The 57,348-nt window shown below is 58.3% G+C and carries 53 protein-coding genes and 1 tRNA gene (2 of these 54 running past the window's edge); 25 read left to right on the top strand and 29 right to left on the bottom strand.

All coding sequences use genetic code 11. The features are described 5' to 3' along the window. The 6 genes from GOW09_RS05630 to GOW09_RS05605 form a co-directional block, all read right to left on the bottom strand. Positions 1-519, bottom strand: the beginning of a protein-coding gene (locus GOW09_RS05630; protein ID WP_171116319.1) for a CynX/NimT family MFS transporter. 696 nt of this gene lie to the left of the window's left edge; the window shows 519 of its 1,215 coding nt (coding positions 1-519); the start codon lies at positions 517-519; its stop codon lies off the left edge, out of view. A gap of 62 nt (positions 520-581) precedes the next feature. Beyond that, on the bottom strand, positions 582-1,202 hold the full coding sequence (locus GOW09_RS05625) for an ImuA family protein (protein WP_171116317.1): 621 nt from the start codon (positions 1,200-1,202) through the stop codon (positions 582-584). A 48-nt stretch (positions 1,203-1,250) separates the two neighbouring features. Beyond that, positions 1,251-1,832 (bottom strand): TIGR02281 family clan AA aspartic protease, encoded by a 582-nt coding sequence (locus GOW09_RS05620; RefSeq protein ID WP_171116315.1) that lies wholly within the window; start codon positions 1,830-1,832, stop codon positions 1,251-1,253. A gap of 42 nt (positions 1,833-1,874) precedes the next feature. Beyond that, positions 1,875-2,492, bottom strand: coding sequence for a MarC family protein (locus tag GOW09_RS05615; RefSeq protein ID WP_171116313.1), 618 nt, complete (start codon positions 2,490-2,492; stop codon positions 1,875-1,877). Positions 2,493-2,494: 2 nt separating this feature from the next. Next, positions 2,495-2,884 (bottom strand): ACT domain-containing protein, encoded by a 390-nt coding sequence (locus tag GOW09_RS05610; RefSeq protein WP_171116312.1) that lies wholly within the window; start codon positions 2,882-2,884, stop codon positions 2,495-2,497. After that, entirely contained in the window at positions 2,881-4,731 is a 1,851-nt protein-coding gene (locus GOW09_RS05605) for an ABC-F family ATP-binding cassette domain-containing protein (RefSeq protein ID WP_171116310.1), read from the bottom strand. The genes GOW09_RS05610 and GOW09_RS05605 overlap by 4 nt, the downstream gene beginning before the upstream one ends. Before the next feature lie 106 nt (positions 4,732-4,837). On the opposite strand from GOW09_RS05605, the gene GOW09_RS05600 reads away from it, so the two are divergent. Together GOW09_RS05600 and ndk are read left to right on the top strand one after the other, a co-directional pair. After that, the gene (locus GOW09_RS05600) at positions 4,838-6,040 is read left to right on the top strand and encodes a multidrug effflux MFS transporter (protein ID WP_171116568.1); all 1,203 of its coding nucleotides are present in this window, start codon (positions 4,838-4,840) and stop codon (positions 6,038-6,040) included. Between the two features lie 114 nt (positions 6,041-6,154). Then, positions 6,155-6,577, top strand: a complete 423-nt coding sequence (ndk, locus tag GOW09_RS05595; RefSeq protein ID WP_170344618.1) for a nucleoside-diphosphate kinase — start codon at positions 6,155-6,157, stop codon at positions 6,575-6,577. A gap of 53 nt (positions 6,578-6,630) precedes the next feature. On the opposite strand, the gene GOW09_RS05590 is transcribed toward ndk, so the two are convergent. After that, complete coding sequence (locus tag GOW09_RS05590; RefSeq protein WP_170344617.1) at positions 6,631-6,978, bottom strand: TfoX/Sxy family protein; 348 nt, start codon at positions 6,976-6,978, stop codon at positions 6,631-6,633. 305 nt (positions 6,979-7,283) lie between these two features. Here GOW09_RS05590 and GOW09_RS05585 point away from each other — a divergent pair, with 305 nt between their 5' ends. The 3 genes from GOW09_RS05585 to GOW09_RS05575 are packed head-to-tail and all read left to right on the top strand — an operon-like array spanning position 7,284 to position 10,027. After that, positions 7,284-8,804: a CHAD domain-containing protein gene (locus GOW09_RS05585; protein WP_171116308.1), complete on the top strand. Its 1,521-nt coding sequence runs from the start codon at positions 7,284-7,286 to the stop codon at positions 8,802-8,804. A 3-nt stretch (positions 8,805-8,807) separates the two neighbouring features. Then, complete coding sequence (locus GOW09_RS05580; RefSeq protein ID WP_171116306.1) at positions 8,808-9,563, top strand: ParA family protein; 756 nt, start codon at positions 8,808-8,810, stop codon at positions 9,561-9,563. Continuing rightward, entirely contained in the window at positions 9,560-10,027 is a 468-nt protein-coding gene (locus tag GOW09_RS05575) for a CYTH domain-containing protein (RefSeq protein ID WP_171116304.1), read from the top strand. The genes GOW09_RS05580 and GOW09_RS05575 overlap by 4 nt, the downstream gene beginning before the upstream one ends. On the opposite strand, the gene GOW09_RS05570 is transcribed toward GOW09_RS05575, so the two are convergent. From GOW09_RS05570 to GOW09_RS22290, 9 genes are all read right to left on the bottom strand, one after another. Then, on the bottom strand, positions 10,024-11,394 hold the full coding sequence (locus GOW09_RS05570) for an ATP-binding protein (protein WP_171116302.1): 1,371 nt from the start codon (positions 11,392-11,394) through the stop codon (positions 10,024-10,026). The two genes, GOW09_RS05575 and GOW09_RS05570, sit on opposite strands and share 4 nt — an antisense overlap. Continuing rightward, the gene (locus GOW09_RS05565; RefSeq protein ID WP_152457754.1) at positions 11,387-12,067 is read right to left on the bottom strand and encodes a response regulator transcription factor; all 681 of its coding nucleotides are present in this window, start codon (positions 12,065-12,067) and stop codon (positions 11,387-11,389) included. Before GOW09_RS05565 ends, GOW09_RS05570 begins: the two co-directional genes overlap by 8 nt. A 180-nt stretch (positions 12,068-12,247) precedes the next feature. Next, on the bottom strand, positions 12,248-13,684 hold the full coding sequence (locus tag GOW09_RS05560; protein WP_171116300.1) for a DegQ family serine endoprotease: 1,437 nt from the start codon (positions 13,682-13,684) through the stop codon (positions 12,248-12,250). 750 nt (positions 13,685-14,434) lie between these two features. After that, the gene (locus GOW09_RS05555; protein WP_171116298.1) at positions 14,435-15,034 is read right to left on the bottom strand and encodes an NTP transferase domain-containing protein; all 600 of its coding nucleotides are present in this window, start codon (positions 15,032-15,034) and stop codon (positions 14,435-14,437) included. Between the two features lie 31 nt (positions 15,035-15,065). After that, positions 15,066-17,483 carry an FAD-dependent oxidoreductase gene (locus GOW09_RS05550; RefSeq protein ID WP_171116296.1) on the bottom strand — a complete coding sequence of 806 codons (2,418 nt, stop codon included), beginning with the start codon at positions 17,481-17,483 and terminating at the stop codon, positions 15,066-15,068. Between the two features lie 413 nt (positions 17,484-17,896). Continuing rightward, positions 17,897-19,204: an HlyC/CorC family transporter gene (locus tag GOW09_RS05545; RefSeq protein ID WP_171116294.1), complete on the bottom strand. Its 1,308-nt coding sequence runs from the start codon at positions 19,202-19,204 to the stop codon at positions 17,897-17,899. Positions 19,205-19,267: 63 nt separating this feature from the next. After that, entirely contained in the window at positions 19,268-20,224 is a 957-nt protein-coding gene (locus GOW09_RS05540; protein WP_171116293.1) for a site-specific tyrosine recombinase XerD, read from the bottom strand. Positions 20,225-20,226: 2 nt separating this feature from the next. Further along, a complete protein-coding gene (locus tag GOW09_RS05535) occupies positions 20,227-21,747 on the bottom strand; it encodes a hypothetical protein (protein ID WP_171116291.1) in 1,521 nt (506 codons plus the stop codon). Next, positions 21,737-21,886 (bottom strand): hypothetical protein, encoded by a 150-nt coding sequence (locus tag GOW09_RS22290; RefSeq protein ID WP_171168466.1) that lies wholly within the window; start codon positions 21,884-21,886, stop codon positions 21,737-21,739. Before GOW09_RS22290 ends, GOW09_RS05535 begins: the two co-directional genes overlap by 11 nt. A 79-nt stretch (positions 21,887-21,965) precedes the next feature. Here GOW09_RS22290 and GOW09_RS05530 point away from each other — a divergent pair, with 79 nt between their 5' ends. Both GOW09_RS05530 and aroB read left to right on the top strand, forming a co-directional pair. Continuing rightward, a complete protein-coding gene (locus GOW09_RS05530; RefSeq protein ID WP_171116289.1) occupies positions 21,966-22,553 on the top strand; it encodes a shikimate kinase in 588 nt (195 codons plus the stop codon). Further along, the gene (aroB, locus tag GOW09_RS05525) at positions 22,554-23,666 is read left to right on the top strand and encodes a 3-dehydroquinate synthase (RefSeq protein WP_171116287.1); all 1,113 of its coding nucleotides are present in this window, start codon (positions 22,554-22,556) and stop codon (positions 23,664-23,666) included. Between the two features lie 9 nt (positions 23,667-23,675). Here the strand turns inward: aroB and GOW09_RS05520 are convergent, their stop codons facing one another. Continuing rightward, entirely contained in the window at positions 23,676-24,746 is a 1,071-nt protein-coding gene (locus GOW09_RS05520; RefSeq protein WP_171116285.1) for a site-2 protease family protein, read from the bottom strand. An 18-nt stretch (positions 24,747-24,764) separates the two neighbouring features. After that, entirely contained in the window at positions 24,765-25,253 is a 489-nt protein-coding gene (gene ssb / locus GOW09_RS05515; RefSeq protein WP_152457764.1) for a single-stranded DNA-binding protein, read from the bottom strand. A 203-nt stretch (positions 25,254-25,456) separates the two neighbouring features. Between ssb and GOW09_RS05510 the strand changes: the two genes are divergently transcribed. The 3 genes from GOW09_RS05510 (at position 25,457) to GOW09_RS05500 (ending at position 28,212) form a co-directional block, all read left to right on the top strand. Then, the gene (locus tag GOW09_RS05510) at positions 25,457-26,035 is read left to right on the top strand and encodes a lytic transglycosylase domain-containing protein (protein WP_152457765.1); all 579 of its coding nucleotides are present in this window, start codon (positions 25,457-25,459) and stop codon (positions 26,033-26,035) included. 97 nt (positions 26,036-26,132) lie between these two features. After that, positions 26,133-27,095: a LuxR C-terminal-related transcriptional regulator gene (locus GOW09_RS05505; RefSeq protein WP_171116283.1), complete on the top strand. Its 963-nt coding sequence runs from the start codon at positions 26,133-26,135 to the stop codon at positions 27,093-27,095. A gap of 130 nt (positions 27,096-27,225) precedes the next feature. Next, positions 27,226-28,212 carry an MBL fold metallo-hydrolase gene (locus GOW09_RS05500; RefSeq protein ID WP_171116281.1) on the top strand — a complete coding sequence of 329 codons (987 nt, stop codon included), beginning with the start codon at positions 27,226-27,228 and terminating at the stop codon, positions 28,210-28,212. 122 nt (positions 28,213-28,334) lie between these two features. On the opposite strand, the gene GOW09_RS05495 is transcribed toward GOW09_RS05500, so the two are convergent. From GOW09_RS05495 to miaA, 5 genes are all read right to left on the bottom strand, one after another. Continuing rightward, positions 28,335-30,422, bottom strand: coding sequence for an ABC transporter ATP-binding protein (locus tag GOW09_RS05495; protein WP_171116278.1), 2,088 nt, complete (start codon positions 30,420-30,422; stop codon positions 28,335-28,337). 93 nt (positions 30,423-30,515) lie between these two features. Continuing rightward, on the bottom strand, positions 30,516-31,979 hold the full coding sequence (locus tag GOW09_RS05490; RefSeq protein WP_171116275.1) for an ABC transporter permease: 1,464 nt from the start codon (positions 31,977-31,979) through the stop codon (positions 30,516-30,518). 13 nt (positions 31,980-31,992) lie between these two features. Then, complete coding sequence (locus tag GOW09_RS05485; protein WP_171116273.1) at positions 31,993-33,039, bottom strand: ABC transporter permease; 1,047 nt, start codon at positions 33,037-33,039, stop codon at positions 31,993-31,995. 136 nt (positions 33,040-33,175) lie between these two features. Beyond that, on the bottom strand, positions 33,176-34,840 hold the full coding sequence (locus tag GOW09_RS05480) for an ABC transporter substrate-binding protein (RefSeq protein ID WP_152457771.1): 1,665 nt from the start codon (positions 34,838-34,840) through the stop codon (positions 33,176-33,178). A 353-nt stretch (positions 34,841-35,193) separates the two neighbouring features. Beyond that, positions 35,194-36,087, bottom strand: a complete 894-nt coding sequence (gene miaA, locus GOW09_RS05475; protein ID WP_171116271.1) for a tRNA (adenosine(37)-N6)-dimethylallyltransferase MiaA — start codon at positions 36,085-36,087, stop codon at positions 35,194-35,196. 97 nt (positions 36,088-36,184) lie between these two features. On the opposite strand from miaA, the gene pyrH reads away from it, so the two are divergent. From pyrH to GOW09_RS05430, 9 genes are all read left to right on the top strand, one after another. After that, positions 36,185-36,937 (top strand): UMP kinase, encoded by a 753-nt coding sequence (gene pyrH, locus GOW09_RS05470; RefSeq protein WP_171116269.1) that lies wholly within the window; start codon positions 36,185-36,187, stop codon positions 36,935-36,937. A 264-nt stretch (positions 36,938-37,201) separates the two neighbouring features. Next, on the top strand, positions 37,202-38,428 hold the full coding sequence (locus GOW09_RS05465; protein ID WP_171116267.1) for an aminotransferase class V-fold PLP-dependent enzyme: 1,227 nt from the start codon (positions 37,202-37,204) through the stop codon (positions 38,426-38,428). 50 nt (positions 38,429-38,478) lie between these two features. Continuing rightward, positions 38,479-39,903, top strand: a complete 1,425-nt coding sequence (locus GOW09_RS05460; RefSeq protein ID WP_171116265.1) for a deoxyribodipyrimidine photo-lyase — start codon at positions 38,479-38,481, stop codon at positions 39,901-39,903. Positions 39,904-39,972: 69 nt separating this feature from the next. Next, the gene (locus GOW09_RS05455; RefSeq protein WP_171116263.1) at positions 39,973-41,181 is read left to right on the top strand and encodes a cyclopropane-fatty-acyl-phospholipid synthase family protein; all 1,209 of its coding nucleotides are present in this window, start codon (positions 39,973-39,975) and stop codon (positions 41,179-41,181) included. A 15-nt stretch (positions 41,182-41,196) separates the two neighbouring features. Beyond that, complete coding sequence (locus GOW09_RS05450; RefSeq protein ID WP_171116261.1) at positions 41,197-41,637, top strand: TrgA family protein; 441 nt, start codon at positions 41,197-41,199, stop codon at positions 41,635-41,637. Between the two features lie 27 nt (positions 41,638-41,664). Next, a complete protein-coding gene (locus GOW09_RS05445; RefSeq protein WP_171116260.1) occupies positions 41,665-42,780 on the top strand; it encodes an NUDIX domain-containing protein in 1,116 nt (371 codons plus the stop codon). A 68-nt stretch (positions 42,781-42,848) separates the two neighbouring features. Continuing rightward, a complete protein-coding gene (locus GOW09_RS05440) occupies positions 42,849-43,883 on the top strand; it encodes a cysteine synthase A (protein ID WP_171116259.1) in 1,035 nt (344 codons plus the stop codon). Then, positions 43,883-46,309 carry a DUF3772 domain-containing protein gene (locus GOW09_RS05435; protein ID WP_171116256.1) on the top strand — a complete coding sequence of 809 codons (2,427 nt, stop codon included), beginning with the start codon at positions 43,883-43,885 and terminating at the stop codon, positions 46,307-46,309. The genes GOW09_RS05440 and GOW09_RS05435 overlap by 1 nt, the downstream gene beginning before the upstream one ends. Before the next feature lie 134 nt (positions 46,310-46,443). Continuing rightward, a tRNA-Ser gene (locus GOW09_RS05430) sits at positions 46,444-46,533 on the top strand. 52 nt (positions 46,534-46,585) lie between these two features. Here the strand turns inward: GOW09_RS05430 and GOW09_RS05425 are convergent. Further along, positions 46,586-47,515, bottom strand: coding sequence for a LysR family transcriptional regulator (locus GOW09_RS05425; RefSeq protein WP_171116254.1), 930 nt, complete (start codon positions 47,513-47,515; stop codon positions 46,586-46,588). A 111-nt stretch (positions 47,516-47,626) separates the two neighbouring features. Here GOW09_RS05425 and GOW09_RS05420 point away from each other — a divergent pair, with 111 nt between their 5' ends. The 5 genes from GOW09_RS05420 to GOW09_RS05400 are packed head-to-tail and all read left to right on the top strand — an operon-like array spanning position 47,627 to position 51,273. Next, a complete protein-coding gene (locus tag GOW09_RS05420) occupies positions 47,627-48,334 on the top strand; it encodes an NAD(P)H-dependent oxidoreductase (protein WP_152457782.1) in 708 nt (235 codons plus the stop codon). An 18-nt stretch (positions 48,335-48,352) separates the two neighbouring features. Next, positions 48,353-48,655, top strand: coding sequence for a DUF1330 domain-containing protein (locus tag GOW09_RS05415; RefSeq protein ID WP_171116251.1), 303 nt, complete (start codon positions 48,353-48,355; stop codon positions 48,653-48,655). Between the two features lie 49 nt (positions 48,656-48,704). Beyond that, complete coding sequence (locus GOW09_RS05410) at positions 48,705-49,481, top strand: CmcJ/NvfI family oxidoreductase (RefSeq protein ID WP_171116249.1); 777 nt, start codon at positions 48,705-48,707, stop codon at positions 49,479-49,481. A 12-nt stretch (positions 49,482-49,493) separates the two neighbouring features. After that, positions 49,494-50,462 (top strand): LLM class oxidoreductase, encoded by a 969-nt coding sequence (locus tag GOW09_RS05405; RefSeq protein WP_171116247.1) that lies wholly within the window; start codon positions 49,494-49,496, stop codon positions 50,460-50,462. A 22-nt stretch (positions 50,463-50,484) separates the two neighbouring features. Further along, entirely contained in the window at positions 50,485-51,273 is a 789-nt protein-coding gene (locus GOW09_RS05400) for an SDR family NAD(P)-dependent oxidoreductase (RefSeq protein ID WP_171116245.1), read from the top strand. 423 nt (positions 51,274-51,696) lie between these two features. Here the strand turns inward: GOW09_RS05400 and GOW09_RS05395 are convergent, their stop codons facing one another. From GOW09_RS05395 to GOW09_RS05375, 5 genes are read right to left on the bottom strand one after another with little or no spacing between them, the layout of a single operon-like run. Next, positions 51,697-53,175: an aldehyde dehydrogenase gene (locus tag GOW09_RS05395; RefSeq protein WP_171116243.1), complete on the bottom strand. Its 1,479-nt coding sequence runs from the start codon at positions 53,173-53,175 to the stop codon at positions 51,697-51,699. A gap of 9 nt (positions 53,176-53,184) precedes the next feature. Then, the gene (locus GOW09_RS05390) at positions 53,185-54,219 is read right to left on the bottom strand and encodes an LLM class flavin-dependent oxidoreductase (RefSeq protein WP_171116241.1); all 1,035 of its coding nucleotides are present in this window, start codon (positions 54,217-54,219) and stop codon (positions 53,185-53,187) included. 3 nt (positions 54,220-54,222) lie between these two features. Continuing rightward, positions 54,223-55,140 carry a flavin reductase family protein gene (locus tag GOW09_RS05385; RefSeq protein ID WP_171116239.1) on the bottom strand — a complete coding sequence of 306 codons (918 nt, stop codon included), beginning with the start codon at positions 55,138-55,140 and terminating at the stop codon, positions 54,223-54,225. Beyond that, positions 55,137-55,925, bottom strand: coding sequence for an alpha/beta fold hydrolase (locus GOW09_RS05380; protein WP_171116237.1), 789 nt, complete (start codon positions 55,923-55,925; stop codon positions 55,137-55,139). Before GOW09_RS05380 ends, GOW09_RS05385 begins: the two co-directional genes overlap by 4 nt. After that, positions 55,897-56,496: an amino acid synthesis family protein gene (locus GOW09_RS05375; RefSeq protein WP_171116235.1), complete on the bottom strand. Its 600-nt coding sequence runs from the start codon at positions 56,494-56,496 to the stop codon at positions 55,897-55,899. The genes GOW09_RS05380 and GOW09_RS05375 overlap by 29 nt, the downstream gene beginning before the upstream one ends. Positions 56,497-56,602: 106 nt before the next feature. Between GOW09_RS05375 and GOW09_RS05370 the strand changes: the two genes are divergently transcribed. Next, on the top strand, positions 56,603-57,348 hold the 5' portion of the coding sequence (locus GOW09_RS05370; protein WP_171116234.1) for a LysR family transcriptional regulator. Its footprint extends 97 nt past the window's final position; the window shows 746 of its 843 coding nt (coding positions 1-746); its start codon is at positions 56,603-56,605; its stop codon lies off the right edge, out of view.

Here is a 57,348-nt window from a genome sequence, read left to right as displayed (position 1 = left end):
GGCGAGCGTCAGATAGACCTGTTGCCATCCATCCCGCGCCAGAATTCCGGACAGCATGGTGGGCCAGATGGCGCCGGACAGGTAATTCCCACTGGCGACCAACGCGACGGCAATGCCGCGCCGTTTCATGAACCAATGTGAGATATCTGCGATCAGCGGGCCAAACCCAATCGATGTGCCCAGCCCCAGCAGGAGATGCGCCGCGGATAGCAACATTATGCTCGGTGCCAGCGTTGCCAGCACATAGCTCAGCGCACTCAAGACGGCTGCTCCGATCAGGGCGCTGGTGACGCCCAGCCGGTCCACCACCTGCCCCAGCCACATGTTGCCCAGGGCAAAACCGATCATCGCCAAAGTGTACGGCATCGAGGCTTCGGCACGACCGGCCCCGAATTCGGTTTCGACTGCGGGCATGACCACGATCACGGCCCACATGCCCACATTCGCCACTGTTGCAATGGCGAGCGTGATCAGAAGGCGAAGCCAGGAATAGCGGCTGTCATGGATCGGATGGCTCATGTGGTGACGCTAGGGCGCGGCCCGCGTTTTGACCAGTCACATCTTGCGTGATCCGTGTGGCTTTATGCCGGTGTGTCTTTGGTTTCGATCCGTTCCAGATGCAACCCGGCACGGGCGGCGGTCATGGTGGCCTGCCATGTGACCGGGGGCAGGGCACGGGCGCGGCGGCGTGTCAGAGCCCAGATCCGAGCCTCATCCCGATGGGTGGCCGCCATGTGCCAGCGCGTTTCAACCCCTTGCGCGCCGCCATCTCCGGGTGTCAGCAGCAAACCAAGCGGAGCCCGCCCCATCGCACCCCCCTGTTCGGCGGCCAGATGCATCCGGCGTATCGGCGTGAGCCCCGGTGCGCCGGGCAGGTCGCCGATGATCAGCGGAATGGCCCCGCTGCGCAGCGCCTCCTCCAGGCACCACAGCAGATCTTCGGCACGGGTGGGATGAACAAAAATGAACCGGGCCGGATCGGCAAAGGCCATCATCCCATCGGGGTTCAGCTGGCCGGGTTCCCAGGCGGGGGAAATCCACAAGACCGGCCCCTGCGTCTGACCGGCCAGCCACATGGCAAAGCTGCGCCGGGCGGGGCCGCATGCCTCGTGCACGCGGCCCAGTTCCAGGGTGATCTGCGGATGGAGCTTTACCCCCGGCGCCTGACGCGCAGTTTTGTGGCCAAGAAGTTGAGTGGACATGCCGGAATGCTAGCATGTTCTATTTTTGTTCTCAAGTGGTCAGGGCCGTCAACGAGACAGGATCAACTTGCCATTTGCAAATTGGACGCTCGAGAAACGATGCAGGTATTCCATTCCCAAAAGCGATTTATCCAGCTCGCCCTCATTGACCCAGGCCGATACGTTCTGGTCGGTAATGGGGCCTGCGGTCAGGGTGTCAAGCCGCACCGGCGCTGTGCGTACCTCGCCGTTGGCGGTCAGGGCGCGGCCGAAATAGTTCAGTTGATCGGGATCGATGCCCACACGTTCTGCGTCCCGGGCACTGAGAACGATCTGGCTGGCGCCGGTGTCGACAAGAAAGTTGATCGGCTCACCATTCACCAAAACCGGCAGGTAATAGTGACCATCATAGGCACGAGGCACCTCGATCGCGTTGCCGGTGACGGTCATCTGCGGGGCAGGGCCAACCGAAGACCGGATGTCTTCCCACAGGCCGATGACGGCGATGACGCCAACAAAAATGAACACCCAGGCCATCACCTGCTGCAACGTCTTGTTCAGGGTCTGGCGGTTTTGCGAAACGAACCAGAACGCGACGGCCAGCCCAAGCACGACCAGATAGACCAATTGTCCGATATCGACGCTGTCCACAGGGTTCACCCCACTCAAGTTGCACGTCACATATATGGGGGTTTAAGACGCAAAACCAAAGGCCTTGAGGCCATCGAGAATGAACTGCACCGACAAGGCCGCAAGCAGCATCCCCAGCAGCCGGGTCAACACGTTCAGCCCGGTTTTGCCCAAAATCCGCGCGACCGCGCCAGAGGTCAGATACATCACGAAGACCATCGCCAGCACAACCAGCATCACGCCGATGACAATGGCAAGGCCCTGAATGCCCGGCTGCTGGCCCGCAAGCAGAATCATCGTTGCAATCGATCCGGGGCCTGCAATCAGCGGAATGCCCAGGGGAAAGACGGACGGGTCCGGGTGTTCCTCTTCCTCGGCGCTGCTTTCGCGTCGCTTGGTGCGGCGTTCAAACAGCATATCCAGCGCGGTCAGGAACAGCAGGACACCTCCTGCAACGCGGAACGCTTCCATCGAGATGCCAACAAACCCCAGAAGGGCTTCGCCAAAGGCGGCAAACAGGGCCAGGATGAAGCCTGCTGTCAGGCAGGCCCGAATGGCAATGGACCGGCGCGTGTGCCAGTCCATACCCTGTGTCAGCGCCACGAAGATCGGCGTTTGCGCGGGCGGATCAAGGACCACGAAAAGCGTTGTGAACGCGGTAATCAGAAATGCACTGTCCATTGTTATCTGCTGCTCCGTTGCAGGTCTTGCAGGATACGCAGGGCATCTTGCGAACAACCTGATGGGACATAGACGTGATCGTGGTGATACCCCGCGACCATGTTCGCGGGAATGCCGGCCCGAGCCAGCGCGCTGGAAACCGCCGCGGTCAAACCAACACCTTCCAGCGAGGAATGAACCTGCAACGTGATGCACCGCATCGCGACGGCATCTTGCGGTGCCGCAGCGATCGGGACGACAAGAGACAGCCCTTCGGCCTCGGTGCAGCTGGACCGCGTGCCCTGTGGCCAGGGCTTGTCTTCTGGCCATACGACAAAGGCAAATTCACCGGGCTGCAAATCGGGATGCATATCGGCAATCATAGCGTCGGTGTCTTTGACGGGTGTTTTCATGCTGTTTCTGCCTGTTCAAGCCGTTCGGCGGCGGCGACCCATAAAGCCTCGGCTTTTTGCATGGCCTCGGTGACTTCGGTGAACTTGCGGTTCCAGGTTTCCAGATCGTTGATCTTGTCGTCCTCGTACAGCGCCGGATCGGCCAGTTTGGTCGAAAGCTTGTCATGCATTTCCGTCAGCTTTTCGATCCGGTCCTCGCATTTGCGCAGATCCGCACGCAAGGCCAGTATCGTCTCGCGCGGGGGGCGTTTCGATTTGACCGCCCGGGGCTTTTCCCTGACGGGTCTGTCGCGCGCCAGCAGCAGGGACCGATAGGCTTCAAGGTCGCCGTCGAAAGGTTTGACCGTACCGTCCGAAACCAGCCAAAGTCGATCCGCGACAAGGCTCAGCAAGTGCATGTCGTGACTGACCAGAACCACCGCGCCGGAATAAGCCGTCAGCGCCTCGACCAGCGCCTCGCGGCTTTCGATGTCAAGGTGGTTGGTCGGCTCGTCAAGGATCAGCATATGGGGCGCGTCGATCGTGGCGAGCAGCAGTGAAAGCCGCGCTTTCTGTCCGCCCGACAGGCGCCCGACCTCGGTTTCCGCCTGATCCGCATTCAACCCGAACCCGGCCAGTCGCGATCGCCACTTGCCCGGCGCTTCGTCAGGGCGCAGACGGCGCAGGTGGTCCAGCGGCGTTTCGTCCACGTAAAGCTCATCCACCTGATGCTGTGCGAAATACCCGATGCGCAGCTTGTTGCTTCGGGTCATCTTGCCCGCCATGAGGGGCAGCCGGTCCGACAGTAGCTTGGACAAGGTCGACTTGCCCTGTCCGTTCTTGCCCAACAGCGCGATCCGGTCATCCTGATCGATACGCAGGTTCAGACGGCGCAGCACTTCGGTTTCGCCATAACCGGTGACGCCACCTTCGATCTGGATGATCGGCGGCGACAGTTCCTCGGGTTCCGGAAAGCTGAAGGCGCGCAGGGCGGCCTCTTGTGGGGTCGAGACCAGTTGGATGCGTTCGATCATCTTCAGGCGCGACTGGGCCTGAACGGCCTTCGATGCCTTGTAGCGGAACCGGTCCACAAAGCTTTGCAGATGTGCGATGCGGGCCTTGGCCTTGGCGTTTTCCGATTCCGCCTGTGCCAGCCGTTCCGCACGGCGTTCCGCGAACTTGTCGTAGGGCACGGCGTAATAGGTCAGCTTGCGGTCTTCCAGATGCAGGATCGACCCCACGGCGCGGTTCAGAAGGCCGCGGTCGTGGCTGATGATGATCACCGTGTGCGGATATTTGGCCAGATAGCTTTCCAGCCACAGCGCGCCTTCGAGGTCCAGATAGTTTGTCGGTTCGTCCAGCAGCAGCAGGTCGGGCTGAGAAAACAGCACCGCCGCCAGCGCAACGCGCATCCGCCAGCCGCCCGAGAAATCCGAACAGGGGCGCTGCTGGTCTTCGTCGTCAAAGCCCAACCCCTTGAGGATCGAAGCCGCGCGGGCCTCGGCGGACCAGGCGTCGATATCGGCCAGACGTGTCTGGATCTCGGCGATACGTGTCGGGTCTTCGGCGCTTTCGGCCTCGGCCATCAATGCACTGCGTTCGGTATCGGCGGCCAGAACCGTGTTGATCAGCGAAACGTCAGAGGAGGGCACCTCTTGCGCCACGCCACCGATCCGAGCGCGCTTCGGGACCGAGATATTTCCCGATTCCAAAGCCAACTCGCCTCGGATCAGGCGGAACAGCGTGGTCTTTCCGGTTCCGTTCCGACCGACAAGGCCAACCTTGTGACCATCGGGAATCGTCGCGGTTGCGCCATCAAACAATGGACGACCTTCAACGGCATAAGTGATGTCTTCGATCCGTAACATGGGGCGCTCTTAGCAGAGCTGTGTTGCCACCGCCAGCGGCTCGGCATGTTCAATCTTTAAGCAATGTGATAGCGCTGTGTCGTTTGCTATTCGGAACGGTTTTCACATGCGCGCGGCCCGGACACCTCCGCACTTGGTCACTCTGATTTTTGCCACGGCACTGTCGGTTTTGTCACTGAACATGTTCCTGCCGTCTTTGGCCCACATGAGTACGGATTTCGGTGTGGATTATGGCTTGGTTAACCTGTCGGTTGCCGGGTATCTGGCGGTCTCAGCCGTGTTGCAGCTGATCATGGGTCCGCTTTCCGATCGTTACGGGCGCAGACCGATACTTTTGATGTGCATCACCATCTTCGTCATCGCCTCAATCGGATGCTCTCTGGCCGAGGCCATTTGGACGTTCCTGGGCTTTCGTCTTTTGCAGGCCGCGGTGGTGGCTGGGTCAGTTCTTTCCAGCGCATCGATCAGAGATCGGTATCCGCCGAACGAGGCTGCAAGCAAACTGGGGTATGTGGCGATGGCCATGGCTTTAGCGCCAATGCTTGGCCCTATGCTGGGTGGGACGCTCGACATGCTCTTTGGCTGGCGCTCGGGGTTTGTTCTTTACACTGTGCTGGGGGCAGGGCTGCTGGTTTTGCTTTGGTTCGACATGGGCGAGACCAATATAAACCGCTCTTCAACTTTTACAGCCCAATTGCGCGAGTATCCTGATCTGTTTCGCGCCCGCCGATTCTGGGGCTATGCCTTATGCGCATCGTTTTCGATTGGTGGGTTCTACAGCTTCATCACCGGCGCGCCATTGGTCGCTGCCGCATGGTTTGATCTGAGCCCTGCCATGTTGGGACTTGGGATTGGTATCATAACAGGCGGGTTCATGGTCGGTAACTTCGTTACTGGTCGGATCGCGGCACGGACACGTCTGACCACAATGATCCTGATCGGCCGCGTTGTGGCTTCGACCGGGCCATTCTGCGGATTGCTTCTGTTCATCGCCGGGCTGGGGTCAGTCTGGGTATTCTTCGGTTCGGCTATCTGCGTTGGGTTCGGCAATGGACTGACCAATGCAAACGCTTCGGCAGGGGTCATGTCCGTGCGACCCAAACTGGCAGGCAGCGCGGCAGGGTTGTCCGGGGCGATGGTGGTCGGGCTTGGCGCGATCCTGACCTCGATGACGGGTGCGTTTGTCAGCCCTGAAAACGGGCCGTTTCTGGTTCTGGGCATGATGTGGGCCAGCAGTTTTGCAGGTTTGCTTGCAGTGCTTTACGTTCGGCGTCTGGACCGGGTAGACCCTTTGCCGGATACATTCTGAGCGCCAAAGCGGCAGGCAAACCATCATAACACTTTTCATGAGCGAAAGACCGTGGTACGCGGCGCGCGATGGATTTCGGCGCGGACCCGCGCCACATTGTAAGGAGAGGCCGACATGGCACTGGAACGTACATTCTCGATCATCAAACCCGATGCAACCCGCCGCAACCTGACCGGCAAGATCAATGCCAAGTTCGAGGAAGCTGGCCTGCGCATCATTGCGCAGAAGCGCATCCACATGACCAAGGAACAAGCCGGCAAGTTCTACGAAGTTCATGCCGAGCGTCCGTTCTACGACGAACTGTGCGAGTTCATGTCGTCGGCTCCGGTCGTTGTTCAGGTTCTGGAAGGCGAAGGTGCCATTGCCAAGAACCGCGAAGTCATGGGCGCAACCAACCCGGCGGACGCAGCACCCGGCACCATCCGTGCGGAATTTGCTGAATCGGTTGGCGAAAACTCGGTCCATGGTTCGGATGCACCGGAAACCGCGGCTGTTGAGATCGCATATTTCTTCTCGGGCATCGAACTGGTCGGCTAAGCCGGTTTTATGCCGAAAGATCGGGCCGCTCCGTCAGGGGCGGCCTTTTTTGTTCAGACCTGCTTTAGATCTTTGGGTGCAACGCGGACCCCGATGGCATCCAGATCAGCAACCATCCGGTTTTCCGGCGCGGTGCTGTTGCCGGCCTTGATCGCGTCGAAACGCTGTCGCAGCTTCTTTTTCTCTTCACCCTTGCAATCATTCCAGGGGCGTCCCTGAAGCCCCATCACCAAAACATAGTAGCCGATGAAATGTGCTTTGGTGCCAGCCCGCAAAAGCCGGGCATAGGCCTCATCCGCTCCCAGCTCTCGCAGTTCATCAGCCGAGTGGATGCCGGCACGCGCGCAGGCCTGCTCGAAAGCCGGGCCAAGGTTGCGGATCGAAGAAACCGGATCGCTCATGAGCCTGTCTTAATTGCACCTCCGGGGTCTGTCACCCATGTTTGCGCATTGTCGAAACATAATGTCTTGCTGTCTTGTGGTGTTTCCGCTCTCATGAGGTCATGCTGCCTCGGCGGTCCGGGTTTCAAAAGCCAACAGATACCAAAAGCGGGTCGGTCCAGGGCCAGACAGTCTGCTGGCCAAGGTAACAGCCGAATAGGCTGAACGTGATGAAGGATCAGAACCGTCGAAGAAGGAACCAACGTGCCGAAGATCGTTGAGACCAGCGTCAATGAATACCTGAAAACGCCCTGGATTGGTGGATCATGACCGAACCTTCAGGTGTTCAGTGCATTCTGTCCCAATCCATTGACAAAGCGCATGTTGAAAAGCTCATTCCCGGGTTCACGATCAGGATCGGCCCATCAACGGAATCGAGATCTTTCGTGCTTTTGGATTGCCACGATCAATCGTTGCGGAATTCAGGTCGTGTTCTGGTTGAGGTCGCAGAAACACTGTGGCTTTTCCAGAATGGCCGTGCGCCGCTGTCTCAACGCTGCAAGGGGCAGGGGCGGTTTGTTCAAGACCTGCCGCAGGGTCCAGTGACAAGGGCTTTGAAGGGTTTCCCCAAACTGCGTGCGCTGATGCAGATCGGAACCGGAGAGATTCAGACGAAACCCCTCGTCATATTGGATGAGCTTGAGAAAACTTTGGTCAGGGGAACGGTTTGGTGCCTGTCTTCGCAGACGGGTCAGGCAGCAATCGTTCAGCTTCAGCGGCTGCGGGGGTATGAGAAAGAATTTCAAAAAGTGAACACCGCGATATCCGCCTTGTCCGGGGGCGGGCCGGGTGTCGAAGCGCTTTGTGCCGGAATTTTTCCGGGCATGGCCGCCTATCGCGCCAAGCCAGAGATCAAGTTGGGAAAAGCTGAGCCATCTATTCAGGTCGCGGCAGATATCATTCAAACATATCTGCAAGTTGCCCGGCAAAACGAATGTGGGGTGATAGCCGATATCGACACAGAGTTTCTGCATGATTACCGGGTGTCATTGCGAAAGGTCCGATCCGTGATCAGCCTGTTCAAAGGCGTATTTTCCGACGCGCAGACAGTGCAATTGAAGCGTGTCTTTTCCGATCTCATGGCCGCCACCGGGCGTATGCGTGATCTGGATGTCTACCTTCTGGAAAAAGATAAATACTTCAGTCTTGTACCGCCCAGTCTTCACGCGGGCCTGCAAGAGATGTTCGACCTTTTCGAGAAGGAGCGCGCCAAGGAACTGTCACGCTTGTCCCGCCGGTTGCGCAGTGACGAATACGACGCCCGTATGTCCGATTTGGCGGCGATGTTCAACGGAACAGACCGCCTGGCGCCCGGATCAAACGCGAAACGGGCAGCACATGAATACGCGTGCACATTGATCTGGAAACGGTATCGCAAGCTCTGCAAAATCGCACGCGGTATCACCGACGAAACTCCGGACGAAACCGTGCATGACCTTCGTATCGATTGCAAGAAACTGCGCTATCTGATGGAGATTTTTGGGCCTCTGTTCGATGAAAAGAGCTTCAAGAACATCATCAAGCCATTGAAAAAGCTCCAGGACAATCTGGGCGTGTTCAACGACTGCGCTGTTCAGCAAAACTCCTTGCTGGCCTTTGTCGCGCAGCACAGCGACACGCGGGGCCATGTGGATGCGCGGATGGGCCTGGCCGTTGGGGGATTGATTGCGGTTCTGGATCAGCGCCAAAAGGCCGAGCGGAGCCGCGTGATTGCCAGCTTTCAGAAGTTTGACGGTCCAGATACCCGGCGCCTGTTTCAGAACTTGTTTCACCGACAAAAGGAGTGAGGAATGAAGATCATTGCCTGTTACAGCAACAAGGGCGGTGTTGGCAAAACCGCTACTTCGGTGAACCTGGCTTATTCCTATGCGCAGGCGGGGCAACAGGTGCTTTTGTGTGATCTCGACCCCCAGGGCGCTTCAGGGTTCTACTTTCGGGTGAAGCCATCAAAAAAACTGAAGGATGCGCGGTTTTTCGAGGATGTGGGGCGGTTTATCAAGGCGATCCGGGCCAGTGATTTCGAAGGGCTGGACGTGCTGCCGGCGAACCTGACCTTTCGCGACTTCGACGTGTTCCTGTCGCGGATGCGAAACAAACGCTCGCGGCTGAAAAAAGCTTTGATGGCTGCGGGCAGCGACTATGACGTGATCATTCTGGATTGCCCGCCCAACTTTTCGACTTTGTCCGAGAGTGTCTTCAAAGCTGCCGATGAAATCGTCGTGCCGGTCATGCCGACAACCCTGTCCGAGCGGAGTTTCGATCAGTTGGTAAGTTTTTTTGAACAACGCAAGCTGCGCAAGAAAAAGCTGCGCGCCTTTTTTTCGATGGTGCAACACCGGAAGGTTTTGCATCAGGAAACCATGAAGGCGATGCGCAAGCTGTATCCGAAACGCTTTTTGCAGACGGTGGTTCCTTTCGCTGCGGATATTGAAAAGATGGGTCAGTATCGTGCCCCGGTCTGTACCTATGCCGGGCGCAGTGCGGCCTGTGCGTCTTACAGGGCGCTGTTCGAAGAGCTGGAAAACGGAGTGATTTCGAACCAATGAGCAAGGAAATCGAGCGCAAGTTTCTGGTTTCAAGCCTGCCGGACCTGAGCGAAGCGAAAAAGGCCGTTGTAAGACAGGGTTATCTGACGGCCCCCGACGATTCCACCGAGCTTCGGCTGAGGCAAAAGAACGATGCGTATTTCCTGACCTTGAAAGGGGTCGGTGGCCTGGTCCGGGTAGAACGAGAGGCAGAGATCACCGCGGATCAGTTCGAAACCTTCTGGCCGGAAACCGAAGGGCGCAGGGTTGAAAAAGAGCGCTACACCGGCCATTTGCCGGATGGCTTGCTGTTCGAGCTGGACGTCTTTTCAGGCGATCTGGCACCGCTGCGCCTGGTCGAGGTAGAGTTCACCTCGGAGGAGCAGGCCAAAGGATACGTGCCACCGGATTGGTTCGGTGCGGATGTCACCGCTGACACGCGTTACAAGAACAAAACCATGGCGATATACGGTGTTCCGGATTAACGCAGTTGTGCCAGATTGATCGTGGTTTCCAGCCCGGGGTCGCAGTTCCGGGCGGCAAATTTTCCGCCGTGCATATGTGAGATTGCGGCCACCAGAGCCAGGCCCAAACCCGCATTCCGTTCCGTCCGCGCGGGGTCAAGTGTCACGAAAGGAAGCTGAAGGCGATCCAGTTCTTCAGGCGGCACGCCGGGGCCACGATCCCTGACGCTCAGTTGGGTGAAACCGTCGCGAGTACCGATCGAGATCGTGATTGCAGTATGTTCCGGCGCGTAACGCATTGCGTTTTCCAACAGATTGGAAAGAGCTTGCGACAGAAGGGGCCGGTGCCCCTGAATGGCCGGGGCGGAACCCTTGACTTCAAGCTGCACGCCTTGATCGGCGGCGACCGGGTCATAAAGCTCGACAACATCACCAACAAGTTGCTGCAAATCGATGGTTTCGAATTGCTCGCGCCCCAGGCCGGCCTCGGCCCGAGAGATTTCGGTGAGCTGCCCCAGAACCCGCAGGACGTGATCGATTTCACCCGTCGCCCGCGCAATGTCGATCTCGCGATCCAAGTCGCTTTTGTCGGGTTCAGAGAGGGCCTCGACCCTTTGCCGCAGACGAGACAAAGGTGAGCGGAGATCATGTGCAATCGAATTAGATGTGGTCCGAAGGTTGCTTATCAACTCCTCGATCCGGTCAAGCATGTTGTTCAATGTGCCTGAAACCTGATCGAATTCGTCCCCGGTTCCGCGCAGCGGCATCCGTTTTGACAGATCGCCTGAAACGATATTCTCGGCCGTACTGGCGATATCCGAAAGGCGCGAAAACACCAAACGCGTGAACAACCAGCCGGTGATGACGCTCAGAACCAAAGCAATCCCAAGCGCCAACGCAACCGAGCGAAACAAAACCCTGTCGAATTGTTGGCGCGACGCTGCATCCCGTCCAACCAGCAGGCGCTCGCCGCCCGGAAGGCGGATGGATGCAGCTGAAACCGGCACAAGCTGATCATTGTCGGCCCGGCGCAATTCCAAGTCCACCCAACCGCTTCCAGCGGCAATGTTCACCGGCCAAGACTTGAGATTGCCGACAAGTTTGACCCCCAACCTGTCTGTCAAAAGATACAGCGCGTCCCGCTCGGCGGCACTTGGCAAACGGCGCTCAATTGCAGTGATCAAACCTATCAGCCCACGCCTTTCGTATTCATCCGCAAGCCCTGTCAACTCGGCTGACACGACCGAGCGGGTTTCGGCCTCGATGCTTCGATTGGCGGTCACATAGACGATGGCGAGCACAGACGCCGTCAGAATCGTGCTCAGAAACATGCTGGTTGCAACCAGCCTTGTGCGGGAATTGTTCAGGGAAAGCCGAAGGTTATCCATCGGACATCATGTAACCCGCTCCGCGGACAGTTTCAATCAACGGCGCGTCACCGCCTTCGTCCAACTGGCGTCGCAACTTCGAAATATGCACGTCCACGACGTTGGTGTTTGGGTCAAAATGATAATCCCAAACCCCTTCAAGCAACATGGTGCGCGACACCACACGGTTTTTGCGGCGCAGGAAAAATTCGAGAATCTGAAACTCACGCGGTGTCAGGGTGATCTCGTGCCCGTCGCGTGTGACTTTGCGAGTCAACAAGTCCATCTGAAGGTCTTTGCAAGTCAATGTCGGCGTCTCTTCGGATTCCTGAGGGCGACGCAAAAGGGCTTCGATTCTGGCGTGCAACTCCTGAAACGAAAAAGGCTTGACCAGGTAGTCGTCAGCGCCCGAGCGCAGCCCTTTTACCCTTTCGTCCACGGCGCTCATCGCCGTCAGCATCAAAACCGGGGTTTTCAAACCGGCGGCCCGCATCGACTTGATCAGCGACAGCCCGTCCAGACCGGGTAGCATCCTGTCAAGAACAATGGCGTCAAACCCACCGTCCGTGGCATGGTACAACCCCTCACGACCGTCAGCAGCGGTTTCGACCACATACCCCTCTTCGCCAAAACCTTTGGCGATGAAGTCCCTGGTGTCAGCATCATCTTCGACGATCAACAGACGGCGGCTCATGGTCGGGATCCTTTCTTTTGATATTTAAACACAAATTTTAACTAAAGCATATGGTTAGAAGCAGTTCTTGCCGGGTGCTGGGCCGGCACCCGGCAAGCCCGGCGGATAGTGGACAACTCTGATCCGCCGGGTGAGGCGTGCGCCGAAAATCCCCATCAAGCGGCGCACGCATGTTCAAGGTCAGGCCAGTTCGACCGCGACAAAAATCTGGCTGCCGCCACGGTTGATCAGCACCAGGGCAGGATCGGTTTTCTCACTGTCAAGCGCAGCCTTCAAAGCATCCGGAGTGACAATGTCCTGATTGCCGAGCTTGACGATCACATCGCCGCGCTGCAAGCCAGCCTTTGCCGCAGGGCTGTCGGGCTTCAGGTCGGTGACGACGACGCCCTCGACGGTTTCAGCAACACCGGTTTCTGCCCGAACCGCTTCGGTCAGGGGGGCCACGGTCACACCCAGAGTTGTTCCCGCAACTTCCGCCTCGACCGGTTTGTCGGCCTCGGCCGATGCGACCTGATGCTGGCCAACCGTCAAGGTCACCGTTTCCATCTTGCCGTCACGCAAAACGGTCAGAGTGCTGTCGGTGCCGACCTTGGTCGTACCCACAAGGATGGGCAGGTCACCGCTGGACTCCACGGCATCGTCGTTGAAGCTCAGGATAACGTCTCCCTGCTTCAGGGCGCCGTCTGCCGGGCTGCCGGCAACCACGTCAGACACCAGCGCACCCGAGGAAGCCTCGATTCCCAGCGCCGCCGCAAGTTGTGGGCTAACGTTCTGGATCGATACGCCCAGCCAGCCGCGGCTCACCTGTCCGTCATCCCGCAGATCGGCCGCGATGTGTTCAACGATGTTCGACGTGACGGCAAATCCAAGCCCCACAGAACCACCGCTGGGTGAATAGATGGCCGAGTTCACACCGACCACTTCGCCATCCATGTTGAACAGGGGACCGCCCGAGTTGCCTTTGTTTATCGCTGCATCTGTCTGGATGAACTCGGCATAAGGGCCTTCCGAGATGTTGCGGCCTTTTGCCGAAACGATGCCTGTGGTCACGGTCGAGCTCAGGCCGAAGGGGTTGCCGATGGCGACCACATCTTCACCTACGCGGATCTCGTCACTGTCGCCAAGCTCCACGGCTTGCAGGTCAGTTCCTGCGTCGATTTTCAGAACCGCGATATCCGTCAACGGGTCCGTTCCGACCACTTCGGCTTCGAAGGTACGGTCATCGCTGAGCCTTACGGTCACGGTCGAGGCATTGTCGACGACATGGTGATTGGTGACAATGTATCCGGCTTCGTCCAGAACAAATCCCGAACCCAGGCCCTGGGACGGGCCGCGTTGCGGCATGTTGAACCCTTCGGGGCCGCCGAAGCGTTTGAAGAATTCACCAAAAGGGTGTCCTTCGAAGTCAAAGTTTTGCCCCTGGGTTGGGGTCGGCGCTGTATCTTGTTCAGCGATGATGGTTACGACCGAGGGTGAAACGGTCTCAACCAGATCGGCCAATGCCTCGTCCGCCATGGACGGTATAGCCGTCGTTGCCAGTAGGGCCGCGCCGAGCGCGCTGACACCCACCCAGTTGGAAGTGCGGGGAAGTAGAAGCGAGGATTTGCGGATGCTCATTTGTGTCTCCTGATTATCGTCGCGCAGTTGCGGCTGCGCGTTGAGACAACAGATGCCTGCTCAGAATTGGCGTTTCCTGACTGATCAATTAATAAATCTTAATTTTGCCACAAAGCCGGTGTTGGGTTGCGGTCGACGTCGATCGGGATTCGCGGAATTTCACCGATCCGCACCAGAGCGAATCGGAGGATTGTTGCTAAAAATGGCGTCAAACTTTCAAAAATATTGAATTTGTTTTGTTTTGTTGACAATCATCCTTCCGAATGATGGAGAAAAAAGCTGCTCTTCCAATGGTTGTGGGTGGGTCTGTGTGAGGCATGGCTTGACACACTAAAAATCTTATTGAGTGCGGATATCGGTGAATAAGTTTGCGCTTAATCACGAATCGCTACCCCTCCCGAATTTGAAGAGTCTCCTTTAAGTTGATCCTAGTCTCGCGCGATGTTGCGTAAAAGCCATTCGCAGAAGACCCAAATTAACCATTCCTTCCAATTTTACGTTGTTTCGAGCGATCGGATAAGTGAGGATGAGGGTGCCCAAGTGAGGGGAGTCAAAAGCGCTAGGGGGCGCTGGCGGCTAACTCGATCACTAGAAGTGATAACGGCGTGTTAACGAGGGGGTCTTGTTTAGGTTTGGCTGTTTGAGAGCCGGAGTGCTTCTGAAAGCACACTGGCCGCGCTTTGGAGATTGAGCAAAGTGGTAGTCCTGTTTTGGGCACCGGCCCGGTCGATAAGACCGGGCCGTGTTTGTTCAAGGGGCATGTTTTCTGTGCCAGTCCTTCCAGTCATCCGGGGTATCCAGATCCAAAAGTGCGTTTCGGCCAGGCAGCGGATGCAGATGAACAAAGTCTTTATGCTTCCGCACGATCTCTTGTGCACCGTCGTCCCCCTGCAACTGTGACAGTTGACCAAAAAGGGATCTGTCAAACACCACCGGATGACCGGGTTTTCCATCCTCGGTTGTACCACGCCAGATCAGGTAGTCGGGATGGGTTAGTCGCGCTTTCAGGATTGTTGCCAGGTCAGCCTGAGTCAGATCGGGCAGATCGGCCAGCAAAACCATCGCGGCGGATGCATCCGGCGGCAGTTTTTGGATTGCGGCGCGCAAACTGGCGTTCATGCCTTCTGCCGCATCCCGGACCGGAACGATCTGGACATCCATGTCATCAAGTGCGCCATATCTGGGATTTGGTTCAGGGGGCAGGGCGACAATCACAGGACCCACGGCGGAGGCTGTGCGTGCCAAGCGGGCTAGTAACGGAATGCCGTTGATCGGCTGCATCAATTTGTCGATGCCGCCCATGCGGCTGGATTGACCCGCTGCCAAAAGGATAATGGGTATTTCGGTCATTTCGGTACAATGCCGTGGGCCCGAGCGCGAGTCATCCCCTCATTCGGGCGCCATCTGCGTCAAACAAGGGTGTCGAGATGACCTTTGCCTTGCGCATCTGGCCCAGTATTTCGATCTTGACTTCAAGCCCTTCTGCTGCGCGTTCGGTTGGCAGAAAACCGATGGCGACGGACTTGCGGGCATAATGCGAATAACCGCCCGAGGTGCAGAAGCCCACGACAGTGCCGTCGAGCCAGATCGGTTCATAGGCGTTCACGTCGGCGTCGTCTGCGTCGACCTCGAAGGCCACCAACCTGCGCGCGGGGCCGTCGGCACGTTCCGTCTCGGCGGCGGCGCGGCCGATGAAATCAGCGGGCTTGTTGAAGGCAATGAAGCGGTCGAGCCCGGTTTCAGCGGCTGTGTAGTCGGGAGAGAACTCGCGCATCCACGAGCCGAAGAACTTGTCGAGCCGCAGGCTCATCATCGCGCGCATGCCGAAGGGCACCATGCCGTGCGGTTGGCCGGCCTGCCATAGGGTCCACCAAAGCTGGCGCTGCGCCATCGGATCGCAGTAGATCTCGAACCCCAGGTCGCCGGTATAGCTGACCCGCTGAACGATGCAGTCGGTCATGCCCACGACCATGCGGCGCACGTCCATGAAGCGCATGCCGCTGACATCGGCGCGGGTGCAGGCGGCCAGAACCTCGCGGGCCTTGGGGCCGGCGATCTGGAAGCCGGTGCGGCGGTCAGAGATGTTTTCAACGGTTGCGCCGTCTTGCTGATGCTGCCGGAACCAGCGCATGTGGAAGTTCTGTGCCCCGTAGGAGGCGGTGAGCTGGAAGTCTTCCTCGCCCAGGCACGACACGGTGAAATCGCCGATCAGCTTGCCCTTGGGCGACAGCATCGGGGTCAGTGACAGGCGGCCCGGGGCGGGGATGCGCCCGGCCATGATCCGATCCAGCCAGTCGCGGGCGCGCGGACCTGTCACAAGGTATTTGCCGAAATTGTGCACCTCGTTGATACCCACGCCCCCGCGCACGGCACGCACCTCGCGGTCCGTTGCGTCGAAGGCGTCCGAGCGGCGGAAGGACGGGGTTTCATAGCTCGGTTCGCCCGCTTGCGCGAAATAGTTGGCGACCTCGAGCCCGTATTGCTGGCCCCAGACGGCGCCCAGATCGCTGAATATGTCATACGTCGGCGTGGTGCGGTTGGGCCGCGCGGCGGGCAGTTCCTCGTTGGGGTAGGCGACAGAGAAACGCTTCTGATAGTTCTCGATCACCTTGGGGCGGGTGTATCCGGGGGTGATCCAGTCGCCAAACCGGGCCACGTCCATGGCAAAGACGTCGCGCTCGGGCTCGCCCTCGATCATCCATTGCGCCAGCGTCAGGCCGACGCCGCCGCCTTGGCTGAACCCGGCCATCACGCCGCAGGCCGACCAGTAGTTGCGCACGCCCGGCACCGGCCCGACCAGCGGGTTGCCGTCGGGGGCAAAGGTGAAGGGGCCGTGGATCACCGATTTAACTCCGGCCTCGGCCAGAATCGGGAAACGGCGATAGGCGAAATCGATACTGTCGGTGATCTTGTCGAAATCATCGGGCAGCAGCTCGTGGCCGAACTCCCACGGCGTGCCGTCCACCGCCCAAGGCTTGCAGGGTTGTTCGTAGAAGCCGATGCACAGGCCGCGCCCTTCCTGCCGCAGATAGCTCTCGCCGGCCGGGTCCATGACGTGCGGATGCTCGCCGCCTGCGTCGATGATCGCCTCGATTTCGGGGATGTTGTCGGTGACCAGGTATTGGTGTTCCATCGGGTGCAGCGGGAAGTAGATGCCCGCCATCGCGCCCACCTCGCGCGCCCAAAGGCCGCCGGCGTTGACGATATGCTCGGCGTGGATGGTGCCCTTGTCGGTCACAACGTCCCATGTGCCGTCGGGGCGCTGGTTGGTCTCGCGCACCATGCAGTGGGTCTCGATCGTGGCTCCGCCCATGCGCGCGGCCTTGGCATAGGCGTGGGTCGTGCCCGAGGGGTCGAGGTGTCCGTCCAAAGGGTCATAGAGCGCGCCGATGATGCCGTCGGTGTTGGTGATGGGGGCGATCTTCTTGATCTCGTCGGGGCCGACGATCTCGGTCTCCAGCCCCATAAAGCGATGCTTGGCGCGTTCGGCCAGCAGCATGTCGAACCGGTCCTGATTGTCGGCCAGGGTGATGCCGCCCACATGGTGCAGCCCGCAGGACATGCCGGTGATCTCTTCCAGCTCTTTGTACAGCCGGATGGTATAGCCTTGCAGCGCGGCCATGTTGGTGTCGCCGTTCAGCGTGTGAAACCCGCCCGCCGCATGCCAGGTCGATCCACTGGTCAGTTCGGACCGCTCCAGCAGCATCACGTCCGACCAGCCCAGCTTGGTGAGGTGATAGAGCACCGAACAGCCGACGACGCCGCCTCCGATGACGGCAACCTGACAGGTGGTTTTCACAGTGTTCCTCCCTATGGTTTTGGAAAAACTGTCGAGCCGATGGGGATATTACTCGTCTGTTAGCGACAACAAGTGTCGCATGTCACGTATTGCACCAGCTTTGGATTTGCAGTGCCTTCTCGCGCAGCCAAAGCGCGTCGAAACCTGAAACCGAGCGAAACAAAACGGCGGCCTGCGTCTTTTTCAGTGCGGCATCGCCCAGTGGTTTTTCGGCCTTGAAGGCCGCTTTTCCACTTTACTGCACAGCTGAAACAAAGCCGGGGTGATCATACTGGCCCGTCACGCCCATCTCGGTGCCTGGGTCGAACTGTACTATGACTGGAAAATCCGCGCCCGGTTCAGCGCCATTGGGTCGTTCAATTGACGCCAGGCGCTTTGGCAGTGCTCGGAACGTTTCGGAAAAATCGCAGGCGTTACAGGGGGCGCACTTTCAATCCGGTGATGCGGTTGCCTTCACGCGCCGTGACCTCGAACCGGAAACCGTGGAACGAAAACACCTGACCGACGTCAGGGATCATCTGGGCCTCGTGAATCACCAGACCGGCCAGCGTGTTCGCCTCGTCATCCGGCAGAGACCAGTCCAGTGCCCTGTTGGCATCCCGGATTGTCATGGAACCTTCAACCAGATACTGGCCATCTTCGATGCGTGTTACCGGAACCTCTTCGTCTATGTCGAACTCATCGGCAATCTCGCCCACGATTTCTTCAAGAATATCTTCAAGCGTGATCAGGCCTCGCAGTGACCCATATTCATCCACAACCAATGCAAAATGGCTGTGCATCCGCAGGAATTCCCGCATCTGGTCGTCCAGCGTCGTGGTTTCGGGCACAAAGTAAGGGTCGTTTGCCACCTTTCCGATGTCAAAGCTTGCCAAACGGTCGGTCCCGCCGTCGCTGCTGCCTGCCTGCGCATACATGGCGCGAAAGAGGTCCTTGGCGTGGACAACGCCCACGATGTTTTCCGGCTCGTCCCGGAACACAGGCAGACGGGTGTGGGGGCTTTGCAGACATTGTTTCAGGATTGCCTCGGGGGCGGCATTGGCGTCGATCATCTCGATATTCGATCGGTGCAGCATGATCTCTTCCACCGTTCGGTCGCCCAAATCCAGCGCACCCAAGATGCGGTCGCGGTCTTCCTTTTCGACCACGCCTTCGGAATGGCCAAGTTGCAAGGCGCCGGCAATCTCTTCGCGCACGGCCAGAATGTTGCTGTCGGGATCGATCTGCACGCCGAACAGACGCAACACACCGCGCACCAGCAGCCGCACCGCGGCCACAATGGGTGAAAACACCGTCACGACGACGCTGATGATCGGCGCGACAGCCGCCGCGGCCTTTTCGGAATTGGTGATGGCGTAGGTCTTTGGCAGCACTTCGGCAAAGATCAGCACCAGCAAGGTCATGACCAGTGTCGCCAATGCCACGCCGCTTTCGCCGAACAGCCGGGTGAACAAGGCCGTCGCCAGCGAGGCCGCCAGGATGTTGACAAGGTTGTTGCCCAGAAGAACCGAGCCGATCAGGCGTTCATTGTCATCGGTGATTTCAAGCGCCTTTTTTGCGCCCCGTGATCCTTTGTCGGCCTGAGCCCTCAGTTTTCCGCGAGAAGAGGCTGTGAGCGCTGTTTCCGAACCCGAAAAAAAGCCGGACAAAACGAGCAACAAGAGGATCGCACCTGACGTAAACCAGAAAGTGCTGTCGATCAGAGAAGGTGAGGGTTCCATTGGTCCTTGGTGGGTTAGGGTGATGCGTCCGTTATGGGGATGCCGCGCTGCTGGATCAAGGGCTTAGCCCCGGTCTTCGTCAGGGTCTTTGCTCAGCGGGTGGTGTTGCAACACCAGTTCAGTCAGCCGATCATCCAGAACATGAGTATAAATCTCGGTCGTTGCGACGTCGGCGTGGCCCAACAAGGTCTGGATCGAACGCAGGTCAGCGCCGTTGGCCAGCAGATGCGTGGCAAAGGCGTGACGCAGGGTATGCGGGGTGACTTTCTCGGGCGAAACACCACCCTGAACGGCCAGTTCCTTGACCAGCAGAAAGAACCTGTGCCGCGTCAGGTGCCCGGACTTGCCGCGCGACGGGAACAGAAAGCGGGATCTTTGACCGCCTTTCTCGACGGTCCGGTCTTCGGCTTCGTCCCGTACGGTCAACCAGGCGGCCAAAGCATCCCGCGCCGGTGGGGACAGGGGCACCATGCGTTCCTTGCCACCTTTACCCAGCACCAACAGCATGCGCGGATCGCCTCGGGCCGAGGAAACGGGCAGGGACACAAGTTCGGTCACGCGCATCCCGGTGGCATAGAGAACTTCCATCAAACAGGTATTGCGAATGCGATCGGCCTTGCTGCGCCCGGTTTGTCGGGCGGCATCAAGAAGACGGTCGACTTCGGGCACGTCCAGTGTTTTGGGCAATCGCTTCTGCCGTCCCGGACCTTTGATCTGGATGGCGGGGTTCGTCTCGTTCCAGCCTTCCTCGAACGCAAAGCGGTACAGCTGTTTTATAGCCGACAATCGCCGCGCGCGGGTGGAACGTGACAAGCCCTGTGCCTGGCAGTCGATCAGATAGGCCTCGATCTGATCACGATCTGCCTGATCGAATCCGGATCCCATGCGCTGCAACCAGGACGCAAAGTCTTTCAGATCGCGCCCATAGGCCAGCAAGGTATTTGTCGCCGCGCCAAGTTCCGCTGCTTGGGCCTGTAGAAAGGTCGAAATCCATAGCTCATTTGTCGCCGGAATTGCCATCTTCAACGCTCTTGCAGGATCAACAGGCTCAGCGCAGCACGCCGCGCGGTGTCTTCCAGGCCCACGCGTCGGAAGGTTGCAATTGCTGCGGTCAGATCCACCAGATTGCCCCGTGCACCATGCGCAAACAGCTGCATGGCTTCCAGTATGGCTTCACCAAGCTGACCGTTGTTCAGTAAGGCGTCAATGTCGTTGGGTACGGGTGCCGCCCATGCAAACCCCTGAGAAACCGCGTCCGCCAACGGAGAAGGAGAAACCGCCCGCCCCGGATCACCCTGCGCCAGCGCCGCAAGAAACAGGGTATCGATCGAGTTGTCCGGTGCTGATTGCGCAGCCTGTTCGTACAGGCCAGACAGCATCAGAATGCGCCAGCGCAGGTTTTCAGTCGCCGGCACCGACAGCGAAACCTTCGACAGACGCTCGGCGAACAATTCGGCGAAGGGCACTTCAAGCCCGACGCTGCGCATCTGCTGCCAGACCGGTGGCAGCGTTTTTCCGATAGCTTCAGCGTTTCGCGTATCCAACGCGCTTTCAAATCGTTGGATGGCCGCGACCCGGTCCCAAACTGCGCCGGACGCTGCCGGGGACCTTTCGGTATAAAGGCCAAGCAATTGATTGGGCGTCAAAGCGCCAATGCGTGTAAGCCGTTCGGCGGCTTCGATCTGCGCTTTCCATCCGGCCACATCCCGAAGATCCGCGTTGGCGAAAGCGCGTGGCAACGAGGCGGAAGGAAGCCGCTCTCCGATCGCTTCGAACAGTCGGAAACTCAATGGATCCGGGTTTTCAGGTTGGGGCAGATAAGCCGCGCCTTCATAGAGTTCAGGGCTTAGAAAACGATCCAGAACCGCCAGCTCTTCCGGCGGCAGGATGTCCAGGGCATGCGCTGCCTCAAGCGTCAACGCTGCCGATGCCCAATCTCCGCGTCGGGCTTTGCAGAACACTTGCGCGGCGTAGTTCTTTGACAGATGCGGTTCGGCGATAAGGGCGGTGCAGCTGCGATCCTCATCACCGGTCAGCAGTGTTGCGTCAAACCAGCGCTGAAATCGATCCTGTGTATCGGTCGGCCCGGCCAGTTGAACCAGTGATTGCACGGGATCAGCCGCGCCCAGTTGCATCAGACGGTCCAGCCGCGCCAGCAGCATAATCTCTTGCGCATCAGGGCCCGCCGGTGCCCGGGTTTCCGACAGAAGCAATGTAAACAACAGGCGTTGCATGGCCGGGTTGTCGCGCACGGGCGTCTTCGCGATCAGCTCCGCCAGCCGGTTCGCATCGCTGCCTTGCCACAAATCCACGGGCAACCCAGTGACGGATGATGCGACCAGGCCCAAAGGTTGCGACAACGCTTCAAGCGGCGTGACCTCAATTTCGGGCAATCCGCCGTTCTGTGCCACCGGCGGTTCCAGCAATACGGTTCCGGGCAGGTTTTCCGGCGGATCCGCAAGCCACTCGATCGCGGATAACGGGGTCTGCGCATGTGCCGATCCCGCCAGAAAGACCGCCAACAGCGCCTGTTTAGTTGACATCCAATACGACCGGTTCGCGGATTTCACTTTGAGGCGCAGAAAAATCCGCGCCAAAGAATGGGCCAACATAGGCGTAGGCGACCAGCCCAATGAATACCAGGCAAAGAACATATATCAGGAATTTGATCAGTCGGCCCATGGCCCCACGCTGCCTCAATTTTTGATTTTGGCCAAGTTATAACTGGCATTTTTCCCAAGATCACGTCATTCACGTTTAAATGAGCGAAATTAAGCATAACACACATTCAACAGACACACAGGGTGGTTTTGATCTGCACAAAACCGTGGTTCTGGTGGGTATGATGGGGGCTGGCAAGACTGCGGTGGGTCGCGCGTTGGCCGCACGTCTGGGTGTTCCGTTTCTGGACAGCGATGCCGAGATCGAATCAGCCGCCAACATGACCATTCCTGAAATCTTTGAGCGTGACGGCGAACCGTTCTTTCGCACCAAGGAATCGCAGGTCATCGGGCGCTTGCTGGATGAACAAAAAGGCATTCTTTCAACGGGTGGGGGGGCGTTTCTCCAGCCGGAAAACCGTCGCATCATCGCCGAAAAGGGCGCTGCCGTCTGGCTGCGCGCGGACCTGAATGTTCTGTGGAACCGTGTGCGCCACAAGGACACCCGTCCTCTGCTGCGCACCGCCGATCCCTATGCGACGCTGAAATCCCTCTACGAGGCCCGCGTGCCGGTTTATGCTCAGGCCGATCTGACAGTGGATTCGGATGGCGAGACCTCGATCGAAAATATGGTAGGCCGCGTTGTCGACGCTCTGTTGGCGCGCCCTGATGTTTTGGAACTCAAATAAATGCACCAAACAGTACATGTGGACCTGGGTGACCGATCCTATGATGTTGAAATCGGTCCGGATCTTCTGACGCGGGCAGGGGGCTGGATATCACCACTTCTGGCCCGGCCAAAAGTCGCGGTTCTGACGGATGAAAACGTGGCCAGTCTGCATCTTAAGGCAATGCGCGCCGGGCTGAATGCCGCGGGGATCGAGATGACCGCGCTGGCGCTGCCCGCCGGAGAGGCAACCAAAAGCTGGCCGCATTTCGAGCGCGCCGTCGAGTGGCTGCTCGCGGAAAAAGTCGAACGCCGGGATGTCGTCGTGGCCTTGGGGGGCGGCGTCATCGGAGACCTGGCAGGCTTTGCAGCGGCGGTTTTGCGGCGCGGTGTTCGCTTTGTGCAGATTCCAACGTCATTGCTGGCGCAAGTGGACAGCTCGGTCGGTGGAAAGACCGGGATCAACGCACCACAGGGCAAAAACCTGATCGGCGCGTTTCATCAACCCTCGCTGGTTCTGGCGGACACCTCTGTTCTGGGGACCATGACCCAAAGAGACTTCTTGTCGGGCTATGGCGAGGTCGTGAAATACGGATTGCTTGGCGATGCGAAATTCTTTGATTGGCTTGAGGCGCACGGGCCAAGCGTTTCCTCGGGTGACATGGCGGCCCGGGTACACGCGGTGACGCGCTCGGTGCAAATGAAGGCCGACATCGTCGCGCGGGATGAAACCGAACAAGGTGACAGGGCTCTTCTCAATCTGGGTCACACGTTCTGCCACGCCCTGGAGGCCGCGACGGGCTATTCCGACCGCCTTCTGCATGGCGAAGGTGTGGCAATTGGCTGCGCGCTGGCGTTTGAATTGTCGTCGCGGCTGGGTTTGTGTTCGCAAGAGGACCCAAGCCGGGTGCGCGCGCATTTGCGCGCGATGGGGATGAAGACGGATCTGGCCGATATTCCGGGCGAATTGCCAAGCGCCGAGGCGCTGGTGGATCTTATGGGACAGGACAAGAAAGTCGTGGATGGCCAGCTTCGGTTTATTCTGGCGCGTGGGATCGGAGAGGCGTTCGTGACCTCAGATGTACCGAAAGATGCGGTTCTTTCGGTCCTGTCGGATGCGCTTGCCACGGCTTGACCTGAAGGCCTAGCGCCCCTGAATGACCATCAGTTCACCGATGTTTTCGCGCGTGATGTAACCCATCATGCGACCACCCCGAGTGACCACAGCGATGGCCGGAGCGCCGTTGTGCAAGTGCTCCAGAACGGTCTCGAGCCCGGTGGTAAGCGAAACCGAGGGGACCGCCGCGTCCATGATCGACGTGGCGGGTGCTGATCTGGATTGGTCACTTGCCAGCGCAGCAAACAGCCGTTCACGCGTGACGAATCCCAGCAGGGCCTGGCTTGAGTCCAATACAGGGAATTCGTGTTGAGTGGTGTGGATCACGGCTTGCGCCGCCGTGCTCAGCGTATCGTCGGGGGAAAGCGCGTGAAACTCGGTGATCATCGCGTCCCGGGCCAAAACCCGGCGCGCTGCGGATCGCAGGGCGACGTCCTGGCTTTCGGCGTTGGCGGCGATGAACACGAACACAGCGATGAGAACCAGAAACGGGTTGCCTGAACTCAGCCCCAAAAAACCCAGACCCACCGCAACGATCTGACCTCCGACCGCAGCCACGCGTGTTGCTTTGACGCGGTCCATGCGCAGGCACAGAAGCGCGCGGAATACGCGCCCTCCGTCCATGGGGAAGGCCGGAATCATGTTGAATACGGCCAGCAGCAGGTTGATGTAGGCCAGCCTGTTCAGAAACCCGATACCCGGTGAATCGATCTGGGAAAGCGTCTCGATCGGCACTCCTGCTCCGAAGGCGACCAGTATGACCCAGATCACGATGTTCACCGCCGGACCTGCAAGTGCCACAAGCACTTCTTGCATCGGTTTTTCCGGCATCCTTTCAAGCCGGGCCAACCCACCGATCGGCAACAATGTTATGTCTGGGGTCTTGATTCCAAAGCGCCGCGCCATGAGGGCATGACCGAATTCATGCGCGACCACACAGGCAAACAAGGCCAGAACAAACAACAGGTTGTCTATGGCGGCCGGCAGGCCACCGGCGGAATAGGCCGCAAAGCCCACCCAGGCCAGAAGCAGGAAAAACGTGACATGGACCCTCAGTTCGGACCCGAGCAACCGGCCGAGAGAAAAGGACCATGTCATGTCGTGTCTCCGAATTTTCTAGAACGGAATCTCGTCGTCGTCGATTCCACCCGATGCCGGTGCCGGGGAACTGGACGGACCGCCGTAAGGATCTCCGTACCCGCTGCCACCGGCTTGGCCGCCGCCGTAACCACCGCCGCTGCCGCCGCCTTCGCCGCGGCTGTCGAGCAAGGTCAATTCACCGCGGTAGGGGCGCAGAACAACCTCGGTTGTATAACGGTCTTGCCCGGACTGATCCTGCCATTTTCGGGTTTCCAGCTGGCCTTCGATATAAACCTTGCTGCCTTTGCGCAGGTATTGCTCTGCAATACGGGCCAGCGGTTCCGAGAAGATTGCGACCGAGTGCCATTCCGTGCGTTCGCGGCGTTCGCCCGTGTTGCGGTCTTTCCAGTTCTCTGACGTGGCAATGCGCAGATTGCAAACCTTTCCGCCGTTCTGGAACGACCGGACCTCGGGGTCGCGGCCAAGATTACCTACCAGAATGACCTTGTTGACTGAACCCGCCATGTAATTCCTCGTTCTGTTTTTGCGTATGTGCGCCGAATCTGGCGCGACTTGTTTCGTGAGACCCTATACGGCCTGCATCATGGATGAAAACAGTAGATACAACAGTGTTGGGCAAGAGTCTTACTTTGGCCTTTACCAAGCTTTCATTTTTTGTGGGAATACCTATAATCCGACTGGTTTCTTATCGAGCAGGATAGGCATTGATGCGTTCTTGGGTTGCTGGGTTTTCTGTTGTCTGCCTTGTGCTGGCCGTTTTGCCTGTGCAGGCGCAAACTCTATCTACCAAAAGCCGCAAGGATATCTTCCTCAAGCAGTCCAAGATTCTGGATTCCCGTGCGGCGACGCAGTATCGCGACTCCGCGAGGTTGAAACCCAAGACATCCCGTGCGCATACCGGCAAGCGATATACTGGCAAGTATCGCGGCCAGTATCTGGATCTGGCGAAACAGGCTGCCCGCCTTCACAACATTCCCGAAGACTTGTTCCTGCGCCTTGTTCAGCAGGAAAGCGGATGGAACCCGCACGCGAAGTCTCACAAGGGTGCTCTGGGATTGGCGCAATTGATGCCTCAGACCGCCGAGCTTCTGGGGGTCAACCCGCATGACCCCAAGCAGAATCTCGAAGGTGGGGCCAGATACCTGTCCTGGCAGTATCGCAAGTTCAAATCCTGGCCGCTGGCTTTGGCCGCCTACAATGCCGGCCCAAAAGCGGTGGAAAAGCATGGCGGCATACCGCCATACAAGGAAACCCAGAACTACGTGAAGGTCATCTGGGGCGGTTAATCCCGATGCCGCGGCGCAGAACGTCCGGTTCTTGATCCGACGCAACCAGTCCAACTAATCTGAAAGGGTATCGTCCAGTAACTGGTGAGGTCTCCTCATGCCTGCTGACCACCCTGAGATTCCGCAAGAAACGCTGGCCAACTGGCAGCAACTGGTTGATCTGGTCGCGGAATTGGCGGATGTGCCCGCAAGCCTGATCATGAAAACCGACGCACCGGATCACGCGGTGCTGATCACTTCGGATCATCCCGAAAACCCGTATCCGGTTGGTTTGAGTTTCCAGTTGAATCCCAAACTTTATTGTCAGGGCGTCCTGCAGCGGGACGGAGAGCTGGTGGTTGAGGATGCAGCCTGCGATCCGGATTGGGCCGACAATGACGATCTGGAACATGGGATGACATTTTACATCGGCCTGCCGCTGAAATGGCCCGATGGATCGGTGTTCGGAACGATTTGTGTTCTGGATCGAAAGCAGAACCGGCGTGCCTTGTTGTTCCGCGAAGGGTTGGCGCAGTTCGCACGCATGGTCGAGTCGGATTTGGCTTTGTTGCAAGAGGTTTACCTGCGCCGCGCGCTGGAAGAGAAGCTCAACGAAACACTGGCGCAGCTTGAAACCCGTGTCGCGGATCGCACCCGTGAACTGCAGGAAACCAACACGGCGCTGCGCGTCCTGCTGTCCAGTCTGGATGACGAACGCAAAGGCCGCGATCACGAAATTGTCGAACAGGTGCGCGGCCGAGTTCTGCCCTATTTGGAAAAGGTTCGAACGCAGCTTTCCGGGGACGAAGCGCAGTATGTCTATCTTGAGTTGGCCGAGAAGAACCTGAACGAGATCACGGCTTCATTGTCGGACAAACTGACGGATGCGTTTGCAGCAATGACCCCGACCGAGATCGAGATTGCGCAGATGGTCATGTTTGGAAAAACAACCAAGGACATCGCCAAGGCCCTGTCCCGAGAAACATCGACAATCGATTTTCACCGCAACAACATCCGCCGCAAGCTGGGCCTTGAAGGGCGCAGCCAGAACCTGCGCAGTCATTTGCTCTCGATTTCGTGAACACGGAATATGGGGTTTTCCCCCATATTCCGCCCCCATTTTTTCGGTCTGAGCCAAGATGCCTTGGCTTGTTACCTTTGGTTGGGACGTGCGGAAAACCTGCACATGTCCAACAGAGAGGTACACAAAAATGGATCGCAAAGATCTGGAACCAACCATCCTGAACGGGGACAAGGATCATCTGGCGCCGGGGCTGTCTCGCCGGTCTTTCTTTATGGCGGCGGGGGCTGCCGGTGTCGGCGCGACTGCTTCCGTACTGGGCGCAGGACCGGCTCAGGCGCAGTCTCAGGCGTGGCTACAGCCGGGCAACAACAACCACGTGATCGATCTGCAAGGCGCAACGGGTCAGGCCAGCACCGGGACGGTTGGCATCGACTATTATGGTCACTGTGCGATCAAGATCACCTCGCCCAATGGCGCAACAGTGCTGTTTGATCCCTGGCGCGATGATCCGTCGGGCGCATGGGGGCTTTGGTTCCGCAACGAATTCCCGCAAATCCCGGTGGATATCACCCTGTCGACCCATGCCCATTTTGATCACGATGCGATTGAACGCCCAAGTTCGACCATGGTGCTGGATCGCATGGTGGGAAATTTCGAGTTTGCAGACATCAAGATCACCGGTTTTGCCGACAAGCACGCCTGCGTCGCGCCGGGATGGTATGACTGGACCAATGCGCTGGCCGAGTTCGGTGTGGAAGCCTGCCCGCCGAACAACGTGGGCCACATGGATATGGTCGTCTATCTGGTCGAGACCGGCGGCATACGAACGCTGATCTGGGGCGACAACCGCCACAACCCGCCACAGGAGTTCTGGGACGCGATCGGACGGGTGGATGTTCTGACGCTGCCGGTTGATGGCTCGGAACATATCCTCAGCTTCGATCAGGGCAACGACATCGTATCCAAGCTCAAGCCCAAGGTGATCATCCCCACACACTACCTGAATGAGGTCACATCCTACACACTGACCACTCTGCAATCCGCCGACGACTGGGTGAAGGGGCAGCAGAGTTACAAGATGCTCGACAGTGCCAGCCTTCAGCTTGAAGCCGGTGACATTGCCGGAATGAGCCAGGAATTCATGCATTTCGGCAACAACGTCATGACCGGCTGACGAATTACCGGGGTCGCCACTCACGCCACTCTCATGCGCCGCCTGTCTCTCCCCAAGAAACCACGGCGCCAAAAGAAAGGGCCGGTCCCTGACCGGCCCTTTTTCAAGGTTCAGAAACGGGTTTACTCCGCCGCGACTTTGATCACCGGCTCCATCCGGGCCAGTATATCTTCGGCCAGGTGGCATTTGATCTGGTGCCCATCCGCCAGCGTCTGCACCGGCGGCACGTGGGATTCGCACCGACCGTCAGGCACCTCGGATTTCCATCGGCAACGCGTCTGGAACGGACAGCCCGGTGGCGGGTTCATGGCCGAGGGAATATCGCCTTCCAGAACGATATGCTGCTTTTCGATCGAGGTATCCGCAATCGGAACCGCGCTCAGCAGCGCCTCGGTATAGGGGTGATAGGGCGGGGCAAAGACCTGATCCGTGGTGCCCAACTCTACGACATGGCCCAGATACATCACCATGACCCGGTCACTGAGGTAACGCACGATGGACAGATCGTGGCTGATGAACAGCAGCGTGGTCTTGTGCTGTCGCTGTATCTCCATCAACAGATCCGTCACGGCAGCCTGAACCGACACATCCAGCGCCGAGACGGGTTCGTCCGCCACAACGATACGTGCATCGCCGGCAAAGGCGCGCGCGATACCCACGCGCTGTTTCTGCCCACCGGACAGCTGCCGCGGCATCCTGTCTGCAAAGGCGCGCGGCAGCTTCACCAGATCAAGCAGTTCCAGCATCCGCTTCTTGCGCTCGGCTTCAGAGTTTCCGACACCGAAGATTTCAAGCGCCCGGATGATCTGACGGCCAACGGTCATCGACGGATTCAGCGTGTCGAACGGGTTCTGGAAAACCATCTGAACTTCGCCGATCGTCTTGGCATCGCGTTCTTCGATGGGCACCTGTTCGATGTTGCGGTTGTCCAGCAGGATCTGCCCGTCTGTGGCCGTCTCCAACCCCATAAGGACCTTGGCGAAGGTGGACTTGCCGCAGCCGGATTCCCCCACGATGGCCAGTGTCTCGGATTCGTGCGCCTCGAAGCTGAGCGTTTCGTTGGCCTTCACCACCTTCTTCTCACCGCCGCCAAACAAGGCATTTGCCGCAACCTCGTAATACTTCTTGAGGTTGTCCATTTTCAGAACCGTTCGGCCGATCTCGCCTTTTTCTTTCTGATCGGCCAGCGCAAGTGGGGTGTTCCAGTCGATTTCCTGGAATTTAAGGCACCGGGTGTGGTGCCGGTCATTGCCGGGCACCGCCTCCATCAGGATTTCCTTCGCGTCACAGCGCCCCTCTTCGAAATAGTCGCACCGCGGTCCAAAGTTGCAACCCGGAGGCCGCTCGTGGGGCAATGGGAAGTTCCCCGGAATAGCCACCAGCGGACGCGTGTTCTTGTCAGCCCCCGGCAGCGGGATCGAACGGAACAGCGCCTGTGTATAAGGGTGCTGCATCTCGTCGAACACATCCTTGATCGAGCCACGCTCGACCGCTTCACCCGAATACATCACGCACAGACGGTCGCAGGTTTCCAGAACCAGCCCGAGATTGTGCGAGATAAACAACATCGAAGTGCCGTATTTCTTGCCCAGATCCTTGACCAGTTCGACCACAGCGGCCTCGACCGTCACGTCCAAAGCTGTTGTCGGCTCATCCAGGATCAACAGCGCCGGTTTCGACATCAGCGCCATCGCAATCACGATCCGCTGCTGCTGACCACCCGACAGTTGGTGCGGAAATGAATTCAACATCCGCTCGGGGTCTGGCAGGCGAACATCCGTCACCACTTCCAGCGCGCGGGAATAAGCCTCTTCCTGACTCACCCCCTCGTGGATCATCGGCACTTCCATCAATTGTTTGCCGATCTTCATCGCCGGATTCAGCGATGCCATCGGTTCCTGATAGATCATCGCGATTTCATTGCCGCGAATGTCGCGCAACTCTTCGGCCGACATCTCTGCCAGATCGCGGCCCTTGAATTTTATCGTGCCTCCGACGATGCGACCGTTCTTGCCAAGATCCTGCATCACGCCCAGTGCCACGGTCGATTTGCCACAACCGGATTCACCAACCAGCCCCACGGCTTCGCCGGGCTCTACGCTGACCGAGAAATCCATCACGGCGGGGATTTCCCGCAGGCGGGTAAAGAATGAGATGGACAGCTTGTCGATCTCCAGGATCGGGCCGTCATAATCCGCCATTTTGCTCATTTTGCTTACTCCTCACCAAATGCGGGGATCCCCTTCATCTGGCCAAAAATATCCCGGGGGGTCCGGGGGGCTGGCCCCCCGGCCTCGATCACATCAGTCCTTCAGGCTTTCCTCGCGAAGACCGTCAGCCAGCAGGTTCAGACCAAGAACCAGCGACAGCAGGGCAAACGCAGGAGGAAGGGCAGGGTGCAGGTAGATCGACAGCAGCTTGCGCCCCTCGTTGATCGTGGATCCCCAGTCCGGGCTTTCCGGCGGAAGGCCCAGTCCGAAGAAGCCCAAAGTCCCCAGAAGAATGGTGGTGTACCCGATGCGCAGACAGAAATCGACGATCAGGGGGCCACGGGCGTTGGGCAGGATTTCCCACAGCATGATGTACCAGGGACCCTCGCCACGGGTCTGGGCCGCAGCCACATAGTCTCGGGTTTTGATGTCCAGCGCCAAACCACGCACGATGCGGAACACCGTGGGCGAGTTCACAAAGACCACTGAAACGAAAACCACAAGAATGCCGCCAGGGATATCGAACAGATCCAGATATGTTGGTAGTCCCCAGATCCGATAGGCGTCGGTATTGATGACGTAACCACCGGTGGAGATCAGCGACAAATACAGCCAGATCGCAACACCCAGAACACCGATCAGCAACGGCGTACGGAAATTCGGGCGCGTGTAATAGCGCGAATTCAGCAATACGCCGATGAACAGAATCGGGAACACGAACAGCACGGCCGCCATGTAGTTCGGCACCCCGGTCGCCACGATCTCTGGCGTCACCAGCAGGTAGAACAGCAGGATCACGGGGAAGGCGAGGATCAGGTTGGCGAGGAAGGACAGGAACGTATCAAAACGTCCCCCATAGTAGCCGGCGGGAAGCCCCAGCGTAATGCCGACCATAAAGGCGAACATCGTTGCCAGCGGTGCAATCTGCACCACAACCCAGGCCCCCTTGACCATCCGGCTGAATACGTCACGCGCCAGATTGTCACCGCCCAGAAGATACCAGGCATACTCACCGTCCTCCAGATTTGGCAGAGGCGTTCCCGGCACTTTGTTCTTCATGCCAGAGATCTGTGTCAGCGGGTCATGGGTCACGATCAGATCAAGCGCGCCGAAGATGCCGGTAAAGACCCAGAACATCACAAGGCCAAAGCCGATCATTCCGATGGGACTGTCATACAGTTTGCCGTACAACCCCAACCGTCGTTTGAAGGCGATGGACATGGCGAACATGATGATCAGCGCGACCCATACAGGCAGGAATTGCTGGGAAATGGCGCCGATGATCCCTGCGCCAGTGCCCATCAGGACGCCCAGCACCAGATAAGTCACGGCCAATCCCACGCTGGCAAGGAAACTGTAATGCAGCGCAAGCTGGATCAATCCACGGACACCGCCGCCAGAACTGACGGATCCATCCGGATTCACGACAATCTGCTGTTCAGGCAAAAAGATACTGGCGATGATCCAGACCAGGATCGACAGCAAAAGTGCGGCCAGTGCAATCATCAGCAGCGGGTTCAGGAAGGCGATAGAGCCGGTCCAGGTTAGTGGTTCCATAATCTCACCCTCCTTATGAAATGCGGATGCGCGGGTTGAGGTAAACATAGCCGATATCCGAGATCAGCTGCGTTATCAGAACCACAAAGACCGACACGACCGAGATCGCCAGCAGAAGCTGAATGTCGTTGTTGCCTGCTGCCTGAACAAGCGCCCAGCCGAAACCCTTGTAGTTGAACAGGGTTTCAACGATTACCACGCCGTTCAGCAGCCATGGGAACTGCAGCATGATAACCGTGAACGGCGCGATCAGTGCGTTGCGCAACGCGTGTTTCATGACGATGTTCGGGAATGACACCCCCTTAAGGCGTGCAGTTCGGATGTACTGCGCCGTCATCACCTCGGTCATCGAGGCACGGGTCATGCGCGCGATATAGCCCATTCCATATAGAGCAATGGTCAGAACCGGCAGGAAGAAGTTCTCGAATGTCGGGTTCTCCATCGCTTGCGTCGCGGTTCCTTTGAACCACTTCAATCCAACAGTGGATGAGGTGAAGATCGCGATGAAGATAACGCCGGACACGTACTCCGGTGTTGCCGTCGTGATGATCGAAAATGTGGATAGAGACCGATCCAGTGCCGATCCCTCGCGCATCCCGGCCAGAACACCGACGATCAGTGCAGATGGCACCATCAGGACCAGAACCCAAAACATCAGGTAACCGGTATTTCCGAGACGTTTTCCGACGATGGTTCCGACTTCGTCCTTGAATACGGTCGAGTATCCCCAATCGCCCTGAAGAACACCGCAGTATCTAGCCGTATCCTCTGCCGTTGAACCGGGTCTTGTGCAGGTACCCACAAACTGGCCATCGTCCAGTGTTTTCTGGAAGCCGGGCATCACGCCCAGCCATTGGCCGTATTTTACAAGTGTGGGTTGAAGATAACCGCGGTTTTCCAACCAGGCTTCGACCTGCTCATCCGACATACGCTGGTTGCCCTGCGTTTTCGCCAGCTTTTCAAGGTTCGGGTATAGGTTGGTCAGGAAAAAGACGACGAATGTCAGACATAATGCCGTAAGCAGCATCACTCCGAACCGTCGTAGGATAAATAGTCCCATGGTGGCCCCTGTTGTTCAGGTATTCCGCAGATCATTGGACCATTTTCTGGCCTCGGACGTCCGACCCCGCGTCGGCAAGTCTGCGGCTGGAAAGGGGCGCCCGTGTCAGGCGCCCCTCGTGTGTGGATTGCAGTGCTTAGGCAGCCCAGCCCCACTTGTAGTGATGGTGTTCGAAGGTCACATGCATGTCGGTTCCAACAAGACCCTCTTTCATGTGGCGATAGAGCGAGCGCCAATAGGGCTGAATAGTAACCCCATCTTCCTGAAGCAGTGCTTCGCCACGCGCCATGACTTCGCGACGCTTGTCCGCGTCGGCAATGGCCAGCGCCTCTTCCAGAATGGCGTCAAACTCGGGGCTCGCATAGCCGAACTCGTTCCAGGCTTCGCCCGTACGATAAGCAAGCGCCCAAATCTGAACACCCAACGGACGCGGGTTCCAGTTGGTCGAGCTGAACGGGTACTTGGCCCAGTCGTTCCAGAAGGTATTGCCCGGCAGAACGGTCCGCTTGACTTTGATCCCGGCATCGCGCAGCTGCGCGGCAACGGCATCTGTGGTGTTGCGACGCCAGTCATCGTCGATCGAGATGATCTCGTGCTCGAAATCTCCGAAACCGGCTTCGTCCATCAACGCCTTGGCTGCTGCTGGATCAACCTTTTGCGGCGGAAGCTCGGCATATTCCGGATGCAGCGGCGCCACGTGATGGTTTTCCGCCGGCGCTCCGCGACCGCCATAGCCCAGTTCCAAACAAACTGAATTGTCTACGGCCATCTGAAGGGCCTGCCGGACACGTTTGTCCGCATAAGGCTTCTGCCCGTCGATCTCGGCCAGCTGGTTGGGACGAATAACGATGGTCGCGGCGGTCACCACTTCTGACTTCACATAGCCAAGCCCGTCCATCACGTCGATGAATTCACCCACCGATTCATACAGCATGTCGACTTCGTCGGATTCCAGCGCCGCCAACCAGGCAGAAGGGTCGGTTCCGTAGTCGATGTACTCGATACGATCCAGGGCAGGGCGGCCATACACTTCTTCACCCCACCAGGTGTGATCCGGGTTGCGAACCAGAACGGCTTTAACGCCAACCTCAAGTTCGTCCATCAGATATGGGCCGGTTCCCACATTGTTCAGCAGGTCAGTCTCGCTGAACGAGCTGTGAACAATCGCGCCGGGATAGTCGGCCATGCCCGGAATAAGGGTGATATCCGGCTTTGGCAGGTTCAGTTTGACCGTGGTTGCGTCGACGACTTCGATGACACCCTCACCGGCCTGACCGGTATCCGCGTCAATCAGGGTTGCAAAGCGGCCCGCCATCGAGTTGGTTTCCGAGCTCTTGTCACACCAGCGCGCGATGTTGCGGGCAACGTCGTCAGCCGTGAAATCGTCGCCATTGTTCCACTTGACGCCCGGACGGACATTCAGAGTGTAGACGGTCGCGTCGTCGTTGACTTCCCAGCTTTCCAGCAGCATGCCGCGGAACGAGCCGTCCGAGTTGTACTCGACCAGATATTCCAGCGTGCCGCGCGTCACGTTTGCGATCTGCGACCAGTCATAAGTTCTGGGATCTTTGAGGGCGCGGACTTCCTGCTGCACACGCAGCGTGCCGCCTTCCTGTTTTGCTGTTTCGGCCAAAGCAGGTGTCGGCAATCCGATCATGCCATAGGCCGCTGCGGCAGTAACCCCAAGACTGGTTGCGCGTGTCATGAATTCCCTTCGGCTTAACTTGCCGTCGCGGTATTCCTGAGCGTGCATCGCTGCCGCCCAGTGCACCTTGTCTTCGGTGGATACGGTATTCGTCATGGATGTCTCCCTGTGACACTGATTTTGTTGATTGATTATGGCTCTACGCGACCCGGTTTCTTACGGTCGCCAGAGCGAAGGATTTTGTTTTTTGGACTCTGTTCATCCCCATGTCGTTATTCGGCACCAGATTTCAGATAAGGTCAATGTTCGAAATCGTCATAAGTAGTACAAAAACGACATTCGCGATCAGTTGAAGTCGTGGAGAAGCATTTCTTCTGGCAGCCCAAAGCGATGCCGGTTTCCCCATTGTTTTCTTAGTTTGTTAAGGGAAATTGCAGCAAATCATTAAGTTCTCTTAAGCTTTGAGACTTGGCGGCGCCTTGCTTTTGCAAAGTCAAAAGAGCCGGGTACTAACAAGAGGGATCGACGTGATTCCAGGCCTTCATTCGGGCGCGAAACCAGGTGCGCTGACGCTTGGCGAACTGCCGTGTCGCTATGGTTGCGCGCTCTCGCGCCTGATCCAAAGTCATCGCGCCGTCCAGATATGCCCTGAGTTCCGGCACGCCTATGGCCTTGCAGGCCGGAAGGGTGGGATCGAACCGGTCCTGCATGGCACGCACTTCCTCGATCGCGCCCTGTTCCAGCATCTGGTCAAAGCGGCGTTCTATCCTGTTCAGCAGCCATGCTTTATCAACGTCAAAAACGACCGGTAGGGTCTCGTTCAGCCGAAGTGCCGGTGGGGGCGTTTCGGCTTGCCAGGACAACAGGCTGCGACCTGTGGCGCGCTGCACCTCCCATGCGCGTTGCACGCGGGCACGGTTGTGTATGTCCAGCTTTGCAAGCGTGTCTGCATCGACCCCCTCCAGAAGGTCTGCCATGGGCATCTGATCGGCCTCGGCCCGAACTTCGGGTGGCGTCGCAGGGATTTGGGCCATGCCTTCGGTCAGGGCCGAGAAATACAATCCTGTCCCACCGACAATGATCGGGCGTTGATGCCCCGTTAGCAGGGGCAGGACCTCGCGCAGCCAATGGCCGGTGGAATAATCCTGATCATAGGCGACGTGCCCGTACAACAGATGCGGCGCGCGGGTTTCTTCCTGGGCGGACGGACGGGCCGAGATGACGCGCCAGCAGTCATAAACCTGGCTTGCATCCGCATTGACGATAACCCCGCCATGGCGTTCGGCGATCTCCAGCGCCAGCGCTGATTTCCCGGATGCCGTAGGCCCCGCGATCAGAACCGGCTTGTCGTCCGGAACAGGCGGCAGTTGCCGAAAAAGCAGGTCTGTTGATCGCCGGGTCATGCGCGGTTGCCTCTATCCTCACCAACCGCATTGAACCTGCGGAGCTTTTGCTTCATTTTGCGCCGGAAATTAACCCCGTGCCAGCCCGGAGCGCAACATGAGCCTTTCCCCTTCTTCTGAAACAGCCGAGACCCCGAAAACAAAGTACAATCGGGTCATGTTGAAAATCTCAGGCGAGGCGTTGATGGGGGATCAGGGATTCGGCTTGCACCCGCCAACCGTTCAACGCATCGCGCAGGAAGTGAAATCGGTTCACGATCTGGGCGTTGAGATTTGCATGGTCATCGGTGGCGGAAACATTTTTCGCGGCCTGAGCGGTTCAGCCCAAGGCATGGAGCGGACAACGGCGGATTATATGGGTATGTTGGCCACGGTGATGAACGCGCTGGGGATGCAATCCGCACTGGAAGAGATCGGAGTGTTCACCCGCGTGATCTCGGCCATTCGCATGGACGAGGTGTGCGAACCCTATATCCGCCGCCGGGCTGTTCGGCACCTCGAGAAAAAGCGGGTCTGTATTTTCGCCGCCGGTACTGGCAACCCGTATTTCACGACAGACACCGCAGCCACCCTGCGCGCCAACGAAATGGCGTGCGAGGCGATCTTCATGGGCAAGAACGGAGTGGATGGCGTGTATGACAAAGACCCAGCGGAACATGCTGACGCCGCACGCTATGATACCGTGACCTATGATGACGTGCTGGCCAAACGTTTGCGGGTCATGGATGCTTCGGCCATTGCCTTGGCACGCGACAACAATCTGCCCCTGATCGTCTTCGGACTTGATGAGCCCGGCGGCTTCCGAGGAATTCTCGCGGGCGAAGGGACCTATACCAAGGTTCAGGGTTGAGGCGAGAGGAATCGCCGGACAATTCCGCAAGCTTTCAAAGCCCCGGCGTCGAGCCGGGGCTTTTGCGTTTTGCTTTCGCTTGACGGTTGTGGGCGGCCCTGTCTAAGTATCGGTGTCCTTCCAAGGCGAAGGGCTGCCCCGTGTTTCGTCGGCCAAAGGCCCAAGCACAGGCTGGGCTGGAAGACCTGCCATGATTTCTGAGATGTCCGGAAACATGCGCGGGCATCTCATTGATCTGACTGCACAACTAAGGAGCAATGAGGCATGAGCTCTCTGGATATCGATTTCGTTCGGGCGCAGTTCCCGGCCTTTTCAGAACCCAGCCTGCAAGGGCAGGCGTTCTTCGAAAATGCAGGTGGGTCTTACACCTGCAAACCAGTGATCGACCGGCTGACGCGGTTCTACACGCAGCGCAAGGTTCAGCCTTACGCCCCATATGAGGCCAGCCGCCTTGCGGGCGCCGAAATGGACGAGGCGCGTGCGCGTATGGCTGCCATTCTGGGCGTCGACACGGATGAACTGAGTTTTGGTCCTTCAACCACCCAGAACACCTATGTCCTGGCGCAGGCGTTCCGGCAATGGATGAAGCCCGGCGAGGCAATCGTCGTGACCAATCAGGATCACGAAGCCAACTCTGGCCCGTGGCGTCGTCTGGTCGAGGCCGGGATAGAGGTGAGGGAATGGCAAATCGACCCCGAAACCGGGTCGCTGAACCCTCAGGATCTGGAAAACATGCTGGACGAAAAAGTGCGTCTGGTCTGTTTCCCGCATTGCTCAAATGTCGTTGGCGAGATCAATCCGGTCACCGAGATCACTGCTATTGCGCATGCGGCGGGTGCGTTTGTCTGCGTTGATGGCGTATCCTACGCCCCGCACGGATTTCCGAATGTTGGCGATCTGGGGCCGGATATCTATTTGTTTTCTGCGTACAAGACCTATGGCCCGCACCAGGGGTGCATGGTGGTCCGCCGCACATTGGGTGAGCTGTTGCCCAACCAGGCGCATTATTTCAACGGTGACGTCCTGTACAAGCGGTTCACCCCGGCGGGACCCGATCACGCGCAGATTTCGGCCAGTGCAGGTATGGCGGATTATGTTGAGCTGCTTTGCGCCCACCATGGCGGGCCTGAGGCGGGCGCGGCGGAGCAGGGCGTATTTGTCCACGATCTGATGCAATCACACGAAGAGTCATTGCTGCAACCGGTTCTGGATGCGGTAAAGGATCGAAACGCTGTGCGCCTGATCGGTCCTTCCGACGCCAGTCGGCGCGCGCCCACCGTCGCGCTTTCGTTGAACTGTCCGGCTGAACCGGTTGCGGCGGAACTGGCGCAATATGGTGTCATGGCTGGTGGCGGAGACTTCTATGCGGTGCGCCCCTTGCAGGCGATGGGCGTCGACCCAGCGCAGGGTGTTTTGAGGGTCAGCTTCACCCACTACACCACGAAGCAGGAAATTGATCAGCTTTTAGAGGCTCTTGAGCGCGTTTTGTGATCCACTACTCTTGAGGGTGCGTAGAAATCAAAAAACCTCAAGGGCGTATTGTGAAGCAACAGCAGGCTCCGATCATTTTGTGGTTTCGACGGGACTTGCGTCTGTCGGACCACCCCGCGTTGACTGCAGCGGCCGAAAGTGGCCGTCCGGTCATTCCTTTGTTTATTCATGACCACCTTGTCGAACAGATGGGGGCCGCGCCGAAGTGGCGGTTGGGCTTGGGGTTGGAGGCTTTCACAGCGTCACTGGCCAATATGGGCAGCCGACTGATTTTCCGACGCGGCGACGCACTTGAACAGGTGCAACAGGTCATGGCCGAGACCGGCGCAACCTCAGTCTTCTGGTCTCGCGCTTACGATCCGGCCTCAATCGAACGCGACAAGACGATCAAGTCTGTGCTTACAAAAGAAGGAGTGACGGCAAAGTCATTTGCCGGGCATCTTCTTTTCGAACCCTGGACTGTCGCTACAAAAACAGGAAACCCGTTTCGGGTCTACACGCCCATGTGGCGTGCGGTTCAGGGGCGGGATGTACAATTTCCCGACGCGCGGGTTGCCGATTTGCAGGCCCCGTTGTCGTGGCCCGCTTCTGACAAATTGAGCGATTGGCAGATGGGGGATGCCATGAACAGGGGCGCGGCTGTCGTTCGCCCTCATGTAAAACCCGGCGAACAGGCCGCTCTGGATCACCTCCAGGCGTTTCTTGGGCGACTTTCCCACTATTCCAGCAACCGGGACAGGTTGGATCAGGACGGAACGTCTAACCTGTCGGAATACCTGTCTTTGGGTGAAATCGGGCCGCGTACAGTCTGGCATATGGTCCAAAGGGCCGCGTTGACCGGTACACCCGGTGCCGATGCCTATCTACGTCAACTCATCTGGCGCGAGTTTGCCTATCACCTGATGTATCACACGCCCCAACTGGTGGCTTCCAACTGGAAGCCGGAATGGGACAGTTTTCCTTGGAATACCGATCCGGACCATCCCGAAGTCACCGCGTGGCGGCAGGCCAGAACTGGAATACCTGTTGTCGATGCTGGGCTGCGGCAAATGTATGTGACGGGTCGAATGCATAACCGGGCTCGGATGATTGTCGCAAGCTATCTGACCAAGCATCTTATGACCCACTGGAAAATAGGGATGAGTTGGTTTGAGGATTGCCTGATCGACTGGGATCCGGCCTGCAATGCCATGGGTTGGCAATGGGTTGCTGGATCTGGGCCCGATGCATCCCCGTTTTTCCGGATTTTCAATCCCAAGACGCAAGCCGAGAAATTCGATCCCGACGGCAATTATACGCATCGCTGGATTGCCGAAGGTTATTCCGAACCCAGCAAGACCGCCCTGTCGTATTTTGATGCCGTCCCGCGTTCATGGGGGCTGCGTCCGGATGCGGAATACCCCAAACCCATAGTCGAATTGCCCGAAGGGCGGACCCGCGCCTTGCGCGCATATGAAAGCCGAAAATCCCACTAAGGAACTGAAAACTTGCCAGAAACAATTTCGCCGCCTAGCTTTATACGCGTACCGCAGAGGGGAGAGCGGATGATCCTGACGACGACCGAAGGGCAAAAAGACCTGCCCAGATATTTCGCCCAAGTCTTTAAAATGTTGAACCGGATGGAAACCGGGCGTCTTGATATCAGACTACCCGACGGTCGTACGTTTCGCGCAGAAGGCGCAAAGCCCGGGCCGGTGGCGCAGGTCGATATTCACGACGACGATGTCTTTGCGCGCCTGATCCGCGAAGGTGAACTGGGTTTCTCCGATGCGTATCTGGACGGACATTGGAGCACACCCGATCTGCGGTCTTTCATGGATCTTGTGCATCTTGGAACCGAGACCGTTTATGACGGGTTTACGGGCCAGTTTCTTGTTCAGGCCTATGAACGGCTGCGGTTCTGGCTGCACAGAAACAACAGGGCGCAAGCCAAAAAGAACATCTCGTATCACTACGATCTGGGTAACGAATTTTACAGTTCTTGGCTGGATGACACGATGACCTATTCCAGCGCGATTTTTGAGTCTGGGCAGGAAAGCCTCGAGAAGGCCCAGATAGCCAAATACGCAAGTCTTGTGGATGAGATGGGTGCCAAACCGGGTGACCATGTACTGGAGATCGGATGTGGCTGGGGCGGCTTCGCGGAATATGCCGCAAAGGAACGGGGTTTGCGTGTCACCGGCCTGACCATCAGTGAGGAGCAATTCAAGTACGCCAAGGAACGTATTGAAAAAGCAGGTTTATCAGATCGAGTTGAATTCAAGCTTCAAGACTATCGGGATGAACGCGGGGTCTATGACGGCATCGCATCCATCGAAATGTTTGAGGCCGTGGGTCAGAAATACTGGCCGGTCTATTTCGAAACCGTTCGTGAGCGGTTGAAGCCCGGTGCCCAGGCAACCTTGCAAATCATCACGGTGGGTGATCATCGCTGGGATTTTTACAAGAATGGCGTTGATTTCATTCAGAAATATATCTTTCCCGGCGGGATGCTACCGTCGCCGACCATCCTGCGTCAGCAGATCGATCAGGCCGGGTTGAAAGTCGTGCATTCGAAGGAATTCGGGAAAAGCTATGATCTGACTCTGCGCCGTTGGTATGAAACGTTCAACGACAAATGGGATCAGATCTCGGACATGGGGTTTGATGAGCGTTTCCGCCGCATGTGGAATTATTATTTGACTGCGTGCGGTGCGGCCTTTGACACGGGCAATTGCGATGTGACACAGATCACAATAGCAAAACCAAGTTAACTCACGGACCGTCACATGCCCACTGCCTCGCGTCTCGTCGCCGCTGTTTGTCTCGTCGTGCTGGCCTTTCTTGTTTCAGGCATGGTTATCGATAACGGTGAAGAGGGTAAGGACTATGGCTACTTCACCTATGTGAACATGGCTCTTGGTGCGATCTGTGGTTGGAAAATCATGGGCAAGCGCGCTGGGCGTGGTTGGACAGCGGGTATTAATAACGGCCTGACCGGCGTTGCTTCGCTGGTTTTCTGGGCGCTGTTTGTGCAGGGATGCTACCGCATGTTCGACCTTGCGATGCGCAATCGATATGGCGGCCCGTTCGAAGCTGTGATGGCCATTTTTTCGATTGGTATCGATTATGGTAAGCAGCTTATCTATCCCGAAATTCTGGTTGCACTCGCACTTGGCGCCGTTGTCGCCGGTCTGGCCACGGAACAGGCCAGCCGCAAATGGCGCTGAACCGTTTCGTCACAAGAGAGATTGAATTTGTCTGATTTGTTCTTCTATGGAACGTTGCGGTATCTGCCGTTGTTGCAGCGTGTCCTGGGCCGTCCGCTGAGCGAAATAACGTTTCACGCTGCCAAGCTGTGCGATCACGCGGTTCACGCGGTCCAGGGGCAAGATTTCCCGATGATCCTGCCCGCCAAGGGTGCCGCTGCCGAAGGTCTGCTGGTGCAGGGCCTGTCCTCCGATGATCTGGCCAGACTGGCTTATTACGAAGGATCCTTCGACTATGACCTGAAATCGTTGAATGTCATTCTGGAGGACGGGGGCGAAGCACAGGCGCAGGTCTTTTTTCCGACCCCGGGCGCGTGGCAACCCGGTGAGTTGTGGTCGTTGCAGGGCTGGGCAGACAAATTGGGCGAGGTTACGGCGCTCGCTGCCGAAGAAGAAATGGCCTATTTCGGCAAAGTCGATCCCAAAACCATGGCGCGCAGCGTCCGCGCCATTCAAACCCGCGCCTGGGCAAAGATCATGGCCAAGCAACGACGAACCGGCGATCCGCGGAACATAGCCGAAGACGTGATCGTCCACCGGCACGAACGCGTTTACGTCGACTATTTTGGGATGGAGGAAATAGATCTTCAACACCGGCAGCATGACGGCAGCATGGGTCCCGTGCTGCACCGGGGCGGTTTGATGCAGGGCAGCGCGGTGTCCGTTCTGCCATATGACCCGATCCGCGACACCGTGCTTCTGGTCGAGCAGTTCAGACCGCCGGTGTTTTTGATCGACGATCCAGAGCCCTGGCTTTGGGAAGCGGTTGCCGGGATGATCGACCCCGGCGAAACGCCGGAACAGACGGCACATCGCGAAGCCATGGAAGAAGCCGGAGTTCGATTTGACAGGCTGGAATATGCGGGCGGGGCGTATTCCTCCAGCGGGTCGTCGACGGGTTTCATGTATCTCTATGTCGGGCTTGGCAACTTGACCCAGACAACCATCACCGGTGGCCTGGACACAGAAGGCGAAGATATTCGCAGTCGGATTCTGCCGTTCGACGAATTCATCGATATGACAGACCGTCATCTTTTCAAGGATTTGCAGCTGGTGTCTCTGGCTTACTGGCTGGCCCGCCATCGGGATCGTTTGCGCGCGTGACTATCGCGCTTGTGGTCCCGGCAGTGCGCCTGTAAATCTTCGAAGATACCAAATGACAAGAGGCGACCATGCGCATTGCACGAGATCTTGCTGACGCAGTAGGAAAAACACCGTTGATCCGGCTGCGCCGCATCAGCGAAGAGACCGGATGCGAGATTCTTGGCAAAGCCGAGTTCATGAACCCGGGACAGTCGGTAAAGGATCGTGCTGCTCTTTTTATCATCAAAGATGCCATCGCACGCGGGGATCTGAAACCGGGCGGCACCATCGTGGAAGGCACCGCCGGCAACACCGGTATTGGTCTGGCTTTGGTAGGTGCGTCGATGGGGTTCAAAACGGTTATCGTTATCCCCGAGACCCAATCGGAAGAAAAGAAGGATATGCTGCGTCTGGCGGGCGCACAGTTGGTTCAGGTACCCGCGGCCCCGTATCGCAACCCCAACAATTTCGTGCACTATTCCCGCCGTCTGGCCGAGGAATTGGCGCAGACAGAACCCAATGGCGCAATCTGGGCCAACCAGTTCGACAATGTGGCGAATCGTCAGGCACATGTGGAAACCACAGGCCCCGAGATCTGGGACCAGACAGACGGCAAAGTTGACGGGTTTGTCAGCGCGGTCGGGTCGGGTGGAACATTGGCAGGCGTTGCCGAAGTTTTGCAACCCAAGGGCGTCAAGATCGGTCTGGCCGATCCCATGGGGGCCGGCCTGTATTCGTACTACACCACAGGCGAGATCGCGATGGAAGGTGGGTCAATCGCCGAAGGCATCGGGCAGGTGCGTATCACCAAAAACCTTGAGGGGTTCACGCCGGATTTTTCTTATCAGATCACCGACAACGAAGCGCTGCCCTACATCTTTGATCTTCTGCGTGACGAAGGCCTGGTCATGGGCGGCTCGACCGCGATCAACATGGCAGGGGCGGTGCGCATGGCCAAGGAAATGGGGCCCGGCCATACCATTGTGACCATCCTGTGCGATTATGGCACACGCTATCAATCAAAGCTGTTCAACCCCGAGTTCCTGCGTGAAAAAGAGCTTCCGGTTCCGGATTGGATGACCGAGGCACCGCGCAGCATTCCCGGCGTTTTCGAGGACGTGTGATGCTTGGACAGGTCCGCCTGTTTCTGACCCTGCTATTCCTGTGCTTTGTCGGGTTTTCGAATAGCGCTGTTGCACAGCTGACGGATCGTCAAAGTGAGTATTACCAAGGCTGGGTCAAAACCGCGAGCCGGGCCGAAGCCGTCATCGAGGCGAACCGGGCATCTGACGCTGCGCTGGAGAATTTACGTTCTGAAATAAATGGTTACAGGGACGACTTCAATCGAGCTCGTGGTGCAAATACCGACCGAATAACGACGCTGGAAAGCCAGATAAAAGCGTTGGGGCCCAAACCCGAAGGGGACACGACTGAACCTGAAGACATAGCAAATCTTCGCGTGCATCTTGAAGAACAGCTCAACAGCCTGCGTGTTCCGCGCATCATATCCGAAGAGGCGTATAGCCGTGCGAACGGGCTGATCAGCGAAATTGATCAGATCCTTCGCGCGCGCCAGAAAAAAGAGTTCTTTGAACAGGGCCCGTCGCCGATCAACCCGGCGTATTGGGGTCCGGCATGGGTGGATGTCAAAGAGGCCGTTCAAGGCCTGGTAAACGAAACGATCACGAATTTGCGTTCAGATGTCGTGCGCGAGCAAATCCGTGCACGTGGGCTCGCAATCTTCATACTTCTCGTCATTTCAGCAGTGCTGCTGATCTTTGGCAAACGGTGGTCTGAACTTGGAGGCGACTACCTGAGGTTACTCGGCGGGGCCGGGACGGGGGTTTGGTCGTTCGTAATCTCACTATTGCGAATTCTGTTGCCATGGATCGGTGTGGTGGCCGTGGTCACGGCGATCAGTCTCACCGGCGTTCCGGGTCTGCGGGGCAGCCTTTTGCTTCAGAATGTTCCGTATTGGGCAGCGATCGTGTTTTTCTATGACTGGATTGGTCGCCAGGTATACGTGATCGGCGCGTCGCAAGGGTTCAAACGTCTGTCCGCTGCGCGCATCACTGAACTGCGCGTGTATATCGATCTGCTTGCCCTGATGCTGGTTTTGCACGAATTGGCGTTTTTGTTCGAACGGATCGAAAACATTTCCGACGCGACTCGCGCCGTAGTCAGTTTCCCGGTCATTGTCGCGACGGCTTTGTTGTTGTTGCGAGTACGTCAGATTCGAACAACTGACGGGCCTCCGGATCAAGCTGCCTCGACCCGTTCCGCGGGTTTCAGCCAACTGGTCGAGTTCCTGCGCCGGGCTTTGTTCCTTTTGGGGATCATGTCTCCCTTACTGGCTATTTTCGGATACACCAATGCGGCCGAAGCAATCGTGTTTCCTGCCGTCAAGACATTGGTGCTGATAGGGGCCTTGGTCATCCTGCAACGGTTCATCAGTCAGATTTACGGCTGGGTCACCGGGCAGGGCGAAGCCGCGGGGGATTCGCTTTTTTCCGTACTGGTTGGGTTTGCATTGGCCATCTTGGCGCTTCCCATTCTGGCGATCTATTGGGGTGCGCGGGAAACCGATCTGCTGGAAGCATGGTCGCGCCTGCTGCTTGGTTTTGATATCGGTGGTGTCACAATTTCGCCCAGCAACTTTCTGACCTTTGTTGCCGTGTTTGCAATCGGTTATACGCTGACGCGTTTGTTGCAAAGCGGGCTGCGCAATTCGCTTCTGCCGAAAACCAACATAGATCCGGGTGGCCAAAACGCGATTGTCGCGGGTTCGGGATACGTTGGCATATTCCTTGCCGCGTTGGTGGCAATCATGGTGGCCGGTTTTGATCTGTCATCGCTGGCGATCGTCGCTGGTGCGCTGTCTGTTGGCATCGGCTTTGGTTTGCAGACAATCGTGTCGAACTTCGTTTCTGGCATCATCCTTTTGGTCGAGCGTCCGATTTCCAAGGGGGATTGGATCGATGTGAATGGCATGATGGGATATGTTAAGGACATTTCCGTTCGTTCGACCCGGGTCGAGACGTTCGACAGGACGGATGTTATCGTTCCAAACTCTGACCTGATCAGCGGTGTCGTAACGAACTATACCCGCGGCAATACGATCGGGCGGGTGATCGTTCCGGTGGGTGTTGCATACGGAACTGATACGCGTCTGGTAGAAACCATTCTGGGCGAAATCGCCAACAGCCATCCGATGGTTTTGGCCAACCCGGCACCAAGCGTCGTGTTCCAGGGGTTCGGAGCAGATTCCTTAGACTTTGAAATACGGGCGATCCTGCGGGATGTGAATTGGGTTTTGTCGGTGAAATCTGACATGAACCATGAAATCAACCGTAGATTCTCGGAAGCAGGGATCGAGATCCCGTTCGCACAACGTGATGTCTGGCTGCGAAATCCCGAAACCCTGCGGGCATCTGACCCGAGCAAGCAGGAGCCTTCCGCACCTGTGCAGGATAAGCCACGCAAAGTTGCAGAGGCTCCGGCGGATTTGACCGAGGCGGATATGGACCCGGATGCCGGTGATGAGATCTGAGGGGCCAGATCGCAGCACGTGTTGACCTGTGATCACCCGTCGGTGGGTGCATTGATTAAATTGCGCTATTCCCCTGAATTCGTCGAATTGGGGCCTTGCAAATCCGACGGCATTCGTCCAAATATCGCCGGCACGGAGAGGTGGCCGAGTGGTCGAAGGCGCACGCCTGGAAAGTGTGTAGGCGGGAAACCGTCTCCAGGGTTCGAATCCCTGTCTCTCCGCCACCATCACCATTGCGAAACTTGAACTGCACCTGTCCGCGAACGCGATGCACGATTACAAGCTGTCCTGCTGCGCTTCGACCCAGCCGGTGCCTGACCTGCCGCCGAGTTTTTCGACGAGAAAATCCATGAAGATTCGTGTCTTGGGCGTCAGCACGTTCGAGCGCGGATAGATCAGCCACAGCCCTGCATGATCATTCAGCCGCCAGTCAGGCAATACCTGCCTGAGCCGCCCGGAGCGCAGTTCATGGGCCACGCTCCAGAGTGAGTTGATCGAAAGCCCCGCTCCGGCAAGCGTAGCTTCGCGTTGCGCGGTGCCGTCATCGACGATGGTTCGGCTGATCATCGAGCGCGGGTTCAGGACCGCCTTCTGACCAGCTGGATCAACCAGTTCGCGCCGGTCGAGATTGGCCCACGCGATGAAACGATGCCCCGTCAGATCCTCGGGTGTCGAAGGCACTCCGTGCTGCTTGAGATATTCCGGCGCAGCGCAGAGCAGGCGGATGTCATCTGAAAGTTTGCGCCCCTTGAGGCTGCTATCGGCCAGCGGCGCGTTGCGCAGGGCTAGGTCGAAACTGCCCTCAATGGCGTCGAAGGGCTTGTCCGACAGTCGCAGGTCCAGCGTCAGGTCGGGATAGCGTTGATGAAACTCGGGCAACAGCGGCATGATGTGCAACTGGGCAAAACTGCTGGGGGCCGCGAAACGCAAGGTGCCTGTGGGGCCGGTATCCGTGCCTCCGAGGGCAGCGCGCGCTGCATCCGTCTGGGCGAGAATTTCACGCGCATAAGGCAGAAACTCCGACCCTTCCAATGACAACGACACCTTGCGCGTGGTGCGGTGCAAAAGCTCGACGCCAAGTTCGTTCTCAAGCTTGGCCAGCCTGGCACTCGAGACCGCCGGTGCAAGGCCAAGCTCGCGCCCGGCGGCGCTGATATTGAGCCGTTCGGCCGCCATGACGAACAGGCGCAGGCTGTCGGTATCCATATTGATTATATCCTAAATACGAAAACTGTACTTATTTTTCACCACCTTTTTCTCGTTCTTGCAAGTGATAAGTCAGGTGCACACCGACACACACCCCAACGGAGACATAAAATGAATGCGATCACCGAGGTGAAGACCGATATCAATGCGCAGATCATTGAGGCCTTCAATTCTCGCCATGCCACCAAGATCTTCGACCCTGAACGCAAGGTGAGCGACGCTGACTTCGAGACGATCCTCGAGGCTGCACGCCTTTCGCCCACTTCGTTCGGGCACGAGCCCTTCCGCATCCTGATGATCCAGTCGCCCGACAAGCGCGAGCTGTTCCGCGAGTTTTCATGGGGTGCCAACGGGATGATGAACGGGTCGACCGGCCAGCTTGGCACCGCCAGCCATTTCGGCATCATCCTTGCGGCGACGGGCGAACTGATGCGCGCCGGATCGGATTATCTGCAAGACCACTACCGGCAAGTGAAGCAGCTGCCCGAGGAAGTGATCGAGATCTTCAACGGCGCATACGGCAAGTTCCAGGCCGAGGATCACAAGATCACCTCTGACCGCGAGATCACCGACTGGTCGGGCAAGCAGGCCTATATCGTGCTGGCCAACATGATGACCGCCGGTGCGCTGATGGGGATCGACAGCTGCCCGATCGAGGGCTTCGACATGGAGCGGACGACGCAGACGCTGGCCGAACATTTCGGCGTCGATACCGCGAAATGGAAACCGGCGGTGATGTTCGCCTTTGGTCATCGCGCGAAAGATCCTGAATTCCCCAAGACCCGCCGCACGATGCAAGACACCGTCGCTTGGTTCTGACCCCGAAGGAGATACACGATGACCTATTATTCCGTTCTGGACGTCACCCCCACCGCCGAGGACTGGATCCCCGGCTACCTGCCCACCGCCAACGAACGCGTGGCGGCACATGGCGGCAAGTATCTTGCGCGTACCGCGACCCACGCGCAGATGGAAGGCGAGGATCAGCCCGCCGGGCTGAGGATCATCATCGAGTGGCCTTCGGAAGAGGCGGCCCGCGCCTTCATGGCGGACCCGGCCTATGCACCGCACCTGGCCTCCCGCACCAAGGGCTCGGTCAGCCATCACTACCTGATCGCGGGGCAGGACGACCTCGCCTGAATGCAGCACTGGCCCGGTATGCCGGGCCGGCACCCCCAAGGAGGCTTTCATGACCCGGACCGGAACCGTCAATTACCATGTTCACAAGCCCGCGCCGCAGGCATTCGTGCTGGACGCGGACAGCATCGCTGGCAATCTGGTCTCGCCCGAACTGGCCGCGACCGAGGTGGCGCTGACCGATCTGCGTGCCGGGCGGGCAGGGGCCAGCTTTGTCTCTGATGGGTTCGAATTTGGTGTGGCACCGACGCGGGTGACCAGTTTCGAATCCCCCGGCTGGCAGGAGGTCTACGATCGCGAACTGGCCGAGCTGCTGTGCGACCGGATCGGCGCGCGCGAAGTGCTGTTCTTCGACCACACGTTGCGCATTGACGACCCGGCAGCCAACCGCCGCCCCGCGCGCAACGTGCACAGCGACCTGAGCCCGCAAGGTGCGCACCAGCGGCTGGTGGACATCCTCGGGCCCGAGCGGGCGCGCGATTGGGCGGCGGGGCATTACGCCTTCGTTAACCTGTGGCGGCCGGTGGAAAACCCGATCAACACCGCCCCGCTGGGTTTCGTACGCCCTGCAACCGTGGACGACGCGGACTGGATCGACATCGACCTGATCTATCCCGACCGGCGCGGTCGTATCCTCGGCCTGGCGGCCAATCCGCGTCATGATTGGGTGTATCTGTCGCGCATGACGCCGGACGAGATCGTTTGGTTCAACATCTACGACAATCGCGGCCGTCCAACGGTGGGCCACAGCGCGATTGATCTTGCCGAAGATCCCGATCGGCAAACCATCCGCAAAAGCCTGGAAAGCCGGGCGCTGGTGCGGTTCTGAGAAAGGCAGAAAATGCTGGACAAATCCAACACGCCAAGCTTCGCGCCGCTCAACCGCGCGTTCAACGCGGTGTTCCGCCCTGGCAGGCTGAGCATTGGGCTAGTGGTCCCGCTTGAGGCAAATCGCAACGATCCGGTACCTACTATGACGCGCCATCTGGAGCGTGCCGTGCTGGCCGACGAACTGGGCTTTGCCGCGCTTTGGCTGCGAGACGTGCCCTTCAACGTGCCCTCGTTTGGCGATGCGGGGCAGGTTTTCGATCCTTTCGTCTATCTCGGCGCGCTGGGTGTTGCGACGCGCGACATCGCGCTTGGCGTGGCTTCGATCGTGCTGCCATTACGGCACCCGGCCCATGTGGCCAAGGCGGCAGCCTCGGCCGACCAGCTGTCGGGCGGGCGGCTGCTTCTGGGTGTGGCCTCGGGGGATCGTCCCGAGGAATACCCGGCGCTGAACAAGGATTTCTCTGATCGCGGGGCGCGCTTCCGTGACAGCCTCGCCTATATCCGCGCCATGGCGCAGGATTACCCGCGACTGGACAACCCGCAGGGCGACCTCTCGGGCGGTATCGACATGTTGCCTAAGCCTGCCGCCGGGCGCCTGCCGCTGCTTATCACCGGTGGCAGCCAGCAGACGCCAGAGTGGGTGGCGCGCCACGGTGACGGCTGGATGACCTATCCGCGTGGTGCGGCGGCGCAGTCCCGCGTTGTGGCCGACTATCGAGCGCGCGTGGCACAGGCCGGCTTGCCCGACAAACCAGTGATGCAGTCGCTCTATGTTGATCTGGTGGACCAAGCCGACGCTCCGCCGCGCCCGATCCATCTTGGGTTCAGTGCCGGCACCGATTACCTGCGCCGCTACCTGCACGAGATCCGCGATTTGGGCATCAACCACGTGGCACTGAACCTGCGCTTTAACGTGGCCGGGATCGAACCCACCCTGCACCGGCTGGCCGACGAGGTTCTGCCCGAGTTTCACGACTGATTTCATCCCCAAGGAGGCCTCAATGCCCAAGACTATACTGATCACCGGCGCGACCGACGGCATCGGCCTGTTGACCGCCAAGACACTGGCGGCCGAAGGCCACCGCGTGCTGCTGCACGGACGCAGCTCTGACAAGCTGAAGGCCGCCGCGCAGACGGTTGGCGGCAACCCCGAGACCTTCCGCGCCGATCTTTCCGATCTGGACGAAGCCGCCGCGCTTGCTGACGCCGTGCGCGCCCGGCACGACCGGCTGGACGTTCTGATCAACAATGCCGGTGTCTACAAGACTCCGCACCCGCACCGGGCCGACGGGATGGATGTTCGGTTCGTGGTAAACGCTCTGACGCCCCATGTGCTGACCCGACGGTTGTTGCCGATCATCCCAGCCGAAGGGCGCGTGGTGAACCTTTCATCGGCCGCGCAGGCGCCGGTGGATGTGGATGCGATGCACGGTAAGCGGCAATTGAGTGACATGGAGGCCTATGCGCAAAGCAAGCTGGCGCTCACGATCTGGTCACGGGAAATGGCGCGCGCGTACCCAACGGGCCCAGTCTTTGTCGCGGTCAACCCTGGCTCGCTTCTGGCCTCAAAGATGGTCCGAGAGGGTTTTGGAATGGCCGGCAATGATTTGGCGATCGGCGCTGATATCCTGCGACGGGCCGCGCTGTCGGACGAATTTGCTGATGCCTCGGGGCTGTATTTCGACAATGACAGCGGGCATTTTGCTGATCCACACTCGGCGGCGGCCGACCGCGATCACGCGGCGCGGGTCAAGGATGCTATCGCGGCGTTGACCGGCGGCGGAGTTTAGACCTGCGATATGCCCGTTGCTCTTGCGCCGGCTTTGAGGTGGTCGGTCCCGCTTGGGCCAGGCACAGTGCTTCGACCTCAGTGGCCATGCCTCCGGCAAGCCAAAGCGGCAGGTGGGCGTCTGGGACCTGCGATGCGCGCAGTTGGGACTACCGGAGCAGGTTTTCGACACCAGACCCACCGCCTTCGTCACTACATCTGATGGGCACCAGATATTATTATCTCTTTGCAGATATTCCCTCGTGCGCCCGCAAAACTCTGAGGACGAGATTGGTGAAAAGATGCTGGCTCAAAACTCGGACTTTATTGCGTGCACGAGATTTGAAGACGCAGCTATTTGGCTGGGACAGTTACAAGAGGGTTTGCAGATGACCCTAGACGCTAAAGTCCGGCGCCTTTGACAAAACAATGCTACAAGATCTTGTCACCGCATGACGAATGGGTTCGACATTGGCTGTTCCGACGTATTCAGCCAGACGGTTTTGGTCCTTGTATAATCGCGAATTGCCTCGATCCCGGCTTCCCTACCATAGCCGGATTGATTGTAGCCACCAAACGGAGCAATCGGGGACACTGCGCGGTATGTGTTGATCCAACAAATTCCCGATTTCAGGCGGGATGAAACCCGATGGGCGCGGGCGACATTTTCAGTGAAAACGCCGGACCCAAGCCCGAACTGCGAGTCGTTGGCCAATGCGATCGCTTCTTCTTCCGTATCGAATGGCAGCAGAGACATCACGGGGCCGAACATTTCGACCTTCAGCGTCTCGGTCTCTGGGCTCGAACACTCCACCAGCGTAGGGGCCATGAAGTTGCCCGGCCGGTCCAGAGGTTTTCCCCCGAAGCGGATGCGTGCGCCTTGTTCTGTGGCCTTCGCCAAAGTCGCCTGAATTCTTTCCACCTGATCAGTGGTGCAGAGCGGGCCAATATGGGTGGCCGTTTCCAATGGATCTCCGATTGCGATGCCCTTCATCTTCTCTTCGATCTTGTCAACAAGCGCTTCCAGTACCGGGCGATGTATCAATCCGCGCGAGCCGGCCACGCAGCTTTGACCCGAGGCGCCGAAGTTTCCCGCAATCAAACCATTGGCGGCGCCATCCAGATTGGCATCATCAAAAACGATGATCGGGGATTTCCCGCCCAGTTCCAAAGTGGTCACCGCAAAGTTCTCAGCCGAATTGCGCACGACATGGCGCGCTGTTTCCGGGCCGCCGGTGAATGCGATCCGGTCCACGTCCGGGTGCCGGGTAAGCGGGATGGCGCAGTTTTCGGCATCCCCCGTAATGACAGAGACGACACCGGGCGGAAAGCCGGCTTCATCGATCAGCCGTGCGAATTCCAGCATCGGAGCGGGCGCAATTTCAGAGGCCTTCAGCACGACCGAACAGCCTGCTGCTATCGCGGGGCCAAGCTTGGTCGCGGTCAGGAACATCTGTGCGTTCCAGGGGACGATTGCGACCACCACGCCAATCGGTTCGCGCTTGGTGAAGACGTGCATGTCCGGCTTGTCGATCGGAAGAACCGCTCCTTCGATCTTGTCCGCGAGCCCTGCATAATATCGATAATAGTCACCGACATAGGCTGTCTGGCTTGCGGTTTCGGCAAGCAGCTTGCCGCTGTCTGTGGTCTCAAGCTGGCCCAGATGACTGGCGTTTTCCTCGATCAGTTCCGCAAGTTTGAACAACAGTTTGCCGCGTGCGGTTTGCGTCATGTCGCGCCACGCGGGATCATCAAGTGACCGACGCGCCGCGGACACGGCGCGGTTCACGTCTTCGGGTGCGGCACAGGCGAAACTGGACCAGTCTTGACCCGTCGCCGGGTTTTGCGAATGCATCACTTGCCCGTGTGCCCCTTCGGTCCACGCGCCGTCGATATAAAGCTGGAAATGTGGTTTCTGATGCATCATCGATCCTCACTGAAACTTTGGCATGACGTCGTCGATGAAACGGGCCAGCGATGCGCGTTTGCGTTCGAAACTCATACCGCTGTCTATCCAGAACGAATACTCATCATAGCCCAGATCTTCATAGCGTTTCAGACGTTCCGTGACACCATCTGCGGTCCCGATAGTCAGATCGCGCGCCAGGTTTTCCGGGGCCATCATCGTATTGGCCGCCATCTCTTCGTCGGTCAGCGTCTGGATCAAGCCCTGCCGGACCGGCCGCTTGTTTTGAAACCAGGCCCCGAAGTAGTTGTAGAAGCAAGACAATTCCCGAGCGGCCCGATCCAGATCAGCATCGTCATTGCCAACATAGGTGTGGTGCAGAAGCATGATCTTGGGGCGCGGCCCGTCATAGTTTGCGCAGGCATCCTCAAAGCGGCCCATCAGCGTTTCAATCTCATGCATGCCCTGCCAGAGCGGTGTGACCTGAATGTTAAAGCCGTTCTGCACACCGAATTCATGACTGTTCGGATCCCGCGCTGCGATCCAAATCGGTGGCCCGCCGGGTTGCACCGGTTTGGGGGCCGAGGTGGTAGCAGGGAATTTAAAATACTCTCCATCATGGTCACAGTCACCCGCCCACAGCCGGGGCAAAAGCGGCGCGATTTCTCGCATGCGCTGGCCAGCATCCCATGCATCCATTCCCGGCATCATCCGTTCATATTCATACGAATAGGCGCCGCGGGCGATGCCCAGCTCGATACGTCCGCCTGTCATCAGGTCCGCCGCAGCCGTTTCGCCCGCCAGTTTGATCGGATGCCAGAATGGTGCAACAACTGTACCCGTGCCAAGCCGCACATTCTTGGTGTGATGTGCGATATCGACCAAAGACATCAAAGGGTTGGGCGCGATCGTAAAGTCCATCCCGTGGTGCTCGCCGGTCCAGACGGCGCGCATTCCCGCCTCATCGGCCATTTTACACAGCGCGATGAATTCTTCATACAGCTTCTCATGGGGTTGATCGGGGCTCAGCCGTTCCATGTGTGCGAAAAGGGAAAACTCCATCCATCAGGTCCTTTCAGAAAAGCTGTGCACGTCGCCTTGCTGCGCACTGCCCAGATACAGTGAGAAGTCGCGGGTTCGGCTTTCCAGCGCGAAACGAGAAATCATGGTGGTGATTGGCGCCGTCGAGTAGCTAAGGGTTGCCAGGTCTTCAATCGCGACGGCCTCAAGCTTGCCATGTTTGGGAAGTTCCGGCGCATTTCCCAATATGTAGACATGATGCGCTGTGGCATCGTCATAGACCGAGTAGACCACGCCGAGACGTGCGTCGATGCCACGATCATGCAGATCCTGCCAAAGGCTGTCGCGCAACTGTCGACGGTCGGACAATGTGACCTGCGGCGGCCTGAAACCGGCATCCGTTTTCTCAAGCAGCACGCGGCCTTCGTGTTCGATGATTGCGCCACAGACGATCCTGCGCCCCGTCGGTTCAAGCGCGCCCCGTTCCAGCCCAAGGCTGAAGTACCGCCCGTTCGCGTAGCCCAGCGCCGGGCGGTCGTTGTGGGAATAGGTTTCGACCTGTCCGATCAGAACGCAATGGTCTCCTGCCTCGATCACCCGATGGGTCCGGCAGGAAAATGTCGCGACCGCGCCGTTGATCAAAGGGATCTCTCGCGCGTCGAGGTCATGGTCGGTTTTGGCGAACCGGTCACCTTTGAAGCCGGCGAAAGTGTTGGACACATCCTCTTGCCCCTCGGCCAGAACACTCACCGTGAAATGGGTGCAGGTCGAGAATTCGCCGTATGAAGACAAGTTCTTGCCGGGGCAAACGATCAACAGCGGCGGGTCGAGCGAAACCGAAGTGAAGGAATTTGCCGTGAAGCCCAGGGCCGTACCAGAGGCGCTGCGCGTGGTAACGACGGTCACGCCGGTCATGAATTTGCCGAATGCCCGCCGGAGATCGCGGGGGTCAATTTCGGTCATGATTGCACCTCGCTTTGAAAGCTGGAAATGGCGGCGTTGACCTGACTTGCATGTGTCATCGGCATCATATGGGCCGCCCCATCGATGATCAGCGCGCGGCCGTTCGGGGTGACTTCGGCCATTTTTCGCGACATGTCTGGGGTGGAGTTCGGCTCCTGACTGCCGGTTATGAACAGCGCGGGGCAGCGAAGTTTCCTCAACGCGTCGCGCCGCGGATTTTGGCCTTGGGCAAAAACCGTATAGGCCAGCTTGTAAGCAGCCGGATCCATGGCCGTCAGCCATTCGCAGCAGGCATCACGTTCAGGTGAACCGATGTCACCAAACCACCGGCGCAGCGTGCTGGTTGGGTCAACCGGTGTTTCTCCATCCAGTCCCGCCGCACGTTCCTGAACCGCCAGCGCGGCCTTTGCGCAGCGTTCAAAAACGGCATTCATTGCCACGACGCCGCAAATTCGGTCGGGCGCCTTGGTAGCAAGGTCCAACGCGATCATCGCGCCCATCGAGTGGCCGACAACAAGGACCGGACCGTTCAGATTGCCCAGCACGTTGTGTGCAGCATCACTGTATTCCGACAGTTCCGTACCGAAAAACCTCAGCGGGCTTTCGCCGTGACCGGGCATGTCCGGTGCCGTCAGGCGCGCTTCCGAGGCCAACCCGTCCAACTGCGCGCCCCAGGCTTCGGCCCGCAGGCCGACCCCGTGCAGCAACAGGATGTCCGGACCTGAGCCTGTCTGGATGGCGGCCAGCCCGCAGGTATCAGACCGCGGCCGGGTTGTCCACGTCATGACCCAAATCCTTGAGATCCTGATACCGGTCGCCGATACGGTGATGCGGTCTGCCCGAGGTTGCCGCCCCCAGTACCACCACAATTTCGTCGTCGCGCGGTGCGTCCGGGATCGAGAATTGAACGGTCAGGTAGTGAGACCGCCGCCCGGCATCGTTTTTGTCCATCAATGGCACCATGATCGGCGCATTTGCGGGGCCGCGCGTGTTCGTGAAAGCCAGATAGGATTTCGCGCTGACCGCCTGCCGGTAGTGGTTGCCGAACCGAAGGGTATGAATAATGCCTGAGGCGTGCTCGACCTCGCCATTCAATCCGACGACGGCTGCCTTGCCATAGGCTTCGATTGCGTCGCCACTGCCGGCCAACGCGATCATGCGGTCCGTCATCATCTTTCCCAATACGGGGCCATATGCGTGGATTTCCGGTTTGAGGTCTTCGACATATCGACCCGCCCAGGGATTGGTAATCACTGCGGCCACGGCAAACATGCGCCATGGGATTTCCGCAGGGCGAAATCCCTCGACAAGAACTTCCTCGTCGTAGGTAACAATCTTGCGTATTTCCGGCTTCATCACACCTCTCCTGTCGCGCTGGGAAAAGGTAGAAACGGGTGTGGTTTTTGACAAATGATTGAATTATGTGCTTTCGCATTAAAAAGATTAATGGATAACTTGATCAATGGCAAAATCACTTCCCCCCCTGACTTGGTTCCGATCCTTCGAGGCGGCGGCCCGGACCCTGAGTTTTACCGCAGCGGCCGAGGAAATCGGCCTGACCCAATCAGCCGTCAGTCAGCAGGTGAAATCCCTTGAAATGCGTCTGGGGACAGCGCTTTTCATAAGGCATCCGCGCAGTCTGGCCCTGACGGATGCAGGGCGGAAACTGCTGCCCGAAGTCGGCAGTGCGCTTGAGGCGCTTGCCGCCGCCGCCGGAAGGGCCGACGCAAGCGCACCAGGAGATGTCCTGACAGTGGCCACATCTGTCAGCGTCGCGCAATGGGTCATCGCCCCAAACCTCGCGGACTTCACCACCCGCAATCCCGAGATCAGTGTGCGGCTGCTCAGCGCAATCTGGCCTGACGATTTTCACGCGTCGCAAGCTGACGTTCAGGTCAGGTTCGGATCGGAAAAACAAGTGGGCAGGGGGGCCGAACGTTTGTGGCCGGACAGGCTTGTCGCTCTTAAGGCGCCGACGCTTGCAGGGGATCCGTTTGACCTTCCATTGATAGAGGCAGTCGGCACTTCAAGCGGATGGAAGACGTGGTTCGACAAGCAGGGCGTACAGCGGCAGCCTGCCGTTTTCGTCGATACGTTCGGCATGGCGCTTCAATTGGCGGTTCATGGCAGCGGGGTTGCCCTGATCAGCGAGTTTCTGGCGAAACATGCGATGATAACCGGTCTTGTCGAAAGCGCACATGACAGCAC

This window comes from Ruegeria sp. HKCCA5463 (assembly GCF_013034175.1).
GTDB lineage: Bacteria > Pseudomonadota > Alphaproteobacteria > Rhodobacterales > Rhodobacteraceae > Ruegeria.
Note: the sequence above shows the minus strand (reverse complement) of the source record. Positions and strands in the feature narration are given on the sequence as shown.

Excerpts from the sequence above, each read along its gene's own strand:
- GOW09_RS05625 (WP_171116317.1), bottom strand. The coding sequence starts at position 1,202 with ATGTCCACTCAACTTCTTGGCCACAAAACTGCGCGTCAGGCGCCGGGG.
- GOW09_RS05615 (WP_171116313.1), bottom strand. The coding sequence starts at position 2,492 with ATGGACAGTGCATTTCTGATTACCGCGTTCACAACGCTTTTCGTGGTC.
- GOW09_RS05610 (WP_171116312.1), bottom strand. The coding sequence starts at position 2,884 with ATGAAAACACCCGTCAAAGACACCGACGCTATGATTGCCGATATGCAT.
- GOW09_RS05605 (WP_171116310.1), bottom strand. The coding sequence starts at position 4,731 with ATGTTACGGATCGAAGACATCACTTATGCCGTTGAAGGTCGTCCATTG.
- GOW09_RS05600 (WP_171116568.1), top strand. The coding sequence starts at position 4,838 with ATGCGCGCGGCCCGGACACCTCCGCACTTGGTCACTCTGATTTTTGCC.
- ndk (WP_170344618.1), top strand. The coding sequence starts at position 6,155 with ATGGCACTGGAACGTACATTCTCGATCATCAAACCCGATGCAACCCGC.
- GOW09_RS05590 (WP_170344617.1), bottom strand. The coding sequence starts at position 6,978 with ATGAGCGATCCGGTTTCTTCGATCCGCAACCTTGGCCCGGCTTTCGAG.
- GOW09_RS05585 (WP_171116308.1), top strand. The coding sequence starts at position 7,284 with ATGACCGAACCTTCAGGTGTTCAGTGCATTCTGTCCCAATCCATTGAC.
- GOW09_RS05580 (WP_171116306.1), top strand. The coding sequence starts at position 8,808 with ATGAAGATCATTGCCTGTTACAGCAACAAGGGCGGTGTTGGCAAAACC.
- GOW09_RS05575 (WP_171116304.1), top strand. The coding sequence starts at position 9,560 with ATGAGCAAGGAAATCGAGCGCAAGTTTCTGGTTTCAAGCCTGCCGGAC.
- GOW09_RS05570 (WP_171116302.1), bottom strand. The coding sequence starts at position 11,394 with ATGGATAACCTTCGGCTTTCCCTGAACAATTCCCGCACAAGGCTGGTT.
- GOW09_RS05565 (WP_152457754.1), bottom strand. The coding sequence starts at position 12,067 with ATGAGCCGCCGTCTGTTGATCGTCGAAGATGATGCTGACACCAGGGAC.
- GOW09_RS05560 (WP_171116300.1), bottom strand. The coding sequence starts at position 13,684 with ATGAGCATCCGCAAATCCTCGCTTCTACTTCCCCGCACTTCCAACTGG.
- GOW09_RS05555 (WP_171116298.1), bottom strand. The coding sequence starts at position 15,034 with ATGACCGAAATACCCATTATCCTTTTGGCAGCGGGTCAATCCAGCCGC.
- GOW09_RS05545 (WP_171116294.1), bottom strand. The coding sequence starts at position 19,204 with ATGGAACCCTCACCTTCTCTGATCGACAGCACTTTCTGGTTTACGTCA.
- GOW09_RS05540 (WP_171116293.1), bottom strand. The coding sequence starts at position 20,224 with ATGGCAATTCCGGCGACAAATGAGCTATGGATTTCGACCTTTCTACAG.
- GOW09_RS05535 (WP_171116291.1), bottom strand. The coding sequence starts at position 21,747 with ATGTCAACTAAACAGGCGCTGTTGGCGGTCTTTCTGGCGGGATCGGCA.
- GOW09_RS22290 (WP_171168466.1), bottom strand. The coding sequence starts at position 21,886 with ATGGGCCGACTGATCAAATTCCTGATATATGTTCTTTGCCTGGTATTC.
- GOW09_RS05530 (WP_171116289.1), top strand. The coding sequence starts at position 21,966 with ATGAGCGAAATTAAGCATAACACACATTCAACAGACACACAGGGTGGT.
- aroB (WP_171116287.1), top strand. The coding sequence starts at position 22,554 with ATGCACCAAACAGTACATGTGGACCTGGGTGACCGATCCTATGATGTT.
- GOW09_RS05520 (WP_171116285.1), bottom strand. The coding sequence starts at position 24,746 with ATGACATGGTCCTTTTCTCTCGGCCGGTTGCTCGGGTCCGAACTGAGG.
- ssb (WP_152457764.1), bottom strand. The coding sequence starts at position 25,253 with ATGGCGGGTTCAGTCAACAAGGTCATTCTGGTAGGTAATCTTGGCCGC.
- GOW09_RS05510 (WP_152457765.1), top strand. The coding sequence starts at position 25,457 with ATGCGTTCTTGGGTTGCTGGGTTTTCTGTTGTCTGCCTTGTGCTGGCC.
- GOW09_RS05505 (WP_171116283.1), top strand. The coding sequence starts at position 26,133 with ATGCCTGCTGACCACCCTGAGATTCCGCAAGAAACGCTGGCCAACTGG.
- GOW09_RS05500 (WP_171116281.1), top strand. The coding sequence starts at position 27,226 with ATGGATCGCAAAGATCTGGAACCAACCATCCTGAACGGGGACAAGGAT.
- GOW09_RS05495 (WP_171116278.1), bottom strand. The coding sequence starts at position 30,422 with ATGAGCAAAATGGCGGATTATGACGGCCCGATCCTGGAGATCGACAAG.
- GOW09_RS05490 (WP_171116275.1), bottom strand. The coding sequence starts at position 31,979 with ATGGAACCACTAACCTGGACCGGCTCTATCGCCTTCCTGAACCCGCTG.
- GOW09_RS05485 (WP_171116273.1), bottom strand. The coding sequence starts at position 33,039 with ATGGGACTATTTATCCTACGACGGTTCGGAGTGATGCTGCTTACGGCA.
- GOW09_RS05480 (WP_152457771.1), bottom strand. The coding sequence starts at position 34,840 with ATGACGAATACCGTATCCACCGAAGACAAGGTGCACTGGGCGGCAGCG.
- miaA (WP_171116271.1), bottom strand. The coding sequence starts at position 36,087 with ATGACCCGGCGATCAACAGACCTGCTTTTTCGGCAACTGCCGCCTGTT.
- pyrH (WP_171116269.1), top strand. The coding sequence starts at position 36,185 with ATGAGCCTTTCCCCTTCTTCTGAAACAGCCGAGACCCCGAAAACAAAG.
- GOW09_RS05465 (WP_171116267.1), top strand. The coding sequence starts at position 37,202 with ATGAGCTCTCTGGATATCGATTTCGTTCGGGCGCAGTTCCCGGCCTTT.
- GOW09_RS05455 (WP_171116263.1), top strand. The coding sequence starts at position 39,973 with ATGATCCTGACGACGACCGAAGGGCAAAAAGACCTGCCCAGATATTTC.
- GOW09_RS05450 (WP_171116261.1), top strand. The coding sequence starts at position 41,197 with ATGCCCACTGCCTCGCGTCTCGTCGCCGCTGTTTGTCTCGTCGTGCTG.
- GOW09_RS05440 (WP_171116259.1), top strand. The coding sequence starts at position 42,849 with ATGCGCATTGCACGAGATCTTGCTGACGCAGTAGGAAAAACACCGTTG.
- GOW09_RS05435 (WP_171116256.1), top strand. The coding sequence starts at position 43,883 with ATGCTTGGACAGGTCCGCCTGTTTCTGACCCTGCTATTCCTGTGCTTT.
- GOW09_RS05425 (WP_171116254.1), bottom strand. The coding sequence starts at position 47,515 with ATGGATACCGACAGCCTGCGCCTGTTCGTCATGGCGGCCGAACGGCTC.
- GOW09_RS05420 (WP_152457782.1), top strand. The coding sequence starts at position 47,627 with ATGAATGCGATCACCGAGGTGAAGACCGATATCAATGCGCAGATCATT.
- GOW09_RS05415 (WP_171116251.1), top strand. The coding sequence starts at position 48,353 with ATGACCTATTATTCCGTTCTGGACGTCACCCCCACCGCCGAGGACTGG.
- GOW09_RS05410 (WP_171116249.1), top strand. The coding sequence starts at position 48,705 with ATGACCCGGACCGGAACCGTCAATTACCATGTTCACAAGCCCGCGCCG.
- GOW09_RS05405 (WP_171116247.1), top strand. The coding sequence starts at position 49,494 with ATGCTGGACAAATCCAACACGCCAAGCTTCGCGCCGCTCAACCGCGCG.
- GOW09_RS05400 (WP_171116245.1), top strand. The coding sequence starts at position 50,485 with ATGCCCAAGACTATACTGATCACCGGCGCGACCGACGGCATCGGCCTG.
- GOW09_RS05395 (WP_171116243.1), bottom strand. The coding sequence starts at position 53,175 with ATGCATCAGAAACCACATTTCCAGCTTTATATCGACGGCGCGTGGACC.
- GOW09_RS05390 (WP_171116241.1), bottom strand. The coding sequence starts at position 54,219 with ATGGAGTTTTCCCTTTTCGCACACATGGAACGGCTGAGCCCCGATCAA.
- GOW09_RS05385 (WP_171116239.1), bottom strand. The coding sequence starts at position 55,140 with ATGACCGAAATTGACCCCCGCGATCTCCGGCGGGCATTCGGCAAATTC.
- GOW09_RS05380 (WP_171116237.1), bottom strand. The coding sequence starts at position 55,925 with ATGACGTGGACAACCCGGCCGCGGTCTGATACCTGCGGGCTGGCCGCC.
- GOW09_RS05375 (WP_171116235.1), bottom strand. The coding sequence starts at position 56,496 with ATGAAGCCGGAAATACGCAAGATTGTTACCTACGACGAGGAAGTTCTT.